This window comes from Micromonospora echinospora (assembly GCF_900091495.1).
In the GTDB taxonomy this organism is placed as follows: domain Bacteria; phylum Actinomycetota; class Actinomycetes; order Mycobacteriales; family Micromonosporaceae; genus Micromonospora; species Micromonospora echinospora.
In genome coordinates this window covers 3,963,555-4,021,225 of sequence record NZ_LT607413.1, presented here as the reverse complement: position 1 = coordinate 4,021,225, position 57,671 = coordinate 3,963,555, and the positions used below count along the sequence as shown (strand labels likewise).

Here is a 57,671-nt window from a genome sequence, read left to right as displayed (position 1 = left end):
TGACCTCGGTGGTCCAGGAGCCGTCCTCGGAGAACGCCACCAGGGCGATGGTCGCCACCGGCGCGAGCAGCACGGCGGTGGCCAGCAGCGAGGCGACCAGCGCCGCCCAGCGCCCGAACGGGTTGGTGATCTCCCGCCGGTGGCTGGCCACGCCCTTGGACTGGGAGCGGTAGCTGCGCCGCCCCTCGTACCAGCGCATGCCGAGCAGGAAGAGCACCGAGACCACGCCGAGCACCGAGGCGTACGTGGACGCCATCGGCAGGTCGCCGTTGGTGCGGTTGATGTAGATCTGCATGGTCATCGTGCGGTCCACCCCGAACAGCAGCGGGGCGGTGTACGACGCCAGCGAGGTCATGAAGACCAGCAGCGAGGCGGAGACCAGCGCCGGGGTGAGCATCGGCAGCAGCACGGTGCGCCAGACCCGGACCCGACCGGCCCCCAGGTTGTACGCCGCCTCCTCCACCGACGGGTCCATCCCGGTCAGCGCGGCCGAGGTGGCCAGGTAGAAGTACGGGTACATGGTGAAGGTGTGCACCACCAGCACCCCGGCGATGCCGCTGAACGGCAGCACCGGGTTCTCCGCGCCGAAGAGCTGCTGGAGGCCACGCGGCAGGATGCCGGTCTCGCTGTAGAGCAGCTGGAACGAGATCGCCCCGATCAGCGGCGGCAGCGCCGCCGGCACCAGGATGATCGCCTCGATCAGCCCGCGCCCGGGGAACTGGAAGCGCTTGAGCAGGAAGGCCATCGCCACGCCGACGACGCCGCAGAGCAGCACACTGGCCGCGGAGATGAGCAGCGAGGTGAGCAGGGCGGAGCGGGCCACCCCCTCGCCGCTGAGGAAGGCGGTGTAGTTCTCCACCCCGTCCACGCCGACGCTCTCGGCGAAGGTGGCGAACATCGGCTGGACGACGTACCCGAAGAGGATCAGGGCGAGCGGGAAGACCAGCACGTACGGGAACCAGCGCGAGCCGGAGCCACCGCCGAAGCGGTCGGCGAGCCGGCGGCGCGGGGCGCGCGGCGGCGTCGGGTCCTCGGTGACCGGCGGGACGGTGGCCGCGCTCGGGGTGGCGGGGATGGTGCTCACGGACGGACCACCCACATCCGCTCCCGGTTGGGGCGCAGGCCGACCTGGTCGCCGACGGCGATGCCGGCCGGCACGTCCACGGCGGCCACCTGGACCGACTCGCCGGCCACGTCGACCACGAGGTTGGTGGCCATGCCGGTGAACTCCACCTCGGTGATCCGGCCGGGCAGCGCGCCCGGGTCGGTGGTCGCGGTCAGAGCGATGTGCTCGGGACGCACCGAGACCAGGGCGTTCTCGCCGGCCTTGCGGCCGTGCCCGGCGGGCGCGCCGACGGCGACCTCGCCGCCGCCGGGCAGCCGGACCGTGACGCTCCGCTCGGTCGCGTCGACCACGGGCAGGTCGAGGACGTTGCTGCGGCCGATGAAGCGGGCCACGAACGCGTTGGCCGGCTGGTGGTAGATCTCCTGCGGCGCGCCGATCTGCTGCACCCGGCCGGACTGCATGACCGCGATCCGGTCCGACATGGCCATCGCCTCGGCCTGGTCGTGGGTGACGTAGATGGCGGTGGTGCCGGCCTCCTGCTGGATCCGGCGGATCTCGGTCCGGGTCTCCTCACGCAGCTTGGCGTCGAGGTTCGACAGCGGCTCGTCGAGCAGCAGGGTGCGCGGCCGGATCACCAGGGCGCGGGCCAGGGCGACCCGCTGCTGCTGGCCGCCGGAGAGCTCGTCGATGCGCCGCTCGCCGTAGCCGCCGAGGTGCACCTCGGCGAGCGCCTCCTCGACCCGGCGGCGCGACTCGGCCCGGTTGACCTTGCGGATCTTGAGTCCGTAGGCGACGTTCTGCGCCACGCTCATGTGCGGGAAGAGCGCGTAGTTCTGGAAGACCATGCCGGTGTCGCGCTTGTTCGGCGGCCGGCGGGTGACGTCCTCGGCGCCGAAGCGGATCCGCCCGGAGGTGGGGAAGTAGAACCCGGCCACCATGCGCAGGGTGGTGGTCTTGCCGCAGCCGCTCGGGCCGAGCAGGGTGAAGAACTCCCCGGCGGCGATGGTGATGTCGACGTCGTCCACGGCCGCGGTGTCGCCACCGCGCGCGAAGCGCTTGCTCACCGACTCCAGCGTGACATCGATCATGAGGCCCTCTCCTTCGTGCGGTACGCCGCCTGATCGGACGCACCACTGACGGGCGGGTACGCCGGACCGGGTCGGCCCCGGTCCGGCGTCCGCGCGGTCAGCCCTTGTTCTTGATCTGGCTGTTCCAGTGGTTGATCCACTCGGTCTCGTTCTTGCCGATCACGTCCCAGTCGACGTCGAGCGGCTTGAGGTCGAGGTTGGCCAGCCACTCCGGCTGCTCGGCGATCTCCACTGCCGGGATCTGGAAGTACTCCTTGGCGAGCTCACCGCGGAGCTTGTCGTCGAAGAGGAACTCGAGGAACTTCTGCGCGCCCTCGGTGGTGCCGCCCTTGACCGCGGCGAGGCCGTCGACCAGCACCGGGGCACCGGAGGCCGGCATCACGTACCCGAAGGGCATGTTGGACTGGTTGGCCTGGAGCAGGACGTCCTGGAGGTTCCAGGCGCTGAGCGTGCCCTGCTGCCGGGAGAGCTTCAGGTACAGGTCGGTCGGGTTGGCGGCGTACGCGCCGGTGTTGGCGTCGAGCTTCTTGAGCCAGTCGTAGCCGGGCTGCGGGTTGCTGCCGTCGGGCGACTGCCGCACGATCATCGCGGAGTAGATCGACCGCATGGTGCCGGAGGCGGCCACGTCCCGGATGATGATCTTGTCTTTCCACTCCGGCTTGAGCAGGTCGTCCCAGTCCTTCGGGGCCTGCTCCGGGGTGAGCGCCTTGTTGTTGTACATGATGACCTCGGGCAGCAGGATCTCCCCGAACCAGCGGCCCTCGGCGTCCTTGTACTTGGCGTCCATCTTGCCGGCGAAGTTCGGCTGGATGGGAGCGAGCAGGTCCTCGGACGCGCCCGCGGAGAGACCCTGCTGGGTGCCACCCCACCAGACGTCGGCCTGCGGGTTGGCCTTCTCCGCCCGGACCCGCTCCAGGATCTCCTGCGCGCCCAGGTTGAGGATCTCGACCTTGCCCTTGTACTCCGGGTACTTGGCGGTGAACTGCTCCACCACGTAGTCGGAGACCTTCTTGTCACGGGCCGTGTAGATGGTCAGCTTCTCGACGGTCGTGCCGCCGGCCGCGTCGTCACCGCCACCGCCGCCACCGCACGCGGTGCCGGCGGCGAGCACGGTGGCGAGCGCCCCGGCGAGGAGAAGGCGACGTCTCATGGGGTACCTCCGAGGGGGTGATGGGGAACTGCGTGGTCAGGGTGTGGGAAGCAGGTGGGGCAGGCCGGCGGCGGCTGCGGAGAGCGCGTAGCTGACCGCGCCGTGCAGCACGGCCCGGTCACCGAGGACCGCGCGGCGGACCTCGGTCGGGCTGGGCACCGCGGCGGCGACCAGCCTCTGGAGTCGGTTGACGGCCGCGTCGTCGAGCTGGGCGGCGGCCCCGCTGAGCAGCACCCGGCCCGGGTCGACGACGCAGACACAGGAGACGATCAGCCGGGACCAGGCGCTGAGCACCTCGTCCAGGTAGGCGGCGGCCCGCTCGTCGGCACCGGCCAGCTCGACCAGGGCGGCGACCGGGGCGTCCGGCCGACGACCGGGGGCCAGGGCGACCATCCGCTCGGCGATGGCGTTCTCCGACCAGCGGGCCTCGAACGGGCCGATGCCGTCGTGTCCCTGGTCGGTCGGGTCCAGCGGCAGGAAACCGACCTCCCCGGCCGCGCCGCCGGAGCCCCGGCGGACCTGCCCGTCGAGCACCAGGCCGGCGCCGATGCCGTCGGCGACGTGCAGCAGCAGCAGGTCGGCCACGTCGCTGCCGGCCCCGCAGGCGTGCTCGCCGGCCGCCATCAGGTTGACGTCGTTGTCCACCACCACCGGCACGCCGAGCCGCTGCTGCACCGACTCCCCTATCGGGAGCCCCTCGACCAGGCCGACCGAGGGGGCGAGCCGGACCGCCCCGCCGGAGGAGACCCCGGGGGCGGCGATGGCCACCCCGCGCAGCGCGGGCAGGCCGTCGCCGGCCAGCTCGGGCACGGACCGGCAGACGGTGTCGACGATGTCGCTGGCGAGCCGGACCGTGCGGTGGGCGACAACCGTGCCGTCGCTGTCGGCGATTTCGCAGCTCAGGCGGGACGGCTCCAGCGAGACCGCGGCCACCAGCTCGGCGCGGGGGTTGAACTCCAGCATCGCCCGAGGGCGGCCGGTCCGGGACGTCCCGGGCCCGCGCTCGATGAGGTAGCCCTCGGCGATCAGTTCACGGACCAGCGGGGTGAGCGTGGCCGGACTCAGCCCGGTGAGCTCGGTCAGCTCGGCGCGGGAGAGCACCCGCACCTGGCGGGCGGTGGAGATCACGGAAAGCCGCTTGATCTCCTTCGCCCGCTCCCGGCTCACCGGGCTCGTCGGTGGCGTCACCACGTCAGTCACACTTCCTTCCTACGGCGAACGAATTAACGAGTCAAGTCACGAAACCATCTCGGAAGCCCGAGAGGAACCTTGACTAGCTGGCAAAACACGCCACCGCCGGGGCGCTGACCGAGCGCGACCGCGCCGAATGCGCCGGGTGATCATGGCCCCCACAAGGTGACTTTATTTCTTCCACAAACAAAGAAAGACCTTGCAAAGGATTGACGCGCCGGTGCACCGGTCCCTAGCGTCACCGGCGAAGGCCTTCCAGTGTGTACGGATGCCCGTACCGCTGCGTACCCCGGTGCCCGGTGCCCTGCCGCGCCTCGCGCCGGCCGTCCCCCATCAGCCGTCCGAACGCGACCGAGCGTCGACGCCGTCGTGCGCCCGACGCCGCCCGTCGCTGCCCGGACACCGCGCTCAGCGGAAGGATCTGCATGCGATTCAAGGCGTTCCTGTTACCCACCGCGCTCGCCCTGGCCCTGTCCGGGGCACCCGCCGCCTTCGCCGCCCCCGCCGACACCGCCGGCGGCAAGCCGTCCGACGCGGTCGACCTGGACGTGCTCTTCGTCAGCGCCCACCCCGACGACGAGGCCAGCAGCCTCGCCACCCTCGGCCAGTGGAAGGAGAAGCACGGCGTCCGCTCCGGCGTCATCACCATCACCCGTGGCGAGGGCGGCGGCAACGCCGTCGGCCTGGAGGAGGGCCCCCCGCTGGGCATCATCCGGGAAGGCGAGGAGCGCACCGCCATCGGCCGCGCCGGGGTGGAGAACCTCTACAACCTGGACCGGGTCGACTTCTGGTACACCGCGTCCGCTCCCCTGTCCGAGCAGATCTGGGGCCACGACGACACCCTCGCCCAGATCGTCCGGGTGATCCGGACGACCCGGCCCGAGATCGTCATGACGATGAACCCGTCGCCGACGCCCGGCAACCACGGCAACCACCAGCAGGCGGCCCGCTTCGCCGCCGAGGCGTTCCATGCCGCCGCCGACCCGAAGGCCTTCCCCGAGCAGATCAGCAAGGAGGGGCTCAAGCCCTTCCGGGCGGCGAAGTTCCTGCGTACCGGCGGCACCGGCAGCTCCTCGGCCGGTCCGGCCTGTGCCACCACGTTCCGGCCGACCGTCCCCACCGACCAGGTCTTCGGCGTCTGGGAGGGCACCCGGAGCGCGTCCGGTAAGACCTGGGGCGAGATCGAGGTGGACGCCCGCCGCGACTACGTCACCCAGGGCTGGGCGAACACCGCCGCCGCCCCGACCGACCCGGCGCAGGTCCGCTGCGACTTCTACACCCTGGTCGACAGCCGGGTGCCGTACGACCCGGCGGACACCTCCCCCGAGGCGATCCTGCGCGGCTCGGTGCTGCCCGCCGCCAACGGCGCCCTTCCCGAGGACACCGAGTTCTACCTGACCGCCGACCGGTTCGACCTCACCCCCGGTCAGACCGTCGAGGTCACCGCGCACGTGCGGGCCGCCAAGCGGGCCCTGACCACACCCACGGTCTCCCTACGGCTGCCCGACGGCTGGACCGCCAAGGGCTCCGGCGCGCTGCGTGGCGCGGTCGCGCCGGGCAAGGAGCGGACCGCCACCTTCACCGTCACCGTGCCGGCCGACGCCGCCACCAACCAGCAGTCGCTGCTCGGCGCCACCCTCGCCACCGGCCAGGGCACCGGCCGCACCGACCGGGCCGTCCGGGTCGTCGCCGACGTCCGGGGCACCCTGGAGCCGCTGCCCGAGGTCGGCATCTTCCGCGACTGGGCCGGCGCGGAGGGCTACCCGCAGCTCGACACCCTGATCAAGCCGGTGCTCACCCTCGGCTCCGGCAAGAGCCGCGAGGTCCGCGTCGACCTGCGCAACCACGGCTCGACCGCGCAGAGCGGCAGCGTCACCCTCGGTCTGCCGGCCGGCTTCACCGCCGACTCGGCGACGAAGAACTACACCAGCCTGGCCGCCGGGGCGACCGGCTCGGTCACCTTCACCGTGACCAACAGCGACCCGTCGCTGCCGACGGCCAACGAGGGCGGCGTCAACGGCGACTACGCCATCACCATCACCACCACCAGCCAGTCCGGCACCAACGTGGAGGCCGGCGCGCTGGAGATCGTGCCGACCAGCGAGGTCCCGCACGCCGGCCACGACCACGCCGTCGACGGCGAGGCCGGGCCGGGCGAGTACCCCGGCGAGGAGCTGGACTTCTCCCGGATCTGGGAGGGCCAGTCGGTCACTCCGCAGGACGCCTCGGCCAAGGGCCGGATCGCCTGGACCGAGGACGCGCTGAAGGTGATCGTGCAGGTCACCGACGACGTGCTCGGCAAGAAGGTCGTCCCGCAGGACTGCAAGCGGCAGCGGCGTACCGACAGCGTGGAGATCATCGTCGACCCGAAGGGCGACTCCTCGGACACCTCCACGGTGTTCAAGGCGGGCATCTTCCCGATCACCGACGACCCGGCCAACGGCAACCCGCCGTGCTGGCAGCGCGACGCCGACAACCGGCAGGGTCCGGGCGCCGAGACCGCGCCGGGGATGACCGTGGTCAGCAAGGTCAGCGAGCCCTACACCGGCTACACCATCGAGGCGAGTATCCCGTTCTCGGTGCTGCCGGACGCGGTCGACCCGACCCGGATGGGCTTCAACGTGCTGGTGTACGACTCGGACACCCAGGACCTCAGCTCGCAGTCCCGGCTCGGCTGGTCCACCTTCACCGGTGTGCGGGCCGACCCGTACCGCTACGGCCTGGTGACCCTGCCCGGCTACACCCCCGCCAACCGGGAGCCGAGCAAGCCGATCTTCCCGGACACCGCCGCCCGGAGCGTGCACAGCCCGCAGACCATCGCGCAGTCCGCGGTGGACGGGGTGGCCCCGGCCGCCGTGGCGAAGCTCCCCGAGCGGGCGCTGCGCCTCGCCGACCAGCGGATCACCGGGGACGGGGTGCGGGTCACCCTGCGCGCCGACCGGACCGGCACGGCCTACCTGTACACCTGGGACGGTCACAGGGCGCTCGGCGAGAAGACGGTCGAGCTGACCGCCGGCCGCTCGGTGACCATCACGGTGCCGGTCGCGGGCGGGAAGGCCGGCTCGCTGCTGGCCGCCTTCGAATCCGGCGACGCCGCCCGGGCGTACCAGGTCAGCGTGCGCTGACCCGAGGCGACCCAGCTCACCACCGGGTCAGGTGGTAGGAGGGGTCCCCTGCTCACGCTTTCTGATGAGCAGGGGACCCCTCCTCACGCTTTTTGACGAGCAGGGGACCCCTGCTACCACCCACCCCAGCGATGCGCAGGCGGACAGGCGGGGCGGGTTGGGTGCCGGTGGTGTGCGGTGCGGGTCAGCGGAGGCGGTAGACGCTCATCCGGTCGTTGCGGAAGCGCTCGTCGGCCAGGTCGGCCAGGGCCGACGGCTCCGGGGTGACCGCGCGGTCCAGCACCAGCCAGCGGACGCCGTACCGGTCGCGCAGGTTGGTCAACCCGGCGGCGGTGGGCGCGGTGAACGCGGCGTCGTTGGCGTCCAGCCGTTCCGGATCCCAGAACGGGGCGTAGGCGCCACCGGGTCGGCCGACCATCCGGGGCGCGAAGGACCATCCCTCCACCAGCACCGCGCGCCCGGCGTACCCGCTGAGCCAGAACGACCGGGCGTCGCACCAGCCGTCGGTCACCACTCGGCAGTGCACGTTGGTGGCGAGCACGTCGTCCGGGGCGCTGTGCCGGTGCACCCACCGGGCGGCCTCCACCCGGGACGCCGGCATCGGGACCACCGCGTACGCCCCGCCGTTGGGGAAGCGCCGCGCGGCGGCGGCGTCCAGCACCAGCCCCGGGGCACCGGCCACCAGGACACCGGTCAGCAGCACCGCCGCGCCCCGTCCGGCCAGCGCCGGCCAGCCACCCACCAGCGCCGGCCAGAGCAGCCCCAGCACCGTCGCCACCACGGCCAGCGCGACCGCCCAGCGCAGCAGCGGCAGCACCGGCCCGTACGCCGTACCGGCCTCGGCGGTCGCCGGGTGCCGCAGTTGGATCACGGTGAACAGGAGCGCCAGGCCGGCCGCCCCGGCGGCGAGCGCCACCCGCGCGCGCGGCGACAGCGCGGCCCGGTCCAGCACCTCGGCGTACCCCCAGGCGGAGAGGACCACCCCGAAGGCGAACCCGGCGCGGACGAAGTACTGGTTGCTGCTGCCCGGGTGCCCGACCAGGAGGTAGATCGCCGGCCCGGCGAGGGCCCCGCCGAGCAGGAGGAGCTGCACCGGTTCCAGCCGCCCTCGGCGCACCCCGACCAGGGCCAGCACCCCGGCCAGCCGGAGCTGGAGGTTGAGCAGGAACGCCACCGTGACGGCGACCCAGAACAGCGCGGTGACCGATCCGGACGACGGCACGTACGGTCGCAGGCCGGAGAACGGGTCGACGGTGACCCCGTGGCTGACGAACCGGAACAGCACGGCGGTGGCGAAGAGCTGCGCGGCGAGGGTCAGCCCGATCGCGCCGAGCAGCGGGCGGGGCACCCGGCGGCGCGTCACCAGCAGCACCAGGGCGGTGAAGCCGAGCGCGCCCAGCGCGACCGGCACCGAGCTGGCCTTCGCCCCGGTGGAGGCGACCAGGAAGAGCGTGGCGAGCACCCACCCGCCCCGGCCCAGCGGCGGCACGGCGCTGCCCCGCGCCCGGCCGACGACGTCGGCGAGCGCGGCGACGAGCGGCAGCAGCAGCACCCAGGAGTACGTCATCGACGGGCTGCCCCAGACGATGAAGGTGGCCTGGGTGCCGAAGAGCTGGCGGACGCCGTTCTCGTAGCCGAACTCGCCGACGGTGAACATCAGCGCCGCCGCGCCGACGCCCACGTACGCCCGGCCGCTGACCCGCCAGCCGACCACCGCGACCAGCACGGCGGCCAGCGCGCAGAGCGCCGGTACGGCCAGCCGGAAGAAGACCGTGGGCAGGTCCACCCCGCTGACCAGGCTGGCCGCCGCCAGGTGGGCGAAGCCGAACCAGTGGTAGTGCAGCGGCTCCCCGGCCACCTGCGGCACCTCGGGCGGCATCTGGTGGGTGGCCGCCCCGGCCAGCGAGAGCTGGAACGCCAGGTCGATGTACTGCGCCTGCCCCTCGCTGGTGGGCAGCACCGGGTTGGGGCGGAGGAACGACTCGGCGAGGTACCAGGTGAACCCGGCGACGACGGCGGTCAGCGACCACGCCCAGCCGGCCGGGACGGGGGTGTAGCCGGTGACCCGCCAGTGCCGGCGCAGCCGGGGCACCGCCACGAACGGCGTCACCACCGCCAGCGGCCAGAGCCAGAGCAGGTGCGGCACGCCCAGGCCGGTGAAGACCGCCCAACCGGCCAGTTCCAGCACCAGCCCGACCGCCGCACCGACCGCCAGGTCCTCGACCAGGGTGTGCGGACGGGCCCGGAGCGCCCGGTACACCAACGTGCCGGGCAGCAGCACGCCGAACAGCGCGTACCCGGTGAACCGGGCCAGGTCGAGCGCGGGCGTGCCGGTGACCAGCAGGACGGCCGCGACGACGGCGTACCCGGCCAGCGGCGGGGCGACGCGGAGCGCGACCGGACGGCGGGTCGGCGCGACGCCCGGCGGCGTTCCGGTGGCGAGCGCGGTCACCGCAGGCTGTCGGCCAGGGCCGTCGGGCCGCCGACCCCCCGGGACGCGGCCGTGTGCCCGTCGGCGTCCTGGTCGGTCGCGGTGTCGGTGGCCACGACGTACGCCGGGCGGCCCTGCACCACCGTGTAGATCCGGCCGACGTACTCGCCGAGCAGACCGAGGCAGAGCAGTTGCACCGCGCCGAGGAAGAGGATCGCCACGTAGAGGGAGGGCCAGCCGTCCACCGTGGCCCCGACCGACCAGGCGACGACGGTGAAGACCACCAGCAGGCCGCAGACCACCACCCCGGCCAGGCCGAGCCAGGTGGCGAAGCGCAGCGGCGCGGCGGAGAAGCTGGTGACGCTCTGCGCGGCCAGCCCGGCCATCCGGGACAGCGGGTACTTGGTCCGTCCGGCGGCCCGCCGGTGGCGGTGGTAGGTGACCTCCCCGCTGGGGAAGCCGAGCCAGGGCACCACCAGCCGGAGCACCGGGGCCGGCTCGGGCAGTTCCCGCAGCGTCTCGACGACCGCCCGGCTGAGCAGCCGGAAGTCGCCGGCCTGCGCGGGGACCTGCTTGCCGACCAGGCGACGCATCAGCCGGTAGTAGCCGGCGGCGGTCCACCGCTTGAACCGGCTGTCGGTGCTCCGGTCGGCCCGGACGCCGTAGACCACGTCGAGGTCGCCGGCGCGGGCGGCGTGGAGCATCTCGACGATCGTCTCGGGTGGGTCCTGGAGGTCGGCGTCGATGCTGACCACGTACCGGCCCCGGGCCCGGAGCACCCCGGCGACCAGGGCGGCCTGGTGTCCGCTGTTGCGCCGCAGCCGCAGCACCCTCAGGTGCGGCCAGCCGGCCCGCAGCCCGCCCAGCGCGGTGGCGGTGCCGTCGTCGCTGCCGTCGTCGACCGCCACCACCTCGTACGTCTCGCCGAGGTCGTCGAGGACGGCACGGAGGCGGCTCGCCAGCGCCGGCAGCACGCTCTCCTCGTTGTACATCGGCACCACCACGGAGAGGACGGGCTCCGGTCGCGTCACCGCACTCGCCCCCGTCCATCCGCTCCGCCGGTGCTCGGGGCGAACGCTACCAGTCGGAACCGGGTCGTCGGGCCGAGTGCGCGCGCACCTCCCACCCGAGTTCGGCAGGCAGGTCAGCGGGAGCAGGTCGGGGCGTCCAGGCCGGTCACCGGCACCGGGGTACGCCCGGTCGGGCGGGCCTTGCCGGCCAGTACGGCGGCCAGCCCGGCCATCGACGCACGGCTCGACGACCAGGTGGCCAGCAGCGTCGGCGAGGTCGCCTTCGCCAGCACGTACGGGGTGTCCATGGCGACCGTCACGTCGGCGCCGGCGCGCAGGTCGGCGGTGCCGTCGCCGTAGCCGACCAGGTGCACCACGGTGCCGCCGCTGGGCACGACCCGCACCCCGGCGGCGGTCAGCTCCTCGGTCAGCGCGGCGCGGGTCCGCTCCCGCCCGCCGGAGGCGGTGACGGTGACCGGCCCGGTGACCTTGGCGGCGGCACACGAGCCGCGCAGCACGGTCACCGCGGCGGCGGCCAGGTCCTTCGCCGCCCGGTCGTGGACGTCGTCGGCCAGCGTGGACATGTCCGGGGTGGGCCGGTCGGCCAGCCGGAACTTCAGGGTCAGCACCCGGGTGACCGCCTCGACCAGCCGGGTACGGGGCAGCGAGCCGTCCCGCAGCGCGGCGAGCAGCCCGTCGTAGGCCTGGGTCACGTTCGGCGGCATGAGGATCAGGTCGTTGCCGGCGTTGAGCGCCCGCACCGCCGCCTCGCCCGGCGGGTAGCGCTTCGCCGGGGCCATGTTCATGCCGTCGGTGATCACCACGCCCTGGAACCCGAGCTGGCCCCGGAGCACGTCGGTGAGGAGCTTGCGGGAGAAGGTGCCCGGGGTGCCCGGGTCGACGGCCCGGACGTCGAGGTGGGCGGACATGACCGCCCAGGCGCCCGCGTCGAAGCCGGCGGTGAACGGCGGCAGCGCCCCGGTGTCGAGGACCTTGCGGGACTGAGTGAGCACCGGCAGCTCGGCGTGCGAGTCGGCGGAGCTGTGCCCGTGCCCGGGGAAGTGCTTGAGGGTGGCGGCCACGCCCGCGCCCTGTAGTCCCCGGACCGCCCCGCCGACCTGGGCGGCGACCCGCTTCGGGTCGGCCCCGAAGGAGCGGGAGCCGATCACCGTGCTGCGGGTGGCGAGCACGTCGGCGACCGGGGCGAAGTCGAGGTTGATCCCCATGGCGGCGAGTTCGGTGCCGGCGGCCCGCCAGGCGGCCTCGGTGAGCGCCGGGTCGTCGGCCGCCCCGGCGGCGAGGGCGCTGGGCAGCTGGGTCACCCCGTCGGTGATCCGGGTGACCACGCCGTACTCCTGGTCGGTGCCGATCAGGAAGGGGGCCGTTCCGGCCTTGAGCTTGCCGGCGGCGGCGCGCAGTCCGGTGGTCAGCCCGTGGACCTGCTTCGGGTTGTCGACGTTGGTGGTCTCCTGGTTGCCCGAGGTCGGGTCGTCGGCGGAGAAGCCGACCAGGATCAGCCCGCCGAGCCGGTACTTCGCGATCATCTCGGCCGGCGTGGCGACCCCGGCCAGCGCCTTGTTGCCCTGCGCCGACCCGGCGGAGACGTCGGTGGCCGAGCTGCCGTAGGCGTACGGCATGAGCACCTGCCCGACCAGGTCCTCGTCGCCGAGCGTGGCCACCAGCGCGGCGGCCCGGGCAGCCGGGTCGCCGCCCGGCGCCGGGGCGGCCGACGGGGGCGCGGTCGCGGCGTCCGAGGGCGTCGGGGTGACGGGACGCTCCGACGAGCCCGTGCACCCGGCGGCGGTCAGGACGGCCAGCAGGACGGACGCGACGCCGACGCGTCGGAGGAGACTCGGCACGCGCCCCATCCCATCAAACTCCCTCCGCACCCACCAAATCCGCCCCACTCCCCCCGTACCTACCCCACCGACGCCTGGGTCGGGGCGGGGAGTCCGCGCCGGTCACCGGGCCGGGGGACGATCCCGGCCCGGAAACGGGGTGGGCGCGGGCGGGGGGCGGTCAGCCGACCCGGGTGAGCAGGGTCACCGGCGCACCGTCACCGGCGTAGCGGTACGGCTCCAGCTCGGCGTCCCACGCGCTGCCCAGGGCCTTGTCCAGGGCGTGGGCGAGCGCCTCCGGCCCCCGGGCGGCGGCCATGATGCTGCGCAGCCGGTCCTCGCCGAGCTGGATGTCCCCGGCCGCGCCGACCGTGGCCCGGAACAGTCCCCGTCCGGGCACGTACATGAAACGTTCGCCGTCGGCCCCGGGGCTGGGCTCCTCGGTCACCTCGTAACGGATCATGGGCCACTGCCGGAGGGCAGCGGCCAGCTCGGCGCCCGTACCGGGACGGCCGGTCCACCCGCACTCGGCCCGGCGGGCGCCGGGATCGACGGGTTGGGCCGTCCACTGGAGATTGACCGGCGCGGCGAGGACGCGCGCGATCGCCCACTCGACGTGTGGGCACACGGCGAGCGGGGTCGAGTGGACGTATACGACGCCACGCGTAGGCACGGTGGACCTCCCGGAGAGCGAGGTGCGTCTTCCCCTACGACCTCGATCACCAAGTGGTACCAGGACACACATGATGACTCGTGTGGCGGATGGTGCGCCAGGGAATCGGAAAATTCGCCACCGGAATAGCGGGGCGCGTGCCCGCCGTTGCGCTCTGCGACGGCGGGACAGCCTCCCGTCGACAGCACGGGCGGCGGCGACCCGGTCGCCCCGCCCACCGGCGTGACGGCGACGACGCCGTCGCGCGACAGGCCACGACCAGCCGGTCGGCAGGGCACACCGGCCGAACCGGATGGCGCGGTCGTGTACAGTTCACTCGGCGGTCTGTGCCGCCGTGCATCACCTCGTGGCTTCGTCGCCGCAGGTGACCGCGGGCTCGCCTCCTCCCCGGGGGTCGTCCGCACCGCCCCCGGACGTTCCGTCCTCCCGTACGTCTTGCAAGGAGTACCTCCGTGGCGAGCAACACCTCTAAGACCGCGCGCGCGTCAGTCCGGGCCGGCCAGGCTGGCCAGGGTGGCGCCCTCAGCGTGCTGGGCGAGTTCAAGTACCTCATCCCGCTCAACGGCGGCAAGCACGCCTACGTGCGGAACCTGACCAACGGCAAGACCGCGCACCTGCGCACCGACTCCGAGGCCTTCGTCGAGGAGATCCGGGTGCTGGCCGCCGCCGGCCACGCCGCCAAGATCCGGGCGGAGATCAACAACCTGAACGCCACCCACCCGGGTGACGGCTGGGACGCCACCGAGAAGCGCCTGGTCGAGGCCGGCGTCTTCGAGGCCTGAGCCGCCCCGTACGCGACACCCCGAGCCGCCCGCCGGATCTTCCGGCGGGCGGCTCTGTCGTGAGCGGCATTCGCATCGGTAGATTTCTCCCGGGGCGCGAACCCGGGGCGGCGAATCTTTCCGTCGGACGATTCGCGTGGTGCCATGGCGGGTAGCCGTTGGTTACCGCCGGGTACCCCCGTCGGTCCGGGCGCAGGGGAGGTGGCGATGCCGGAGGGATTCGAGGTGCGGCTGCCGGACGGCGTCCGGCTGCACGGGGAGACGACCGGGCCGGTCGACGCCGAGGTCACCGCCGTCCTGGTGCACGGCTGGACGCTGGACGGGCGCAGTTGGCACCGGCAGCTCGCCGGCATCGGCGAGCAGCTCGGCGACCGGGTGCGGCTGGTCACCTACGACGCCCGGGGGCACGGCCGGTCGAGCTGCATGGCGCTGCGCACGGCGACCCTGGCGCAGCTCGGCGACGACCTGGTGGCCGTGCTGGACGAGGTCGCGCCGACCGGGCCGGTGGTGCTGGTCGGGCACTCCATGGGCGGGATGACCGTCATGGAGTACGCGCACCGCCATCCCGCGCACTTCGCCGCCCGTACCGCCGGCCTGGTCTTCGTGGCCACCACCGCCGAGGGGCACACCCACACCGCGTACGGTCTCTCGCCCCGGATCGCCCGGCTGATCCGGCTGGCCGAGACCACCGGGGCCGGGGTGCTGGCCCGGTGCGGCGCGTGGCGACCACCGCGCGCCCTGCTGCGCGCCCTACGGCCGTCCCTGCGCTGGCTGCTCTTCGGCGACCGGTGCGACCCGACGGACATCCGGCTGGTCACCTCGGCGGTGGCCCACGCCTCGCTCCGCTCGATCGGCGGCTTCCGGGCCTCGATCGGCACGCAGCACCGCCTGGACACCCTCGCCGAGCTGGGGGACGTGCCGGCGGCGGCGCTGGTCGGCGACCGGGACCGGCTCACCCCGCCGCCGTGCGCGGAGTCGATCGCGCAGGTACTGCCGACCACCGAGCTGACCGTCTGCCCCGGTGCCGGCCACATGCTGATGATGGAGCGCCCGGACGAGGTCACCGCCGCGATCGTGACCGTGCTCCGGCAGGCGCTGGCCACACGTGACGCCACTTCTTCCAAAAGGTTACAACGGGACTAATCACGTCGGGATCGGGATGGCCCGACCGTCGGTCGAGCTGCTGCCCGTACCCTCGGCCGGGTCAGATTGGCGCGGGTCCGCGCCGCCCGCCGCCAGCACAGGAGCCCGTGCGTGACCGACCAGAGCACCCTCGAGCAGGAGATGGCCGCCGAGCAGCGGCATCTCGACCGGGTGTACGCCCGGCTGGCCGAGCTGCGGCGGTCGGCCGCCCGGGCCGAACGCGAGGGCTACCGGCTCGCCAAGGTGGGCAACTTCGGGGCGCTTGTCGAGCGGGACGCGATGGTCTTCCACGCCGCCCAGCGGCGGCACCTGCTCGACGCCGAGCACGAGGGGCTGGTCTTCGGCCGGCTCGACCTGCGGGACCGCTCGGTGCTGCACGTGGGGCGGCTCGGGGTGCGCGGCGAGGACGCCGAGACCCTGGTGGTGGACTGGCGGGCCCCGGCCGCGGCGGCGTTCTACCAGGCCACCCCGGCGCAGCCGCTGGGCGTGGTGCGCCGCCGCACCATCGGCTCCTCCGCCGAGCGGGTCACCCGGATCGAGGACGACCTGCTCGACCCGGCCTCGGCCCCGCCGGAGATGCCGGTGGTCGGCGACGGCGCGCTGCTGGCCACCCTCTCCCGGGCCACCGGGCGCGGCATGCGGGACATCGTCGCCACCATCCAGCGGGAGCAGGACGAGGCGATCCGCTCCCCCGGCTCGGGCGTGACGGTGGTCTCTGGCGGACCGGGCACCGGCAAGACGGCGGTGGCCCTGCACCGCGCGGCGTACCTGCTCTACTCCGACCGCAGCCGGTACGCCGGCGGCGGCATCCTGGTGGTCGGCCCGTCGACGGTCTTCGTCGAGTACATCGCCTCGGTGCTGCCGTCCCTCGGGGAGGAAACCGCCACCCTGCACTCCCTCGGCTCCCTCTTCCCCGGCATGTCCGCCACCCGCACGGACCCGCCGGAGGTGGCGGCGGTCAAGGGCTCGCTGCGGATGCGCCGCGTGCTGGAACGCGCGGCCCGGGACGCCGTCCCGGACGGCCCGCAGGAGCTGCGCCTGCTCTACCGGGGGCAGTTGCTCCGGCTGGCCCGTCCCGAGCTGGACGCGATCCGTACCCGGGCGCTGCCCCGGGGCGCCCGCCGCAACGAGGTGCGCCGGGCCGGCTTCGACGGGATCTTCGCCGCGCTCTGGGCGCAGGCCCGCCGGATCGGCGTACCCGGCCTGCCTGAGCAGCGGGTCTTCGAGGACGAGCTGGCCGACCGGACGGAGTTCCGCGAGTTCCTCAAGGCATGGTGGCCGCGCCTGCACCCGCGCCACGTGCTCGGCTGGTTGGCCCGCCCGGAGCGGCTGCGGTCGTACGCCGGGGGGATCCTCTCCGGCGCGGAGATCCGCGCGCTGACGGCGGCCTGGCGGACGCTGGACCGAGACGGGCTGACCATCGCCGACATCGCGCTCCTCGACGAGCTGGACGCGCTGCTCGGCCAACCGATGAAGCCCGCCCGTCGCCGGCGCGACCCGTTCCAGCTCGCCGGCGGGGTCCGGGAGCTGAGCACCTTCGCCGACCGGCAGCGCGCCCAGCGGGCGGCGGCCCGGGAGCGTCCGGCCGACTACCGCGACTACGCGCACGTGGTGGTCGACGAGGCGCAGGACGTGTCACCGATGCAGTGGCGGATGCTCGGCCGGCGGGGTCGGCTCGCGTCCTGGACCGTGGTCGGCGACCCGGCGCAGACCGCCTGGACCGGCGACCCGGCGGAGCTGGCCCGGGCCCGCGACCAGGCGCTCGGCCGGCGCCGGCGGCACGAGTTCACCCTGACCACGAACTACCGCAACTCGGCGGAGATCTTCGCGGTGGCGGCGGCGGAGATCCGTACCGTCCACCCGGACCTGCCGCTGCCGACGGCGGTCCGGTCCACCGGCGTGCACCCGGTGGCGCTGACCGTGCCGGCGGAGCAGCTCGCAACGCGCACGGCCGAGGCGGTCGCCTCGCTGCTGGCGGAGGTGGCCGGCACGGTGGGCGTGATCACGCCGGTGCCCCGCCGGGACGAGGTGGCCGGCTGGCTGGCCCACCTGGACTCGCCGCGCCTCCAGGTGGTGACCAGCCTCCAGGCCAAGGGCATGGAGTACGACGGGGTGGCGCTGGTCGCCCCGAGCGAGATCCGCGCCGACCCGGGTTCGGGCGTGCGCACCCTCTACGTGGCGCTCTCCCGGGCCACCCAGCGGCTCACCACCATCGATCCGGTCGACTGACCCGCCCTGTCCCACCCCGGCCGGCCGCCTCCCGAGGCGTCGCGCTGGTAGCAGGGGTCCCTTGTTACTCATGAATGAGTAACAAGGGACCCCTGCTACCACGCCTGCTTCCGCATTTCCGGGCGCCTTGCCGGCAGTTACTTGCATACATAGCGATGTGAACATACATTGGGTCCGGACCGAACGGGGAACGGAGGGTGAGGGCGTGGGCGCAGGTCATGACCACCACGGCGGGATAGCGCACGCCGCACAACGGCACACCGGCCGACTCTGGGCCGCGTTCGGCCTGCTCGCCACCCTGATGGTGGTCGAGGCGGTGACCGCGCTCGGGACCGGGTCGCTGGCCCTGCTCTCCGACGCCGGCCACATGTTCACCGACGTGCTCGGCATCGGCATGGCGCTGGCCGCGATCACCGCCGCCCGGCGGGCCGGCCGGGATCCGCAGCGCACCTTCGGCCTCTACCGGCTGGAGGTGCTCGCCGCCCTGGCCAACGCGGTCCTGCTCTCCGGGGTAGCGGTCTACGTGCTCGTCGAGGCGGTCCGCCGCTTCGGCGACCCGCCGGAGGTGACCACCGGGCCGATGCTGGTGGTGGCGACGCTCGGCCTGCTGGCGAACCTGGTCGCCTTCGCGCTGCTGCGCGAGGGCGCGAAGGAGAGCATCAACCTGCGCGGGGCGTACCTGGAGGTGGTGGCCGACCTGCTCGGCTCCGTCGGCGTGATCACCGCCGCGGTGGTCATCGCGCTCACCGACTGGTGGTGGGCCGACCCTCTGGTCGCGGTGGCGATCGGGGTCTTCATCCTGCCGCGGACCTGGCGGCTGGGCCGGGCGGCGCTGCGCATCCTGGTCCAGGCCGCGCCGGAGCACCTCCAGGTCAGCGCGGTACGCGACCGGCTGAGCGCCGTCCCGGGCGTGGTCGAGGTGCACGACCTGCACCTCTGGACGCTCACCTCGGGGATGGAGGTGGCCTCGGCCCACCTGACCACCGACCCGGCGGTCGAGGTCGGCAGCGTGCTCGCCGCCGCACGGACCGCGTTGCACGAGGACTTCCACATCGACCACGCCACACTCCAGGTCGAACCCGGCGAATCGCCGGGTGTCTGCGGCCGGGTCGAGTGGTAATTAGGACAGACTTAAATCTGGAAGTGTATTGTCCCGCTATGCCAGTTATGCCGATGTCATCTCGCGGGAGTGGTGTGGCCAACGCTGCCCCTGGGATAGCGGCTTCGGTAGTCTCGGACCCGGTCACCGCCGGGCGGCGCCCTCCGGCGCCTGCGGTGACCGCCGCCTAATCGCCGGTGACGGCGAGCCGGGGAACCATGTTCTTGGGGTGCATCCGCGTGAGCGGTAGGGATCTTCCGTCCCGAACCCGTCAGCTAACCCGGTCGGCGGCTGACGGAAGGACATGTGCATGCCAGTAGTGGCACCCGTACGACGTACCGCCGCCCGGATGGCGGCACTGATCGCCGCGACAGTCGCCCTCGGCGTCGCGGCCACGCCGGCCGTCGTGGCCCCCGCCGCGGCGGCACCTCCACTGACGGCCAGGGCACCCGGGGACGACCCCGAGGGCGGCACCCCGGCACTGCGCGCCCAACTGGAGGCGGCCAGCAAGGGGTGGCTCGACGCGAAGGACGCGCTCGCGAAGTCGGTCACCCGTCAACAGAAGATCAACGAACAGCTGGCCACCATCGAGAAGGACCTGGCGGTCCGCGACCAGAAGGTCGGCGTGATCGCCGGGCTGGCGTACCGGACCGGCCGGCTCGGGCCGGCCTCGGCGTTGCTGACCAGCGACTCACCCGACAGCTTCATGGACCGAGTCGCCGCGCTGGACGCGGTGGCCGCCAACGAGGACCGCGAACTGCGGGGCCTGCTCAGCACCCGGGAGCAGGCCAACCAGGCCAAGGCGGCGCTGAACCGGGAGATCACCGAGCAGCGCAAGCAGGTCGCGGTGATGGAGAAGCGCAAGCAGCAGGCCGAGCAGGCACTGGTGGTCGCCAACCGGAAGGCGGCGGCCAGCACCCCCAGCGGCGGCAGCAACTCGACCCGGTCCGCCACGGCGAAGCCGGCGCCGCGCAACCCCGACGGCTCCTGGCCGCCCGAGTCGTGCAGCGTCAACGACCCGACACCCGCCGACGGCTGCATCACCCCGCGTACGCTGCACGCGCTCAACCAGGCCAAGGCCGCCGGCTTCACCCGGTACGTCTCCTGCTACCGCCCCGGCGGCTCCGGAGAGCACCCCAAGGGCCGGGCCTGCGACTTCGCCGCGCAGAAGAACGGTTTCGGCGGCGACGCCACCGGCGGCGACAAGACGTACGGCGACAACCTGGCGGCGTACTTCAAGAACAACGCCAGCCGGCTCGGCGTCCTCTACGTCATCTGGTACCGGCAGATCTGGCTGCCCAGCAGCGGGTGGAAGTCGTACAGCGGAGCGGGCGGCGACCCGTCCAGCGACCACACCAACCACGTCCACCTGTCGGTCTACTGAGTCACCCGGCGCGGCCCGTCACCCCGGAAGGGGTGGCGGGCCGTCCGCTTTGTCGGCGTGGGGCAGTCACGGGGAACCCGGGCCACGGTAAGAGGAACCGGCGACGACACGTGGCTGCGTGCGCTGCACCCGGCTCGGCGTGTCGTGCGCCTGAGCCGCCCCGACGAGGGCGGCGCGCACCGGTCAGGCGCCGGGCAGCACCTCGGGCTCGGGTGCGGCGGTGGCGCCGGCGAAGTACGGCTCCGGCGCGCCGAAGAGGCCGAGCAGGCCGGTCACCCAGAGCTGCCGGTGGACGAACCGGCTGGGCTCGGTGACGACCAGCTTGACGCCGCTCACCTCGGCGGTCTGGAAGCCGGCGACCATCGCGCTGATCCCGACCGAGTCGATGAAGGTCACCAACCTCATGTTGAGTTCGATCCGCGCCGGGCGGCTCTTGGCGAGCACCTCGACGACGGCTTCGCGTACCTCGTACGCGGTGTCGACGTCGATCTCACCACGCGGGGCGATCTCCAGGACGCCACCGGGCAGGACCGACTGGACAATCGACAGGCTCACGCGAGCACCTCCACTCGCCCGTGTCCGGGCGCCTCATCAGTACGCGGGCCGCGACCGAGAGTATTCCTCCGACAGCCTCGGTCGCCACCCCCGGGGATGAGCAATTCACGGATCAGGAGCGACAAGTCGCCCATTTCCGACGCTCCTTCCCTCCCCGAACACCCGATCCCGGGTTCCGCGCACCAGCACCCAGGTTAGCGGTCGCTTTCCGGGGCGGTGCGCATCCGTCCGTCCGGGCGCGCCTGGACGGTACGGTCCACCTCCCACCAGCCATTGACCGGCCTGCCTAGCATCAGCCCCACCGGAGGAACCGGCATCGACCAAGGAGCCATAGATGATCAAGAGACTGCTCGGACTGGCGGGCGTCGGCGCCCTGCTCGCCCTCGTGCTGGCCTGCGGCTTCGGCGGGGCAGGCGACGACGATGACGATGACGACGACGACTTCGCCCGCGGCGTCGCGGTGGTGACGCTGCGCTGATCCGGAGCGCCCTGTCCGGCCGCCCGGATCCGGGGGACACCGATGACCCTCGGTGATCGACATCACCGGACGGGTTTGTCCGGACGCCGGACGGGGCACGTGGTATCCCGCGTTGGCCCGACCGGGCCGTCCACCCGGACGGGCGACTGACCGACGGGTGGACGCCGACGCGCCGGCCCGACGCCGTGGTCCGCCGTGACCGCCGGTACCCCGAGGAGGTAACCAGGATGATCGGATCCACTCTGCTGGAACGCCGCAGCAGGCCCGAGCGGATCGCGGACCAGGCGTGGCGACACCTGACGTCCGCGGTCAACTCGGCCGGTGACAGCGTGCGCGACACCGCCCGTTCCGCCCGGCGGAACGGGCTCACCTTCGCCGACGACGCGGGCGACCTGGTCGGCACCGCTGCCGAGGAGGCCCGTCGCCGGGCCGTGCGCGCCTTCGACGCGCTCGCCGGCCGCCGGCCCGCGCTGCCCTGGGCACTGCTCGTCGGCGCAGCCCTGGCCGGGGCGGCGATCGGCTGGGCGGCCGGATCGGCGGCACGTGCCGTCGCCGCCCGGGGCGACCGGGAGGCGGAGGACATCGAGTTCGTCGACGTCGACCGCCCCAACTCGCCGGCCAGCCTGGACACCTGAGCCCGGCCCGACCCGACGAACCCCTGGCCACCGTGCTGGTGACCAGGGGTTCGCGCGGTTGCGACGAACTCAGATGGCGGTGATGTCGGCCGGGGCCCGCTCCGCCCGGGACAGGGCCCGCAGCACCGCCGGCTGGCCGTGTCGCCGGACGGCGAGCCGGGTGAGCAGGCCGAGCACCGGGTCGATCACCTCGGCGGGCAGTTCGGGCGGGTCGATTCCGACGCTGACCGCCAGGTCGTCGGAGTGCACGGCGATCTCCAGCAGCCGGGTGACCAGGTAGTCGTCGAGGGTCAGGCCCCACCCGCCCGGCGGCACGGCCACCACCCGGTCGGCCGGGGCGTCGGCCACGGCCGGGGCCACCTCGTCCAGGGTCGCCGTGACCTGTGCCAGCAGCGCGTCCGGCCCGGCCTCGGCCGCCGTCGCCCCGATCCGCCGGACGGCCACATTGGCCTCCGCGTCCGGCCCGGCGTGGATCCACGGCACCCGGCCGAAGTGGGTCAGCAGGTCGAGCGGCTCCCCCGGCGGGACGGGCAGGTCGAGCACCGTCGGAACCCGGAGGATCTGCGCGCCGAGGTGCGCCGCGAGCCCACCCACCCGGAGCCCGTCGAGCGCGCTCGGTTCGGCCCAGCGCCGGGCGACCACCGGTTCGGCGATCAGGGCCACCGCCGAGCGGGCCGCGGTCAGGTACGCCGTCCTGGTCTGGTTCATCGACACACCCCTCCGTGGTCCGACGCTTGATCGTACCGGCGGACGGCGGACGGCCCCGGCACGTGCCGGGGCCGTCCGGGTCGGGCCGGACCGAGCGGACCGGCCGGGTCGTTCCAGGTTCAGCCGGACCGGTCGCGTCGGTCGGCTCAGCGGGCGACGCAGGTGAGTGTCGCGGGCACCCCGTTCGTCCCCGTCCAACTCGCGAGGAAGCCGAATCCGGTGCTGGCTCCGGCACCGAGCGCGCCGTTGTAGCCGGCGTCCCGGACGGAGACCGAGGAGCCGTTCTGGGTGTGCTGGCCGCCCCAGATCTGGCTGATCTGTTGACCGTTCGGGAACGTCCAGCCCACCGTCCAGCCGGAGATCGACGTGGTGCCGGCGTTGCGGACGGTCACCTCGCCCTGGAAGCCGCCCTGCCAGGAGCCGGTCACCCGGTACGTCGCCGCGCAGCCGGTGCCCGGCGGCGGGGTGGTCGGCGGAGGCGTGGTGGGGGGAGGCGTGGTGGGGGGAGGCGTCGTCGGCGGCGGGGTCGTGGGCGGAGGCGTCGTCGGCGGCGGGGTGCTGGTGGGTGGCGGGGTGGTCGGGTCGGTGCCCAGCCGGTCGGCGACCAGGATGCCCCGACCGTTGGTGCCGAGGTAGACCCGGCCGTACACGCGCGGGTCACCGGTCAGGGCCTCGCCCGCGTTGCCGTACTGGTGCCGGTCGTCGTTGATCCGCACCCAGGTCGCGCCGGTGTCGTCGGAGCGGAACACGCCGTGCTGCCCCTCGACGGTGCCGAACAGGTACAGCGCCGGATAGGTCCGCCCGGGAGCGGCCTTGCCGAAGCCGACGTTGCCGGCCGTGCTGACCCTGGCCAGTTTGGTGAAGGTCGCACCGGAGTCGGTGGAGCGCCACAGTCCGCCCTCGCCGGCCAGCCAGATATCCCCCTCCCGGCCGGGCAGCGCCTTGAACTTCACGTTCCCGGTGGCGGGCAGCCCGGTCGCGGCCGAGGCGGTGAAGCTCGCGCCGCCGTTGCCGCTGACGTAGAACGTGCCGGCCTTGAAGCCGTAGAACTTCTGCGGGTTCACCCGGTCGGACTCGACGACCGCGTTCGCCGGAAGGCCGGTGGAGGCGGTCCACGAGTTCCCGAAGCCGACCGAGTGGACGACCTGCTGCCCGGCGTCGCCCGGGGCCCAGACGAACCGGCTGCCGTCGGCGGCGGCGGCGACCGTCCCGCCGCTGTTGATCCCGCCCGGCTCGCTGCCCTGGAACCAGTTCGCGCCGCCGTCGGTGGAGAAGGCGACGTGGCTGTCGCCCGGACGGTCGGCGTCGGTGAAGTTGCCGGCCCGTACCATGACCGCCGGTTTCGTCTCGGCGAAGTCGAGGCTGGTGCTGCTGGTGAAGACCGGCTGGGTGAACATTTTCCCCGGTACGGCGGTCAGGTCGTCGTGCCGGAACCCGCCGACGTCACCGAGGGCGCTGACCAGTGGCGCGCCGCTCGGCGGGCTGACCAGGTCGAGGACGCTGGTCTCCTCCAGCCCCCGGACCATCGGTTTGATGGTGAACGTGCCGCCGGTGTCCCACTTCGTCAGCTCGGTGCTGCCGTAGATGGTCGCGCCGGTGCCGTACAGGAAGCGGTTGGAGTCGTGCGGGTCGATCTCCACCGACTCGTTCATCCAGCCCAGCTTCGGGGCCTCCTCGGGCGGGGACGGGTTCGCGCCGAAGTCCAGCCAGGGCACCGAGCTGATGTCCATGGTGTACTTCTTGGTGCGGTTCGGGTAGCTGCTCCAGTCCCAGATCCGGCTCCAGGTCGCGCCGCCGTCGGTGCTGCGCCAGAAGATCGCGTCCGGCCACCAGGAGATCTGCGTCGCCACCATCAGCGTGTTCGGCTTCTGCCGGTCGATGGTCAGGCCGCTGTAGCCGAAGTACGCGTCGGTGCTGCTCGACGGGATCGGGCTGATCTGCGTCCACGCGCCGGTGGCCCGGGTGAACTTCCAGACGTCCCCCTTGGCCCCGTCGTACGGGCCGCCGGTGTCGCTGGTGGCGATGTAGAGGTGGCCGCCGACGTGGTCGACCACCCCCTTGTGGGCGAGGTACCCGGTGGGCTGGCCGGGGATCCGCTCCCAGGTGGTCCCGCCGTTGGTGCTCCGGTAGACCGGGTTCTGCTTGTCCGCCACGCCGACGTAGACGGTCTGCGTCGGGTTGCCGGCCGTACCGGTGCTCTTGTCGAAGCTGACCCAGGTCAGGCCCTGGTTCTGGCTCTGGTAGCCGCTGGAGTCGTTGGGGTCGGCGACGTAGTTGCCGACGTTCGGAAAGTTGGCCACCTTCGCCCAGGTGGCCCCGTGGTCGGTGCTGCGCCAGAGCCCGTTGCCGCCCTCGGCGGCGTAGTAGACGATGCTGTTGCGGTTCGGGTCGACGGCGAGCCGCTCCCCCATGCCCCGGCCGGGCATGTTGCCGCCGTTCTTGAACGGCAACTCGGTGGCCTGCCAGGTGGCTCCCTTGTCGGTCGACCGCAGGATCGCCCCGTTGTTCGGGTCCCAGTCGTTGGTGTACATGCCGACCGCCGCGTAGACCCGGTTGGTCTGCACCGGGTCGGTGGCCAGGCTGACCACGCCGTTCCAGCCCCATTTGTCGTTGCCGACCCAGTCCAACAGCGGTGTCCACGACTGGGTGGACTGTTCCCAGCGGTACGCCCCGCCGATGTCGGTCCGGGCGTAGATCAGGTTCTTCTCGGTGGGGTTGAAGACGATGCCGGGGACGAAGCCGCCCCCGTCGATCCGGACGTTCTTCCAGGAGTAGGGTTCGGCCGCCGCGGCGGCGGCCGAACCGGAGGGGGCGACGGTGACCTGGACGGCCAGCACGGCCGTCGCGGCTGCCAGCACGGACGCGGCCGCGCCGGCGACACTTCTCCGCATCAGCGGTTCCTCTCGGGGAGTACGCACCCCGGGCAGGGCTCCGGGGCACCCGGCGCGCCGGCCTGCCGGCCGCCGCCGGGCGGTGACTGGTCCCGGGGAGTTGCCCGACTCCCCCCACCAGCGCGCTGGCTCCCGCAGCTGAGGAAGGACCTCACCCTAACCGGTCGAACCCCGGTTTGGAAACGTTCCCAACTAAGTAATCCCACCCCAGCCGGGTCCGTTCACCCCAGGTGGTACACGAACCCGTCGCCGACCTGCACCCGCCGGACACCCGGTACGTCCACCGGCCGGTCCGCCACGTCCTGCCACGGAGTTCCCACCGCGTACCCGGGCAGCACGACCACCGTCCGGATGCCCCGCTGCCGGAGGTACGTGACCGAGCTCGCGTCCGGGAAGCTGAGGCTGGCCGCACGGATCTCGGCCTGGCTCGCCGGGGTGAACGAGGCCAGGCCGTTGACCATCCGGGGAAACCCGTCGGTCGACCAGAGCATCACGTGCAGCTCGCGGATACCGTCGCTGGGTAGCACCAGCAACGGCCCGTCCACCCCGCGCAGCGCCGCCGGCTGCTCCGGCGCCGGCACGTGCGGAGTCCGGTTCACCCCTTCCGCCAGCACCAGCGCCAGCGGTACGACCAGCACCAGCCGCCCCCAGCGGGCGAAGCGCCCGCTGGTACGCGCACCGGGCTCGGCCGGCTCGGCGGGCACGTCTCCTCCGGTCGGCTCCGCCGGTTCGGCCCGGCTGGTCGGCTCCGCCGGTTCCTCCGGCGCGGCCCGACCCGACGGTTCGCGGGTGAGCGCCCCGGCGGCCAGGATGCCGAGCAGCAGGGTGGTCCAGAGCACCAACCGGCCGGGGGTCCGGATGCCGTCCCAACCCGGCGCGTGCTCGACCAGGGTGACGTAGCCCGGATCCCCGTCGCCGAGGAACACGGTGCCGGCGGCCAACGCCCCGCTGGCCAGCACCCCGGCCAGCAGCAGCAGCCGGTGCCGCAGCCGCCAGGCGGAGAGGAAGAGCCCGGAGAAGGCCAGTCCGAGCAGCACCACCCCGGGCAGCAGGGTCATCTCGTTGGGGAAGCCGAGGGTCTCCCGGGCGGCCGCGTGCCGCTCACCCCAGAGCCAACTCTCGGGCGGGGCGATCAGGAAACCGCGCAGCGGCGGGGAGAACATCTCGATGTGTTCGACCGTGCGTCGCCCCTCCGGGTGACGTTCCACCACCTCGAAGTAGGGGGCGGCCATCAGCAGGGCCACCCCGGCGAAGAACACCCCACCGGCCAGGTCGGCCAGGAGCAGGCCACGCGGGAACGGTCGCCGGCCCCGCCGCCACCAGGTCCAGGCGTAACCGGCCGCCGCGACCAGGCAGACCAGCGCCAGCACGTACGCGAAGGGCAGGCCGATGCCGAAGCCCAGGCTGATCTGCCAGGCGGCGACCAGCCACCCGGCCGCCGCCCAGCCGGGACGGACCCGTTCCGGGCGGTATCCGTGCCGCAGCGACCAGCCGTGCCCCCGGGCCAGCATGGCCAGCGACAGCGCGATCCCGCCCACGGAGAGCACGTGCAGGTGACCGGCCTGGGCGAGCTTCCACGGGGCGTACGCGAACGCCGCCCCGGCCACCGCCGACCCGGCCCGCCCCGCCCCCAACTGCCGGGCCAACGCGTACGCCCCGACGAACGCCAGGGCGTGCACCAGCACGTAGAGCAGGTTGTAGCGGACCACCGCGGCCACCGGGCCGTCCCCGACCATGCCGAACGGGGCGTACCCGAGCAGGGTGTCGGAGTAGGCGTAGGTGTACGGCTCGGGGTGGAAGGTGTTCGAGTGCCAGAGGTTGGCCGGGTCGGTCAGCAGGGCGTGCCCACCCCAGGCGATCTGCCAGGCCTGGAGGGTCGGGTCGCCGCTGTCCTGGGGGATCGTCCCGGTCAGGTCCCGCAGCGTCGGCCAGGTCAGCGCCGCCGCCAGCAGCAACGAGCCGAGCACCACGAGGGTCCACTCGTGCCGGGCCAGCCGCCACAGCGCCCAACCGACCCGGTCCCGGACGCGGGCCGGAATGGGGGCCGTCTCCCGTTCGGTGCTCATCGCCCGCCCTCGTCGCCGACTGTGACTCGATCGATCCAGATCGTGCCGTACCGCAGCCCGGCTGTCACGCCCGTCCCATCCGGCCCGGCACCGCCTCCTCCGGTCCGGGTGAGGGTGGTTCACCCTTCCCTCGGGCAGCATCGCGGCCGACAGGCGAGGACGCCACCGGCAGCATCGCGGGCCGCCACCGGCGGCGTCGTGGGCCGACGGGCGAGGACGCCACCGGCAGGGAGGAGCCTTCCGATGGGCAGCGCGACGATCATCCGTACCGACCAGGACATCCAGGCCGACGTGCTGGACGAGCTGACCTGGGAACCCCGGGTCCAGCCGCACGAGATCGGCGTGACCGTCACCGAGGGCGTGGTGACCCTCACCGGCTGGGTGGACGGCTACGCCAAGAAGTGGGCCGCCGAACGGGCCGCCCACCGCGTCCCCCGGGTCCGGGCGGTCGCCAACGACCTCGCCGTACGGCTGCCCACCTCCGCCCGCCGGACCGACCAGGAGGTCGCCACCGCCGTCGTCCGGGCCCTGGAGTGGGACGCGTTCGTGGCGGTGGAGGATCTGGACGTGACCGTCGCCGACGGCTGGGTGACGCTGCGCGGCCAGGTCGAGTGGGAGTACCAGCGGCGGGCCGCCGACCGGGCGGTGCGGCAGCTCACCGGCGTACGGGGAGTCAGCAACGGCATCGCCGTACGTCCCCGGACCACTCCTCCAGGCCCGGGGGTCGCCGCCGGCATCCGCCGGGCGCTGGAGCGTGGCGGCGTCGCCGACACCGTCCCGGTCTCGGTCGACGTGCATGGCGACACCGTCGTCCTGGACGGGGTGGTCCGGTCCACGGCGCAGCGGGAGGAGGCGGAGCGGATCGCCTGGTCCGCGCCGGGCGTGACCGAGGTGCACAACCGGCTCGTGGTGGGAACCACCCCGGCGGGGTGACCCGGCCTCACCCGAAGCGCCACCAGGCTGGAGGGCGTGACCGGCCCGCGTCGGCCGCGCCGGCCGGCGCGGACCACCGGGCCGGGCCGACCGGGAGGAGGTGAGCGGCGGAATGACCACGTCGCTCCAGGTCAACGTCGCCCGTCTGCGGGTGCCGGTCACCGAGGCCGACCACGTGCGGGGACCGGTGGACGCCCCGGTGACCCTCGTCGAGTACGCCGACTTCCAGTGCCGCCACTGCGGCGCGGCCTACCGGAACCTGCGGGACGTGCTGCGTCAGCGGGGCGGCCTGGTCCGGCTGGTCTACCGGCACTTCCCGATCGCCAACATCCACCCGTACGCGGACAGCGCCGCCCAGGTCGCCGAGGCGGCCGGCCGGCGCGGCCGGTTCTGGGAGATGCACGACTGGCTGTACGAGCACCAGGACCAGCTCGACCCGGTGCACCTGACGGTCGGCGTCGAGCAGTTGGGGGTCTCCCCCGACGAGGTGAGCGCCGAGGTGGACCGACGGATGCACGCCGACCGGGTCCGGCGGGACTTCGTCGGGGGCATCCACAGCGGGGTGACCGGCGTGCCGGCCCTGTTCGTCAACGACGTCTGCCACGAGGGCGGGTACGCCGTCGCGGACCTGCTCACCGCCGTCGACCAGGCAACCGAGGACTGAGCCGTCCGCCTGGGTGCCTGCAGGGGTCCCCTGCTCCGCATAATCCGACTGCAGGGGTCCCCTGCTACCACCCCACGGCGCTCAGATCAGGTGGAGTTCGCGGGCCCGGCGCACCGCCTCGCGGCGTCGGTTGGCATCGAGCTTCCGATAGATGTTGCGGACGTGCGTCTTGACGGTGTTCACCGACAGGGAGAGCTCGCTGGCGATCTCCACGTTGGACAGGATGCTCTGGAGATATCGCAGGATGGTCAGTTCCCGTTCGGTCAGCGGCTCGTCCAGTCCCCGTCCGGGCCCGTCGCCGTGCCGCACCGGCTCGCCGGCACCGGGCGGGTCGCCGTCGCCGAGCAGGTCGGTGACGAACGCCCAGTGCGCGGTGCCGGAGTCCAGGTGCTCGGCGAGCACGTCCCGCACTCCGGGCACAGCCCGGGTGAGCACCCGCCGGTGTCCGTCCGCCGCAGCCAGTTCCAGCATCTGTTCCACCACCCGGCCGACCCGGCGGGTGTCCCCGGCCTGCCGGGCGAGCAGTGCGTCGAGCAGACCGGCGTCGAGGCGTACCGGCACCGGCCACCGGTCGGCGTCCGGGGCGTCCCACGGGGGCAGCGCGCGGCGGGCCGCCCCCGGATCACCGGCGTGTACCTCGACCCGGGCGCGCGCCACGGCCAGCTCCGGGCTGACCGTCGCCGGGACGGCGGCCTCCAACAGGTCCCGGGCGGTCGCCGGGTCGCCGCGCGCGGCGCAGTGGTCGGCCTCGGCGGCGAGCAGCCGGTCGGCCAGCGCGCGGGCGCGGGGTCGGTCGGCCAACCGGTGGCGGGCCCCGGCCAACGCGCGCTGGGCGGCGGCCGGGTCGCGCCGGAGCTGTGCCCGGCAGAACGCGGCCACCGCCGCCACCGTCGGGTCGTAGCCGGGGCCGTCGGCGCGCGCCAGGTCCGCCTCGGCCTCGCCGGGCCGGTCCCGGTACAGCGCCACCACCGCCAGGGCCAGGTACGCATGGCTGCGGTCGGCCGGGGTGACGGGTCCGCCGAGCGTCTCCCGGGCACCCTGTTCGGCCTCGCGGAGCCGGCCGTGCCAGGCCGCCGCCAGGGCGGCCCGACTGCGGCAAAGCAGTTCGGTACGGGTCCGTCCCGCCTGCCGGGCCGCAGCGGACAGCCGGTCGAAGGCCGTCCCGGCACCGGGCAGGTCCCCCTCGCTCAGGTCGGCGAGCGCGTCGGCGGTGCCGGCGACCAGGTGCCCGTCCGCCCGGTCACCGGCACCGGACCGGGGGTCACCGGCACCGGACCGAGGAGCGTCACCCGACCGGGAAGCGTCGGCCGGGCCGGAACGGGGAGCGTCACCCGACCGGGAAGCGCCGACCAGGCCGGAACGGGGAACGCCGACCAGGCCGGAACGGGGTGCGTCGACGGGGCTGGCCGGCGGGCCGGTCAGCGTCCGCAGCCGGGCGGCGGCAGCGCGTACCGCGGTGGGGTCACCGCCCAGGCGGGCCAGGGCGACCTCCAGCGCGGCGACCAGCCACCGGAGCCGGTCCCGGCGCGGCGCGGGCAGCTCGCGGGCACCGGCGACCGCGGCGCGCAGGTGGTCGGCGGCGGAGGGGTCGGCGGACCGGGCTCGGTCCACGGCGACGGCCAGGGCGAGTTCCGGATCCCGGTCGATCCGGTCGGCCGGCGGCGCGGACGCTGGTGGTGGCCCGGCCGGCTCCGGGTCGTACGGGACGAGTTCCGGCCATCCGACGAGCAGCAGTTCGGTGGCGTGGTCCCAGTCACCGGCGGCGAGCGCGTGCCGCAGCGCGTCGGCCGGCTGGCCCTGTGCGGCGTACCAGCCGGCGGCCCGGGAGTGCAGCTCGCGCAGCTGTCCGTCGGGAAGCTTGGCCAGGTCGGCGCGGAGCAGGTCGGCCAGGAGCGGTTGGCAGCGGTACCAGCCGGGACGCAGGCCCTCGGGGTGGAGGAACCCGGTGGACCGGGCGAGGTCGGCGAGGCGGCCCTCCCCGCTGCCCGGTCCGGTCAGCGCGGCGACCAGGTCGTCGCAGACCGTCCCGGTCACCGCGAGCCGGCGTAACAGGTCGACGTCGTCGCCGGGCAACCCGGCGAGGACCTCGTCACGGAGGTACCCGGCGACGTCCGGCTGCTCCCCGCTGAATCCGGTGACCAGGGTGGCCGGGTCGGCGGCGGCCCGGGCGGCCAGCGCGGCCAGGCACAGCCCGGCCGGCCAGCCGCCGGTGCGTTCCCGGAGTGTTGGCACCGATGCGGGGGGCACCGCCACCCCGTGCGTGGTCAGCAGGTCGGCGACCTCGTCGGTGGTGAAGGCCAGCTCGTCGGCGTCGATCTCGGTCAGCTCGCCGCGCAGCCGCCACCGGTGCAGCGGCAGCGCCGGGTCGACGCGTGCCGCGACCAGCAGGCGCAGCCGTTGCGCAGCGTGCCGGAGCAGGAACTCCAGCCCGTCCAGGGCGGCCGGTTCGGTCACCCGGTGCAGGTCGTCCAGGACGAGGACGATCGGACGGTCCCGGCCGGCGACGGCGGCGGCGAGCCGTTCGAGGTGGTCGGGCCGGTCGGCCGGCAGGTCCGTGGCGCCCAGCGCGGCGGCCAGGTACGACCAGAGCCGCGCCGCAGTGTCGCCCGTTTCGACGGAGAGCCAGGTCGGCGTCGACGCGGCGGCCCGCGCCCAGGCCGCGAGCAGGGTGGTCTTACCCCAGCCGGCGGGTGCGCGGACCAGGGTGACCGGCCCGTCGGTGCCGGCGTCGAGCCGGCGCAGCAGCCGGGGGCGGAGCACCACCGGCTCCGGTGGCGGGGGTGCGACCAGCCGGGACGCCAGCAGCGGCACGGTCGAACCCACCCCGCTCGACTGCTCCGGCATCTGTCGGCCTCCCCGTGGTCCCCGGTCGCGGGCGGCGGTTACCCGGCCTCACGCGGTTCACCCCTTCCGGGGGAACCGGCTTCACCCGACCCGTCGGCAGGGTGCGGGGTGGCAGCCGGCGGGGTGGCAACCGGCGAGGTGGACGGAAGGCGGTGACGACCGTGGTACGCGCGAGGCGGCCGAGGCCGGTCGGGCGTTGGCAGGTGGTGACCGTGGGCCGCCCGGCGGGCGAGGTGCTGCCCGGTGGGCGGCTACCGGAACCGCTGGCCCGGCTCGGTGACGGGGTGCAGGTGCGGTTGCGTCCGGCCCCGGGTGACCGGGGCACCGAACTGGCCGCACGCGCGCCGGACGGCCGCTTCGCCGGGATGGCCGCGCACCTGGTCGGCGACGACCCGGACCAGGTGCTTCGGGCCGCGCTGCGCGAGGTACGCCAGCTCGCCGAGACCGGCGAGCCGCTCCGGCCGGACCGGCCCTGGACCGAACGGCTCCGCGCCCGGCCGGACGGGGAACGCTCCGCCGAGATCCGTGGACCTGGACCGGGCCGAGCGCCGGGTCGGCACCGCCGGGACCGGCCTGGGCCGGACCGCCCGCCGCGTTGGCGCAGTTGGCTCCGCCGCCGGGACCTGCCTGGACCGGACCGCCCGCCGGGTTGGTGCGGTTGGCTCCCCCGGTGGGGCGGGCCTGGGCCGGACCGCCCGCCAGGTTGGCGCGGTTGGCTCCCCCGGTGGGGCGGGCCAGGGCGGCGGGCGGTGCCCGGGTGAGGGCGCTGTGCTGGCAGGGCGACCGGCTGACCGTCGCCGAGGTGCCCGACCCGGAGCTGCGCAACGGGCACGACGCCATCGTGCGGGTACGGTGCAGCACCACCTGCGGCACCGACCTCCACCTGATCGACGGCGGCGCGTTCGGCCCCGGAGACGTGCTCGGGCACGAGTTCCTCGGCGAGGTGGTGGAGGTGGGTCCCCGGGTACGCCGGCACCGGGTCGGCGACCGGGTGGTGGTCGCCTCGGTGGTGGCCTGCGGCCGGTGCCGGTACTGCCAGCAGGGGCAGCACTCCTGCTGCGACAACGGCAGCGTCGACCCGACCGCCGACGAGCTGGCCTGGGGGCAGGCGCCGGCCGCCTGCTACGGCCATCCGTCGGCCGGTGGCGGCTTCGCCGGCGGTCACGCCGAGTACGTGCGGGTGCCGTACGCCGACGTCGGAGCGTTCACTGTGCCGGACGGGGTTTCCGACGAGCGGGCGGTGTTCGCCTCGGACGCCGCACCGGCCGGCTGGACGGGAGTGGACGTCGGCGGGGTGTGCCCGGGAGACGTGGTCGCGGTCTGGGGCGCGGGCGCGGTCGGGCAGTTGGTCGCCCAGGCGGCGGTGCTGCACGGCGCGGCGCGGGTCGTCGTCGTCGACCGGTACGACGAGCGGCTCCGCATGGTCGAACGGCACACCGGCGCGGAGACGGTGCACTACCAGCGCGCCGACGTCACCGCCGAGCTGCGGGAACGCAGCGGCGGGCGGGGCCCGGACGTGTGCGTCGAGGCGGCCGGCGCGGTGGGTGGCTCCCGGTCACTGGCCGAGCGGCTGCGCCGCGCCTCCCGTACCCCGTTGGCGTTGCGGGAGGCGGTGCACGCCTGCCGTAAGGGCGGCACCGTGGTCGTCCTGGGCGACGTCACCGACTTCGTGGACGCCTTCCCGGTCGGCGCGGTGGTGCAGAAGGAGCTGACCATGCGGGGCACCCGCCCACACGGCCCCCGGCACATCCCGACCCTGCTGGAGCAGATGGCCCGGGACGAGCTGCGCACCGAGCACCTGGCCACGCACCGGTTCCCGCTGGACCGGGGACCGGAGGGGTACGCCCTGTTCCGCGACCGGACGGACGGCTGCGTCCGCGTCCTGTTCACCCCCGACTGAGGTGGTTGCAGGGGTCCCCTGCTACGCAAAAAGCGGTAACAGGGGACCCCTGCTACCAGCCCAGCCGGGTGGGAGACTCGTCAGGTGTCCGATCCCCGCCCGTACGACCTCGTCCTGTTCGGCGCGACCGGCTTCACCGGCGCGCTGACCGCCGCGTACCTGGCCCGTACCGCCCCGGCCGGGCTCCGCTGGGCGCTGGCCGGGCGTAACCCGGAGAAGCTGGCCGGGGTACGCGACCGACTCGCCGCCGTCGACCCGGCGCTGGCCGGGCTGCCGTTGCTGACCGCCGACGTGACCGATCCGGAGTCGCTGCGCGCGGTCGCGGAGAGCAGCCGGGTGGTGGCCACCACCGTCGGCCCTTATCTGCGGTACGGGGAGCCGCTGGTCGCCGCGTGCGCCCGCGCCGGCACCGACTACGTGGACATCACCGGCGAGCCGGAGTTCGTCGACCTGACGTACCTGCGTCACCACGCGGAGGCCGAGCGGACCGGGGCGCGACTGGTGCACACCTGCGGCTTCGACTCGATCCCGTACGACCTGGGGGTCTGGTTCACCCTCAAGCACCTGCCCACGGACGGGCCGGTCGCCGTCGACGGGTTCGTCCGGGCCGGCGGGAGGTTCTCCGCCGGGACGTACCACTCGGCGCTGACCGCGTTCGAGCGGTCCGCGCAGATGAGCCGCACGGCGCGGGAGCGCCGGGCCGCCGAGCCCAGGCCCGAGGGTCGCCGGGTCCGAGCCGTACCGGGGAAGGTCGGTCGTCGTACGGACCTGGGCTTCTGGGTGGTGCCGCTGCCCACCATCGATCCGCAGGTGGTCCGCCGGTCGGCGGCGGCCCGGCCCGAGTACGGCCCGGATTTCACCTACCGCCACTTCGCGGCGGTGAAGCGGCTGCCCACCGTGCTGGCCGGCGCGGTCGGTCTCGGCGCGGTGGCGGGGCTGGTGAAGGTACCGCCGACGCGGCGGTGGCTGCACGGGCGGCTCGCCGCCGGGCAGGGGCCGACGCCCGAGCAGCGGGCGAAGTCGTGGTTCCGGGTGCGGTTCGTGGGCACCGGCGGCGGGCGACGGGTGGTCACCGAGGTCGCCGGCGGCGACCCCGGGTACGACGAGACCGCCAAGATGCTCGCCGAGTCGGCGCTCTGCCTGGCGTACGACGACCTGCCGGCCACCGCCGGCCAGGTGACCCCGGTGACCGCGATGGGGGACGCGCTGCTGGAGCGCCTGGTCCGGGCCGGGATCACCTTCCGGGTCGTCGACGAGGCGGCAGCGGTCGGCGGTACGGGCGGCGACGGCCCCGCGTCGGCCGGCGGTGCCGCGCCGGCCGGCGGGACGGGTTGACCCTCGACCAGGTCGAGGGACCAGCATCGGTGCCCGTGGAGAGGGAACTGCTCAGCATCGGCGAGCTGGCCCGGGCCAGTGGCCTGACGGTGAGCGCGCTGCGCTTCTACGACCGGGCCCGGGTGCTGGTGCCGGCGTGGGTGGACGCGCACACCGGTTACCGCTGGTACACGCTCGACCAGGTGCGCGCCGCGCGGCTGGTCGCCGGGCTGCGCCGGGTGGGGATGCCGCTGGCCGGCGTCACCGCCGCCGTCGCCACCGCCGAACCGGCGGTGGTGCACGGGCTGCTCGACGCGCACCTGCGCCGACTGGAGGACGGGCTCGCCGACGCCCGCCGTGAACTCTCCCGGATCCGTGCCCTACTCGATTCCGAGGAGACCGTCATGACCACCCGACTCACCCTGCCCCGTACCGCCCTGGCCGCCGCGTTCGACGCGGTCCGCTTCGCCGTCGGCTCCGACCCGGAGCTGCCGCAGCTCGCCACCGTCCTGGTCGACGTGGGCCCCGACACGGTGACCCTGGTCGCCACCGACCGGTTCCGGCTGGCGGTGGCCGGTGCGCCCGCCGCCGTCACCGGCCCGCCGGTGCGGGTGCCGGTGCCGGTGGACGTCGCCGACCGGATCCGGGAACTGCTCGTCGCCGCACCGGCCGGGGACGTGTCCGTGACCGTGGACGCCGACGGGATCACCGCCGCGGTCGGCGACGAGCGGGTCACCGGCCCGGCCGTCGACGTCGACTACCCCGACCACCGGCGGCTGCTGCGCGACCGGGTCGCCGCCACGCCGGCCCGCCGGGCGACGGTGGACGTGCCGGCGCTGCGGACCACGCTGGGCGGTGCGCCCACCGTGCGGCGCGAGCACGACGGCATCCGGTACGAGGTGACCGTGCTCAGCCTGGACGACCGGGGTGCCCTGAACGTGGTCGGCGAGGACGTCCCGGCCGGGGACGACCTGCGGGTCGGGGTGAACCGGGAGTTCCTGCTCGACGCCCTCGACGCGGCGGACCGGGGGCAGCTCGTGCTGGAGCTGGACGGCCCGATCACCCCGCTGGTCGTGCGCCGCCCGGACGACGAGCTGACCTACTCCCTGCTGATGCCGATCCGGCTCTGACCGTCCCCCTGCGGTTTCGGCGATATCGGGGCTTCCTGCCGGCGTGATGCCCCGGTGTCGCCGGACGGGGGCGGCGGGCCGTCGGCCGCAGCGGGGGCGACGGGCCGTCGGCCGGGCGTGGCGAGGGCGCGCCCGGCCGGCGGGGGCGCGACGGTAGCATCTGGTGGTCCCACCCGACGGCCCGGACGGAGCGTACGGAGCAGCATGCTCGACATGGAGTTGATCCGGAAGGATCGGGAGGCGGTCGCGTCCGCGCTGGCCAAGCGGCTCGATCCGGCCGAGGTCACGCGTGCCCTTGACGAGATCCAGCAGCTCGACCAGGACCGACGCGCCCTGATCAGCGCCATCGACGCCGAGCGGCAGCGCCGCAAGGCGGAGGCGCGGGCGTACGCGGCGGCCAAGCGCGCCGGCACCGAGCCCGAGGTCTCCGCCCCGGAGGCGGGGCGTAAGCAGCTCGCCGAGCTGGAGGCCGAGCTGGACGAGGTGCAGTCCCGGCTGCGCACCAGCATGAGCGAGCTGCCGAACCTTCCCGCCGACGACGTGGTCCCCGGCGGCAAGGAGGCCAACCGGGTGGTCAAGGTCTTCGGCGAGCCGCCGACGATCGAGAAGGTCCGCGACCACGTGGAGCTGTCCCGCGCCCTCGGTCTGGTCGACCACGAGCGCGGCGTCAAGCTCGGCGGCTCCGGCTTCTGGATGTACACCGGTATGGGGGCCCGGCTGGAGTGGGCGCTGCTCAACTGGTTCGTCGACCGGCACGTCGCCGCCGGGTACGAATTCCTCCTCCCGCCGCACCTGCTGCTGCACAGCGCCGGGTTCGCCGCCGGGCAGTTCCCCAAGTTCTACGACGACGTCTACCACCTCGACCGGGAGTCCGCCCCGCGTGGGCAGTTCCTGCTGCCGACGTCGGAGACGGCGATCCTCGGCGCGTACCAGGACGAGATCCTCGACCCGGCGAAGCTGCCGCTGAAGGCGTTCGCGTACACCCCCTGCTACCGGCGGGAGTCGGCCGGTTCGCACTCCGACGAGCGCGGCACCGTCCGGGGCCACCAGTTCAACAAGGTGGAGATCTTCCAGTTCACCCTGCCCGAGCAGGCCGACGCGGCGCTGGAGGAGATGCTCGCCCACGCGGAGAGCCTGGTCGAGGGGTTGGGGTTGCACTACCAGCGCAGCCTGCTCTCCGCCGGGGACGCCAGCGCGTCCATGCGGAAGACCCTCGACATCGAGGTGTGGATGCCGAGCACCGGCAAGTACAAGGAGGTCTCCTCGGTCTCCTGGGCCGGTGACTACCAGGCCCGCCGAGCGGCCATCCGGTACAAGGAGCCGGGCGGCAAGCAGACCCGCTTCGTGCACACGCTGAACGGGTCGGCGCTGGCCACCAGCCGACTCTTCCCGGCGATCCTGGAGCAGTTCCAGCAGCCCGACGGCTCGGTGCTGGTGCCGGAGGTGCTCCGCGACCGCCTCGGCACCGACCGCCTCGTCCCCCCGGGTCGCTGACCGGCCGAGTACGACATCGAAAGGTCCCCCGCGAGCGTTCCTCGCGGGGGACCTTTCGGCTACCAGCCGATCGGCGGATCGGGGCGTCGCTGGTCACGCGGTTCGACCATGGCCGCTTCGAGACGGAGTCCCAGTCCGGTGAGGACCAGCAGGCCCGCCAGGACCAATCCGCCGGGCTGCGGGTTCGTGCCCAGGTTCAGCAGGGAGATGAGCAGGCCCACCCCGAGGGAGAAGCCGCCCATCGCCCGGAGACCCTCACTTCGGGTGTACCGCAGATTCATGAGGTCCACGGTAGAGCGTCACCCCACGGGCCCGGTCCGGTCCGATCGGCCCACATCACGGGTGCCGCTCTGGTGGCCCACGCCTGCCTCGTGCTCGGGTGCCGTCAGTGCGTCACCCGACGTGCCCGTGCGCCGGTGAACAGAGCATGCAACGCCGCGCCGAACGCCGCAGGGTGTGTCCGGTACCCCTCGTGGCCACCGGGCAGGTCGGCCAGGTGTTCGCCGAGCACCGCCGCGAGCCTGGCCGCGGAGCGGCTGGGGAAGGTGTCGGTCGCCCGGCCGGTGGCGGGCACGATCGTCGTGGCACCCGCGCGTAGCGCCGCCCAGCCAGCGGCGCTGACCTGGTATTCCCACGTCGCGCGCGCCTCGCCGGTGAGGAAGGCGTTGATGTTCGCGACAGTCCGACTGCTGGGCGGCTCCCACACCACCTCGTCCTCGTGGTCGCGTGGATCGTGGGAGGGGTCTCCGAAGCCGGCCCGCAGGATCTTGAGCGCCGCCTGCCAGCCCGACTCCGCGTGGACCCGGCGAGCGTCGCGGTGCAACCTGTCGTACCTGGCGCGCTCGGACGCGGTGGCGAGCGACCGCAGCGGGGGTTCGTGGGCGACGAGGACACTCACCCACTGCGGCCGGCGCCGCGCGAGTTCCAGGCCGATGACCGCACCGGTGCTGCACCCGAACACGCGGACGGGGGTCTCGCCGAAGACGTGGTCGGCCAGCGTGGCGGCATCCTCGGCATGCCGCTGGAGGGACACCGGGCGCCCCGGGTCGTCCACCACGGTGCGGGTCTGGCCCCGCCGGTCGTAGGTCAGGACGGTGTGGGTCTCGGCGAGCCGGGTGGCGAGCAGATCGGCGGAGTGCGCGTCACCACCGCCGCTGGGCAGCAGCATGAGGGGCGGGCCGGCACCGCGCACGACGTGGTAGAAGTCCGCGCCGTCGCCCCGGAATGTTCCGGAACGGTCAGCGGCCACCGTCGTCCCCGCCGTAGGTCTGGAACTGCCCCGCCCGCGCGAGATCACCGTTGGTGAGGCCGTGCCGCCGGAAGTACATCCGTGGGTTGAAGTACACCGCGATCCGCGCGGGTCCGTGGGCGGAGCGCTGCGCGCTGAGGAACGAGTGCGCGTACATCTCCCTGTCCGCCTCGCCGCCCATGAAGAACCGCGCGCAGCGCTCGTAGGCGTCGCGGCTGCGCGCCGACACGTCGTAGGCGTCGAGGACCTCGCGGATCATCCACTGCGCCTCCGCGTCGGACCGGCAGCGCGGGGTCAGCCCGAACTGGTGCATCACCGACTCGATCGGACGTGCGCCGCCGGGTACGAGCGAGACGTAGGTGCCGTACGACCAGAAGCGGCGGTGGTTGGAGCGCCATTCGAGCCGGGTCCGCGACGGTGTCCCCGGCGCCCACGCGGATCGCGCCCAGGCGCGGCTTGCGATCGCGGCCATCGTTGGCCCGTCTCCGAGGTCGGCGCGCGGTCCCAACCGGTCCCAGCGGGCGAGACGTTCCGGGGTGAGGACGCCGCGGTGCTGCACGTACAGCTTCGTCCTGGCTGACGGTCCTGTCGCGAGGTCGAGACACAGGTAGGACACCGTGTCGTCGTCGTGCATCGCGCCGGCGATCACCTGCCACTGGCCGGGGAAACCGAGCGCGGACAGTGCCGCGTCGACGCGCGCGGCCGTGTCGGCGGGGTCGGGGCCGCCCAGCCACAAGTGGATCTTTCCGCTCGGCGGTCGACCGGGAACCCAGCCGAGGGTGTGGAACGCCGCCATGGGCGGGCGGTCGGCCGGTCGGGGTGCCACGAGGTGCTCGATCCGCCGCAGCCTGCTCAGATCGAAACCATGGGTGGCGCTCAGACGGGCGTTCAACCGGCGCGCGCTTTCCCAGTACGACACCGGGTTCGCGGGTTCGGCGTGCGTTTCGACCGAGGCACGCAGACCGAGCGGCTCGTCGCCGAGCACGACGGAGAGTTCGAGCGGTGTGCTGTCCGCGGTGAGCGTCGACCACGCCGGAGGGGTGTCGAGCGGGCGATGTCGCCACGTCTCGCCCATGAGCCGGACGTCCGCCGCCGCCTGGTCGGCGAGTTGGTCGAGGCCGGCCGCGTGGCACAGCCCCCGCACGGCGGCCTCCGCGTGCTCGCCGCAGGTCGTGGTCATGGCGTGAACCTCATCGGCAGGCTGGCGACCCCGTTCACCACGGCCGACACGAGGTGGCGCGGAGGGCCGGCGAGAGCGAAGTGGACGCCGCTGTCGGCGAGTTCGTCGACGAGGGCGGCCAGCAGGGTGCGTGCCGCCGCCGCGCCGACGCAGAAGTGGGGACCGAGCCCGAACGCGAGGTGCGGGTTGGGCGCGCGGCGGGGATCGAACCGGTCGGGCGACGGGAACACGGACTCGTCCCGGTTCGCCGACGCGATCCAGGCCACCACCCAGTCGCCCGCGCGCAGCCGTACCCCGCCGAGTTCGACGTCCGTGGTGGCCCGACGCACCAACTGCTGGGCGGGGGTGGTCCAGCGAGCCGCTTCGTCGACCAGCCCGGGAATCACCGACCGGTCGTCGACGACCGCCCGCCACAGGTCGGGAGTGCGCGCGAGGTGCAGCAACAGGTGGAGCGCGACGTTCACCGTGGCGGTGTTGCCGCCGACCAGCGCGCTGTGGACGTTCAGCATGATCCGGCGGCGGGTCAGCGCGGTGCCGTCGACGGAGGTCGCCGACAGAGCGCCGATGAGCGTTTCCGGTCGGGCCAGTGACGTGGTCAACGAGGCCCTGATGGACCCGAAGAGCCGTGAACTCGCGCGGAGGACGGTTTCGCTCTCGTCTCCGTCCTGGTGGGACGGATCGCCCGGCGCGATGGTGGCGAGGGCGGCCTCGACCGCGTTGTCCCAGTGTTCCTCGGGTATCCCGAGCAAGGGTCCGGCGGCGATCATCGGGAGCCGCCGCAGCGTGGTGGCCAGATCGTGGACGCCTCCGGCGAGCATCGGGCGCAGCAACCGGCGCACCCGCACGCGGATCTCGGCCTCGCACGCCCGGACGGCAGCGGGCCCCACCGCGCGGGTGGACGGCCGACGCAGCGCCGTGTGCTGGGGTGGGTCGGTGAGCGCCAGAGCCTGACCGCCGGCTGGATCGGGTGCGCCGACACAGGTGAGCACGGCGCCCGACGTGGAGCTGAACACCGTCGCGTCGCGCAGAATCGCGTGACATTCCGCATAGCGGAAAAACGACCAGCACTCCGTCCCGTTGGGGGCGACGTCCTTACGCACCGGCTCGGTCCGCCGCAGAGCGCGCCACGCCGCATGCGCACCGCCCGTTGGGTAGAAAGTGGCGTCAAAGGGATCAAAAATGGACATCAGCCGTGGTGCTCGCGGCCGGCCCGATTCCGCATCCATGCCGCATCACCGCCCTGCGCCGACGACAACTGCCGTGAGCTTGCCAGACTCTTGCACACCCCCGCAAAGGCGTGGATCATGACGGAACCCCCTCACCAGGGAAGGCAAGGCAGTGGACGACATCGAACGGGCAATCCACGGCTTCGTCGCGGACGTGCTGCTGGAGGGCGAGGACATCTCGTTCGACGAGCGCACCCCGCTGCTGGAGCATCGGCTGATCGACTCACTCAACGTCGAAGAACTCATCGCGTTCATCGAGAGCACCTATTCGATTACCCTGAGCGACTGGCCGCACGCGAAGTGGGAGACCATCCAGAACATGGCTGGACTCATTCGCGCTCATTCCCCGACGCTTCCCGGAGGCCACCATGGGCACAACGGACACCACACCTGAAGCCATCGTCACCGACTACGAGAAGTCGGTTGCTCGTTACTGGAACGAGAAACTGAACGACCCGATCAACCTTCTGCTCGGCGCCGAGGACGGGCTGGTCCACCACCACTACGGCCTCGGGGAATACGACCCTGCGGTGCTCTCCGGCAGCGGCGCCGACCGGGAAGCCGCCATCATCCGGGAACTGCACCGGCTGGAGTGCGCACAGATGGACGTCGTGCTGGACGCGCTCGGCGGCATGGAGCCGGACGACCGGTTGCTCGACGCCGGGTCGGGCCGGGGCGGTGGCTCGTTCAGCGCGCACCGCAGGTTCGGCTGCTGGGTGGACGGCATCACCCTGTCGGAGTACCAGGTCGACTTCGCCACGAAGCAGGCAGACCGACACGGCTGCACGGACAAGGTCGCCTTCCACCTGCAGAACATGACCCGAACGCGGTTTCCGGACGGCCACTTCGACCGGATCCTCACCAACGAGACCACCATGTACGTCGACCTGGCCGACGCGTTCGGCGAGTTCGCCCGGGTCCTGCGTCCCGGCGGTCGCTACGTCTGCGTCACCTACTGCGTCAACGACACGATCGCGCCGACGAGCGCGGACTGCGAGGCGGTGGACACGCACTACGGCACCCGGATGCACAAACGCAGTGAATACCTCGCGGCGTTGTCCGCCGCCGGGTTCTCGCCCAGTCAGGTCACCGTCCTCAACGCCCAGACGATCCCGTACTGGGAGCTGCGCAGCCACTCCGAGCACCGGACCGGCGTCGAGCGGGCGTTCCTCGACGGATACCGGTCCAACGTCCTGCAGTACGTGCTGATCACGTCCGAACGTCTGCCGGCCTGATCCCGGGCACCCCCGCCGAGGACACATGGACTTCGCACCGGACCCCGACCAACGTCTGCTCGCGGACAACTTCCACGCACTCGGCGTCGCGCTCAACGCTCCGGACGAACACGACCGCCGCGGCGGACCGTACTTCAGCCGGCAGAAGTGGCGACGGTGCGGAGACATCGGCCTGCTCGGGCTCAGCCTCCCCGAACGCTGGGGTGGGCTCGGGCTCGACTCGCTGAGCACGGCCATCGCGATCGAGGCATTCGCCCGCGGACACGAGGACATGGGGCTGGTGTTCTCAGCCTGCGCCCACCTGTTCGCGGGCGCGATGCCGATCGCGGCGCACGGCACCGACTCCGTACGGGACGAGGTGCTGCCGAAGCTCGGGTCGGGCGAGTGGATCGCGGCCAACGCGATAACCGAGGCCGAGGCGGGGTCCGACGTCTACGCCCTGCGCGCCACGGCCGTACGCGACGGCGACCGGTACGTGCTCGACGGCGTGAAGAACTACGTGACCAACGCTCCGCTGGCCGACGTGTTCGTGGTGTACGCGAGCACCGATCCCCGCAGCGGCTACCTGGGCATCAGCGCGTTCGTCGTCCACCGCGACACACCGGGGGTGACGGTCGGCTCACCGCTGCCGAAGACCGGGCTCGCGTCCTCGCCACTCGCCCCGGTCTACCTCGATGGTGTGGCGGTACCGGCGGCGAACCGGCTCGGCGGCGAGGGCGATGGGCGCGACGTCTTCACCGGATCGATGGAATGGGAACGCACCTGCCTGTTCGCCGCCTACGTCGGTGCCATGGACCGCCAACTTCGCAGGACCGTCGCGTACACCGGCGAGCGTCGCCAGTTCCGTAAACCGCTCGCCAGACACCAGGCCGTCGCACACCGACTCGCCGACATGAAACTACGTCTGGAAAGCGCCCGTCTGCTGCTGTACCGCGCCTGCTGGGCACGCGACCAGGGAACGGCCAGTCCGCTCGACGTGTCGCTCGCGAAGCTGGGCGTCAGCGAGGCCGCCACCCTCAACGCGCTCGACGCCGTGCACCTGCACGGCGGTGCGGGCATCGTGGACGGTTCCGGCGTCGAGCGGGCCATCGCGGACGCGGTGCCCGCGTCGCTGTTCTCCGGCACCTCCGAGATCCACCGCGACGTCATCGCGGCGCAGCTACGCCATGAGACTTGAGGAGCACGTCCTCCGCGCCGCCACGGCGACACCCGACGCGGTGGCCGTGTGCGGTCCGGACGCATGCCTGACCTATCGCGAGCTGAACGCCCGCGCGGACGAACTCGCCGCCGGACTGCGCGCGCTCGGTGTCGATGCGGGTGACCGCGTCGTCCTGTGGTTGCCGAAGTCCGCGTTCGGCGTCGCGGTCACGCAGGCGGTACTGCGGCTGGGCGCGGCCTACGTCCCGGTGGATCCGCGTGTTCCCGCACTGCGGGCGGCGGCCCTGATCAGCGACTGCGCACCCGCCGCCGTGGTGACGACGGACGGGCGGGCCACCGACCTCGCCGGGCGGATGGCGTCACCGCCCGCGTTGATCGTTCACGACGATCTCTCCCGGTGGGACTCCAGGTCGGCGCCACGACCGCCACGACCGTCGACACCTGACGTCGACCTCGCCTACGTGCTCTACACCTCGGGCTCGACCGGCATGCCCAAAGGCGTATGCGTGAGCCATTCCGCGGCAGCCGCGTTCGTCGACTGGGCAGCGGACGAAATCGGCGTCACCGGCGGCGACCGCCTCGCCAACCACGCGCCGTTGCAGTTCGACCTCTCGGTGTTCGACCTCTACGCGGCGTTCCGAACGGGCGCTTCCGTGCACCTGGTCCCGGAGTCCACCCCGGCGCGGAACCTGGTGCGGTTCATCGACGACCACGCCATCACGGTCTGGTACTCGGTACCGTCCGCGCTGACGATGATGATGGAGTTCGGACGTCTCCTCGACCATGACCGCCTGCCGCTGCGCACCGTCGTGTTCGCGGGCGAGACGTTCCCCGTCGAACAGCTCAGAGCGCTGCGTCAGCGCTGGCCCTCCCTGGGCCTCTACAACTTCTACGGCCCCACCGAGACCAACGTCTGCGCCTTCCACCGCGTCGGGGCGATCCCGGCCGACCGCACCACGCCGGTGCCGATCGGCACCGCCGCCGCAGGCGACGAGATCTGGGCCGTCCGCCCGGACGGGACGATCGCCGAACCCGGCGAGGAAGGCGAACTGATGGTCGCCGGGCCGACGCTGATGACCGGCTACCTCAACGCCGAGCCGCTGCACGGCCCGTACGCCACCGGCGACGTGGCGCGCCGACTCTCCGACGGCGCGTTCGAGTACGTCGGCCGTCGAGACCACATGGTCAAGGTTCGGGGCTACCGGGTGGAACCGGCCGAGATCGAGGCGGCGCTGCACGCCCACCCGGATGTCGTCGAGGCCACGGTCGTGGTCACCGGATCCGGTCACCGGGCCCGCCTGCGCGCGTGGGTGCGCACCCGTTCCGGACGCGCCCTGCCGCTGGGTGAGGTCAAGCCGTTCCTCGCGCAGCGACTGGCCCCGCACCTCGTTCCCGACAGTGTCCGCACGATCGACCGGCTGCCCCGGACGGCCAACGGCAAGGTCGACCGCCGTGCGTTGGTCGAGGACCGCACGACTGCAGGGAGGGACGGATGGTGACTGCCGAGACCTACGACGTCTGCGTCATCGGAGGTGGGCCCGCCGGCTCGACCACCGCGTCGTACCTGGCGAAGGCTGGTCTGCGTTGCATCGTCCTGGAGGGGGACCGGTTTCCCCGCCCGCACGTGGGCGAGTCGCTGGTGCCGAGAGCGACGGTCGCCCTCGAGGAGATCGGCGTGCTGGACAAGATCGACCGGGCCGGATTCGCGCGGAAGTACGGCGCGGCGTGGACGGCCGCGGCGGACGACGCCCCGACGGCCGACGGCGTGGTGCGCTACCGCCGCCACTTCTCCATCCCGCAGGTCGCCGTCCGGTTCGCCGAACGCGAACAGACCGGGGTCTTCCACGAGTACACCTATCACGTCGACCGGGCCCGCTTCGACACGTTGCTGCTGGACCATGCCGCCGAACTGGGCGCGACGGTGCTCCAGGAGGCCCGGGTCGGGCGGGTGGACCTCGACGGGCCGATCAAGCGCGTGACCTTCCGACGGCACGGCGTGACGTCCGAGGTGCACGCGCCGATGGTGGTCGACGCGAGCGGCCGTGGCACCCTGCTCGGCCGTCAACTCAAACTCAAAGTGGCCGATCCGGAGTTCAAGCAGTACGCCGTACACTCCTGGTTCGAGGGCCTCGACCGGGAGGCAGCGAGCGGCACCACCGGCATCGGCGACTACACGATCATCCACTTTCTTCCCTTCGCCGGATCCTGGATGTGGCAGATCCCGATCTCGGACACCGTGACCAGTGTCGGCGTCGTCACCGAGAAGGCCCGCCTGCGCGAGGCGGGTGGCGACCTGGAGAAGTTCTTCGACTCGTGGGTGAGCACCCGGCCACCCCTGGCACAGGCCCTGCGCGCCGCCCGACGACTGCGCCCGTACACCGCGGAGGGCGACTACAGCTACTCGATGCGCGAACTGTGCGGCGACGGTTGGGTGCTCGTCGGCGACGCCGCGCGGTTCGTGGACCCGATCTTCTCCAGCGGTGTCGGCATCGCGCTCAGCAGCGCGCGGCTCGCCGCGAGCAACATCATCGCCGCCGCACCGCGCGGTTTCGACAGGTCCGCGTTCGCCGAGTTCGAGCGCAAGTCGCGCAACGCCACCCAGTGGTGGCGCAACTTCATCACGCTCTACTACCGGCTCAACGTGTTGTTCAGCTCCTACATCCGCAACCCCGAGTATCGGCTCGATCTCATCCGGCTCCTTCAGGGCGACTTCTTCGACGACGACGAGGAGCCGGCGGTGCTCGGCAAGATGAGAGAGAAGTTGGCGTTGGTGGAGAGCAACCCGAACCATCCCTGGCACAGCGGCCTCCGGTCGTTGCAGCCGCAGGCATGGCGGGACGGCTCCGCAGCACGCTGACCCGACAGACGTTGAGCGGGGCTGGTCATCCACTCACCGCATCCGGGTCCCAGGCGGTGCCGCCTGTGGCGTTGACTTTCACTGGGCTCGCGGCGGTATCTCTGCGACGGAACCAAGGTTCGGACGCCGGTCCGGAGACGCTGCGCTGCCGCGTACCGCCACCGCGACGGCGGCACGGTTCTCGCGTCTGACCGGTACGAGCACCTCCTCGTCTACCTTGAGAGCTGGAAGGCGGGCGATGCTCGTCGAGAGCCCCGGCACGAACGCAGTTGACGGGTGGCTTAGGTTTCACGTGTCCATACGTGCGACAGACGGGTTGGCGACGATGAACGCCCACACAGCGCCAGGCACCGGTCCCGATCGACGGTCGAACCCGCCGGCCGCTCTGGCGGCCGAGGCAGCGCGGCATCCGGGGGGCTCGGTCGCCGAGATCGACCACACGTTGATCAGTGATCCGAACGGCTTCGTCCCGGCGGAGGCCGTCCGTGGTGTGTGGAAGGTGGACGCCGACGGCCGGCTCACCGGTGAATTCCAACCCAATCCGAACTACGGCCCCCCGCAGGACGACTTCACCCGGCTGGTCAGCACCGGTCACTTCCTGGATTGGCTCGGCGACGATCCGGCCTCGGCCGTTCGCGAATCAGTTGCCGAGATCGTCGACCAGCAGGTGCCGGGCGCAACCGTACGCTGGATGAAGATCACCGACGAACCGAGGTTCCTGACCGCTGGTCGACGAGCCCCGGACGACCCGGAAAGCCTGATCCTCACTCGTGCCGCCCTGGCTGCGCCCTTCGCGATCGGGGTCGACTCGCCGGCCGGGCGTCATGACGTCCTCTGGGGGGTCCACAGCATCGTGGTGGTCGGGCTCGACCGGGGAGACCGGGCCCGCAGCCGGGCATGGTTCGACCTCTGGACCGAACTGGACGCGGCCGAGCACCTCCTCCGCTCCCGTATCGCCGAGGTCGAGCCGGCAGGCTGACCCACCACGACGTGCCGCCCTCGGGACAACGGGTCCCGGTGGCCACTCGCTTCCCTGCGCTGGCGTGCCTGCGGCGGTCTGCTGCTGGCTGGACGGCAACCGGACAGGATCCCGGTGGGCGTATGAACGGGGCAGTTCCACAGCGTCGCTACGTCCACCCTGCCCCCGCCCGCCGACTGTTGGCGACGAGGCAGGATTGCCGCCGCCACACAGGCAGAAAGACGTTCGTCCATGCGTTGACGCCCCCTGCAAGGCGCTTGTAACATTTCCGAAACCTTTCAGAGCCGCTGCAAGAAGCGGCACCGCAGTCCTGGCGCGTCCACCACCCGTCCCCCGTACCCCCGTCAGGAGTAGAGGATGCTTCGACGTCGACGCCGTACGGCGCTGCTGGCCGTGGGCCTGCTCGCCGGCCTGCTCGCACCGGCCACGGTGGCAACTCCCCCGGCCGCCGCGGCCCCGTCCGGCAACAAGAAGGTCATCGCGAACCTGTTCGAGTGGAACTGGCCCTCGGTGGCCAGCGAGTGCACCAGCACGCTCGGCCCCAAGGGCTACGGCTACGTCCAGGTCTCGCCCCCGCAGGAGCACGTGCGGGGCAACCAGTGGTGGCTGGCGTACCAGCCGGTCAGCTACCGCATCGAGTCGCGCAAGGGCACCCGCGCGCAGTTCCAGTCCATGGTGAACACCTGCCACGCCGCCGGGGTCAAGGTGATCGTGGACGCGGTGGTCAACCACATGTCCGGCCAGGACGCGGGCGGCACCGGCTGGGCCGGCTCGTCGTACCAGCACTACACCTACCCGGGCATCTACCAGTCGCAGGACTTCCACTACTGCGGGCGCAACGGCAACAACGACATCGCCAACTACGGCGACCGGTACGAGGTGCAGAACTGCGAGCTGGTCAACCTCGCCGACCTGAAGACCGAGTCGGAGTACGTCCGGTCGCGGCTCGCGGCGTACCTCAACGACCTGCTCTCGCTCGGCGTGGACGGCTTCCGGATGGACGCCAGCAAGCACATGCCGGCCGCCGACATCGCCGCGATCAAGAGCAAGCTCTCCCGCTCGGCATACATCGTGCAGGAGGTCATCTACGGCGCGGGTGAGCCGGTCCAACCCGGTGAGTACACCGGCAACGGGGACGTGCACGAGTTCCGCTACGGCAAGGACCTGGCCCGGGTGTTCCGTTCCGAGCGGTTGGCGTACCTGAAGAACTTCGGCGAGGGCTGGGGGCACCTGCCCAGCGGCGTGGCGTCGGTCTTCGTCGACAACCACGACACCCAGCGGGACGTCGGCGGCGTGCTGACCTACAAGGACCGGGGCATCTACGCCCTCGCCAACGCCTTCATGCTGGCCTGGCCGTACGGCTCGCCGACGGTGATGTCGAGCTACACCTTCACCAACCGCGACGCCGGGCCGCCTTCGGACGGCAGCAACAAGACCCTGAACACCACCTGCTACTCCGGCTGGGAGTGCGAGCACCGCTGGCCGGTGATCGCCAACATGGTCGGGTTCCGCAACGCCACCGAGGGGGCCGGCGTCTCGAACTGGTGGGACAACGGCTACCAGCACATCGCGTTCAGCCGGACCGGCAAGGGCTTCATCACGATCAACGACGAGGACTTCGCGGTCAACGGCCGGACCTACCAGACCGGCCTGCCCGCCGGCCGGTACTGCGACGTCATCCACGGCACCTTCAGCAACGGCTCGTGCAGCGGACCGGTGATCACCGTCGACTCCGGCGGCTGGTTCGCCGCGAACGTCCCGGCCCACGACGCCATCGCCATCCACGTGGGCGCCCGGTTGGCGTAGCACCGTCCGAAACGCCCGAGCGTCCCGGTGCGGCAGCACCGGGACGTGGGTGCGTGACCGCGCGGCGGGTACGGGGTGGGAGGGCGTATGCGCCACACCCGTCGGGGTGTAGGCAGGCGGGGTGCCGGGTACCTCGCGCCCTACCCCGTACCCCTTGCGCAGGAGGCCCCCATGACCGTCGTGCTCGCCATCGTCTGTAGTGACGGGGTGGTGATCGGCGCGGACTCCCAGATCACGGAGAGCGACCGAGGTCTGAGCTTCCCCGCCCAGAAGCTGCACCCGCTGGGCCCGTGCGCCGCCTGGGGCGGCAGCGGCGCACGCGGGGTGCTCAACGACCTGCGCCCCATCCTCCAGGACTCGGCCACCGCCATCCTCGAAGCGCCCGACATCGGCGACGAGTTGCAGGAGCGCGCCCTGCCCGTCCTGAAGAAGCACTACGAGAACTACATCCCGGACGTGCCCGGCGAGGGCAACGGCGGCGGGGTGGCGGCGTACCTGCTCGCGGCGGGCTACAGTCAGGGCGGGCCGTGGATCGTGGAGATCAACCCCAACGGCCTCATCGGCCGGTACGAGGACGTGGGTTTCCACGCCATCGGCTCCGGCGCGCCCATGGCCCAGCAGGCCGGCGCGCTCCTGTCCCACTTCCGCATGACCGAGCGGACCGTCGAGTACGGCGTGGTGGGTGTCGTGCGGGTGCTGGAGGCGCTGGAGCGGACCTCGCCGTCGGTCGGCCGGCCGTTCAGCGTCGCGAGCATCCGCGAGGAGGGCGCCCATCACCTCGACGACAAGGAGATCGCGAAGGCCCTGAAGGACGCCCAGCGCTGGCGCGACCTCGAACAGGAAGTGCTCGACCGGCTGTTCGACTGACCGACCGGCACCGAGTGGGTGGTCGACGACGACCGGCATGGTCACCGCCCGACGGGGTATCCCTCCGCCCATGAGGGCGAGTTTCCGGCTCGGTCGGGTCGCCGGCGTGCCCGTCGGCGTCAACTGGAGCGTCCTGGTCATCTTCGCGCTGATCGCCTGGGCGCTGGCCGCGCGGCAGTTCCCGCGCGCCTACCCGGGGGAGCCGGTCTGGGCGTACGTGCTGGCCGGGCTGGCCGCCGCGGTGGTCTTCTTCGTCGGTCTACTCGCCCACGAGGTCGCCCACGCGGTGGTGGCCAAACGGAACGGGCTGGGGGTCGAGGGCATCACGCTCTGGCTGTTCGGCGGGGTCTCCGAGCTGAAGGGTGACGCGCCAAATCCGGGCGCCGAGCTACGTATCGCCGGTATCGGGCCGCTGGTCAGCCTGGTCATCGGCGTTCTCTTCGGCGGCGTCGCGGTCGCGCTGGCGCTCGCCGGGGTACGCGGGCTGCCGGTGGGCGCGCTCTCCTGGCTGGCCGGCATCAACCTCCTGCTCGCCATCTTCAACGTGCTGCCGGCCGCCCCGCTCGACGGCGGCCGGCTGCTGCGGGCGGCGGTCTGGAAGGCCACCGGCGACCGGACCCGCGCCTCGGTGGTGGCGGCCCGCGCCGGCTGGGTGCTGGGCGTGCTGCTGATCGGACTGGGCCTCTGGCAGTTCCTGGTCGGGGCCGGCATCGGCGGGCTCTGGCTGGTGCTGATCGGCTGGTTCCTGATCGGGGCCGCGACCATGGAGGAACGGCAGGCCCGGCTCGGCTCGGCGCTGCACGGCGTGCGGGTCGCCGACGTGATGACCCCGCAACCGCAGACCGCCTCGGCGGCGATGACCGTCGGCGACTTCGTCGACCACTACCTCTTCGCCTACCGGCACTCGGCGCTGCCGTTGACCGAGGACGGACGGCCGATCGGCCTGGTCACCCTGGACCGGGTCCGGCACGTACCCGCCGGCCAGCGGGCGGGCACCACCCTCGCCGAGGTGGCCTGCCGGGCCGACGAGCTGGTGCTGGCCCGGCCGGAGGAGCAGTTGACCGACCTGCTCCCCCGGCTCAGCCAGTGCGCGGACGGCCGGGCGCTGGTGGTGACCGACGGCCGCCTGGTCGGCATCGTCTCGCCCAGCGACATCAGCCGGGCGGTACAGCGCAGCAGCATGCGCGACCAGCTCGCCGCCCGGCGGTGACGCTCGCCGCTCCGGGCCGCGTCGAGCCCTGGCCCGGACCGGTCAGCCGGCGCGGGCGGGACGGGGACGAGGGTGACGGTCCAGCCACCACTGCGCGGCGAGCAGCGGCAGCGTCCAGCCGAGCCAGGCGGTCGCCCCGGCGATCATCCAGCTCATCAGTTTCTCGTCGCCGTGGAAGGTGGTCTCCAGCTGCGGGTTCAGCAGCAGGAAGAAGACCACGCCCCAGATCCGGTTCGTGATGATCGAGACGGTCAGCGCGAAGCTGCGGACCATCCACCGGCGGTGCTCGACGAACCGCCGCTGCCGGGCACGCCGCCAACCGACCATGGTGCAGATCAACCAGAGGGGCGCGAGCACCACCCCGCTGGCCTGGGCCGCCGGCCCGAACGGGGTCACCGCGCCGAGGTAGAGGCCGATCACGCCGGCGGGGAGCACCCCGGCGAAGACGTACACCCGGCCGATCCGGCGGTGGGCGGCCGGGAAGCGCTGCCGGAACCACGGCCACACCTGGAACCAGCAGGTCAGCGTGGCGACCGAGGCGAAGAGGACGTGCGCGACCAGCAGCGGGTAGTAGAGCGGCGCGCCCTCCGGCGGCGGGATCCGCGACTGCCCCTCGTCGAGGGTCAGGTACGGGGGCAGGGAGAAGGCCACGAACAACACCAGCACCACGCCCAGGGGCGCCATCCAGGGGCGCCGCCACCAACGGCGGGGCGGACCGCCCACCACCGGCTGCTCGGCGGTGGGCGGGCGGACAGGGGAGGATCGGGTCTCGGTCACGGTCTGCTCCTCGTCACTGAACGGATGTGCCGCTGACGAGGATCGGGAAGCCCGCTGACCGATTCCACACCGGACGCTGACCATCACCATTCAGACCGGGTAGACCTTGGGAGAATGCCGATGGGCGCCTGGCTCAGCAGCACAGGCGCCCATCGATCAGATAGCGCTACTTCCGCACCTTGTCACGGAATTGCGCGAACCAGTCGCGACCTACACGTCGTTCAGGCATGCCATATAGGTGTAGCCCCACTGACCGCTGAAAACGATCCTGACCCAGACGTTGCTGGTGACACCACAGGCGGTCACCGATTGCCCGGTCACGGTCCCGTCGCAGTTGTACTGGTATCCCGGCTGCGCCGTGGTGATCAACGCGCCCGCCGTGGAAGCAGCGGCACGGATGGGCAGGTTGGTCGCCCACGACTCGACCCGCCCCGTAGCACAGAAGCTGGCCTGCGCGCCGACCTCGCCCACGGCCGCAGCGGCTGGCGCTGGCGCCGGGGCGGCCGCAGCAGGGGCGGCCAGGAACATGACAGACCCGAAGAGTGCAGCCAGAGCAATTCCGACCGACTTTGCCACCTTCATTCAAACTCCCTTTCGTGAATCAGCTCGGAGCAGATAAACGATGGGGCCCCCGTGCGATGCGGTGCATGACAGATCGAGCCGACAACCATCATGCACCGACATCAACAGATTCACCCTACATCAATGTGCAGCAATTCCTCAATGCGTGGATCAGGGAATAGACCCGCCACTTTCCACTCGATCACATAAAGTGATCTGGGTCACTCCAGGCAACCTGTGGCCGCCTTGGGTTCCACTTTCTGGTCAATCAGCACAGCACTGGTCAGCGGCGCACCAGGTCATGCAGGAGAGCCCGGCCCTCCTCGTGACCGAGCGCCGCGCCCCGGGCGAACGCGGCACCGTAACCGGTGTCGCCGAGCGCTGCCCGCACCCTGTCGGCCACCGCGACGACCTCCCGGTTGCCGGTCACCGGCAGGCCCCGCAGCCCGGTCGCCACGCCGAGCAGCCAGGCCGCCCGTTCGGCCGCACCGTCCCGCAGCAGCACCTCGGCCAGCCCCTCGGCCGCGTCGGCGATGTCCAGCCCGTTGCGCTGATCGAGGGCGCTGTCCAGGGCCTCCCGGTGTCGGGTTCGGGCCTCATCGGGATCCCCGCCGGCCAGCGCGATACGCCCGAGCGCGGTCAGCGCGGCCACCCGGATCCCCGCGTCCGCCCACCCGGCCGAGGCGTGGGCCAGCGCCTCGGCCTGCTGCCGTCGCGCCCCGGCCAGGTCACCGGTCAGCCGGGCCACCTCGCCGAGGCCCCAGGCGACCTGGGCGGCCGTCGCCGACATGCCACCGCGCCGGGCCAGGTCGGCGGCCCGCCCGTACTCGACGCGGGCCGCGTCGGGGTCACCGACGCGCAGCAGCCGCTCGGCCCGCCGGCAGTGCAGGTCCGCCACCTCCTCGTACGCGCCGAGCTGCCGCACCAGGCCCAGGGCCTCGTCGCGCAGGGCGAGGCACTCGTCGTCCGCGCCACGCCAGGCGGCGATGGTCGCCAACCCGTCCAACGCCTGCGACACGCCCCACCGGTCCCCCACCGACCGGAAACCGGTCAGCGCCTGCCGCAGCTCCGCCTCGGCCGTGTCGACGAGCCCTTGGAACAGGGCGAGGAAGCCGTTGCCGAAGTGACCGAGCGCCTGCGACCACGGGTCCGCGCCGAGCAGCCGTCTGCGTCGGGGCAGTTCCGCGCCGGGCGGTCCGGCGAACTGTGCCCACAGGACGTGGAGGAACGGCTGCCGGGGTGGATGTTCCATCGCGTCGACCAAGGCGGTGGCCCGTCGTACGTGGTCGGCCAGGCCGGCACCGGCGCCGCCGGAAACGGCGTACACCACGCAGAGTACGTACTCCTCGGCCAGCCCGTCGGGTGGTTCCGGGCCGACCACGCGAAGCACCTGTTCCGCCAGCGGGGCGATCTCCCCCCGTAGGCCGCGCAGGTACCAGTAGGCGCTCAACGCGCCGACCAGCCGCATCGCCAGCGGAGGGTCGGCGGTGACCGCCCAGCGCAGGGCGGCATCCAGGTTGCGGTGCTCGGCACGGAGCCGGTGCAGCCAGTCGACCTGCTCCGCCCGGCGCAGGTGACCGTCCGCGGTGCTGGCCAGGCGGAGGAAGTACGTGACATGGGCCCGGCGGAGCACGTCGTCCTCGCCGGCCTCGGCGAGCCGCTCGGCACCGAAGCTCCGCACCGTCTCCAGCATCCGGTACCGGCCGCCGGCATGTTCGAGCAGCGACCGGTCCACCAACGCGGCGAGCAGTTCGGCAGTCTCCGGCTCACACCCGCGCCGGGTGGTTGCAGGGGACCCCTCCTCGGCAGAAAACGGTAGGAGGGGTCCCCTGCAACCACAACCACCACCACACACCTGCTCGGCAGCGGACACGGTCACCCCACCGGCGAAGACGGTCAGCCGGCGCAGGAGACACCGTTCCGCGTCGCTGAGCAGGTCCCAGCTCCAGCGGACCACGGCGTACAGGGTCTGGTGCCGGGGCGCGGCCGTCCGGTCGCCCCGGGACAGCAGCCGGAACCGGTCGTCCAGCCGGGCCGCCACCTCGGCCGGGGACAGGGCCCGTATCCGCACCGCCGCCAGTTCGATCGCCAGCGGCAGGCCGTCCAGCGCGGCGCAGATCCGGCGTACCGTGTCGACGGTGTCGCCGTCGAGGACGAAGTCCGGTCGTACCGCGGCGGCCCGGTCGGCGAAGAGACGCAACGCCGGGGCGGTGGCGACGGTCCCGGCCGGCGCATCCGGGGACGGCACCGGCAGCGGGGAGAGCGGGCAGAGCAGTTCCCCGGTCAGGCCGAGCGGTTCCCGGCTGGTAGCCAGGATCCGCAGGTGCGGGCAGGCGGCGAGGAGAGCGCGTACGACCGGCGCGGCGTCGGCGACGACGTGTTCGCAGTTGTCGAGCAGGAGCAGCATCCGCCGGTCCGACAGCGCGGTGACCAGGCGGTTCACCGCGCTGTCGGCACCGCCGGCCAGCGCAGCAGCACCCGCCGGTCCGGCACCCACCGGTACGTCAGCGTCGGCTGACGCGCTGTCACCGTGTGGGCCGACGAGCGGGCCGGTGAACGGGGCACGGGTCACGCCGGGCAGGCCGAGGCCGGACTCCCGCAGGCCGAACGCGTCGAGCAGGACGGGCGCGACCCGTGCGCCGGCCGGCAGTGGGGCGAGGTCGACGAAGCAGACCTCACCGGCACGCCGGCCGGCCGTCTCGATCGCGAGCCGGGTCTTGCCGACCCCACCCGGACCGGTGACGGTGACCAGCCGTCCGGCGTCGAGCAGTCCGGTCACCCGGGCCAGTTCGCCCTCCCGGCCGACGAAGCTGCTCAGCTGGGCCGGGAGCCGGGCCGGCGGCGGTGCCACCGGGTCACGGCGCTCGTCGCGCAACACCGCCAGGTGCACCGCGGCCAGCTCCGCGGAGGGCTCGACTCCGAGTTCCCCGGCGAGGGCACGACGCAGGTCGGCGTAGACCCGTAACGCCTCGGCCGACCGGCCGGCGGCGTGCAGCGCCCGCATGAGCTGCCCCCGGGGGCGTTCCCGCAGGGGGTGGGCGGCGACCGCCTCGCTCAGCAGACTGATCGGCGCGTGCGGGTCCCCGGCGGCGAGCGCCGCCTCGGCGTACTCCGACACGATGCCCAGCCGCAGCTCGGTCAGGCGCGCGACCTGGGCGGCGGCGAACGGCACGGCGGTCACGTCGGCGAGCGGCTCGCCCCGCCAGAACGTGAGCGCCTCGCCGAGCAGGGCGACCGCCCGTGCCGGGGCTCCGGCGGCGAGGGCCTGCCGAGCGGCCCGGTCGAGCCGGGTGACCCGGTGCACGTCGACGTCCTCCGGGTCGACAGCGAGCCGGTACCCGGCCGGGTACGCCTCGACGGTCACCCCGGTGCCGGCGGCACGCAGCGCCCGGCGGAGCCGGGAGACCTGGGACTGCAACGCGTTCGCCGCGCCGGCCGGCGGGTGTTCGCCGTGCAGGCCGTCGATCAGGCGGTCCGCGCCGACCACCCGGCCGGCGTCGAGCAGGAGCAGGGCGAGCAGGGCCCGCAGCTGCCGCCCGCCCAGGGGCACGGCCGTCCCGTCGACGGTACGCGCCTCGACCGGACCCAGGATGCCGAAGAACACGGCCCCGATTCTGGCGTACCCGGTCCCCGCACACCGACGCCGTCAGCGCGGGAGGTAGCGGTCCAGCAGGTCGTTACGGAACGTGCCGGTGGGGTCGGCAGCGACCATGGCCGCGACCGCGTCGGCGAACCGGGGATACGCGGCGGCCACCGCCGCCGGGGGCAGACCGAAGATCTTTCCCCAGTGTGGACGGGGGGCGAACGGGGCCAGCCGCTCCTCGACGGCGGCCACCACCGGGGTGACCGCCCCGGCGTCGGGTATCCAGGTGAAGTGGATCGACAGGGTGTCCCGGTCGTACTGGGGGCTGAGCCAGAGCCGGTCGGCGGCGACCGTCCGCAGCTCGCAGATCTGCACCACCGCCGCGATCCGGTCGCGGACGTCGTCCAGCGCGGCCAGGGCCTCGGCCGCCGCCGTCCTCGGCAGGTGGTACTCCGACTGCAACTCCTGCCCGCTGCTCGGGGTGAACTCGGGCCGGAAGTGCGGCAGCCGTTCGTGCCAGGGGCCGGGCACCCCGAGCTGCACGGTGCACGTGTCACCGGGCAGGCCCGGCACCGGGTGCCGGGGCGTGTCCGCCGCCGTCGCGCCGAGCCACCGGGCCGGGGGCGGTGGCCGGTCGGCCAACTGCTTGCGCCACACCTGGTCGAACCCGGTGCCCCGCCAGTCGGTGAAGAGGCTGACGCTGTACGCCGAGGCGAGCGCCTCGTCCATCGCCTCGCGCGGCAGGTCCAGGTGGACGTACTGGCGGATCTCGAAGGTCGGCACCAGGGCCAACGTGACTCGGGTGACCACCCCGTACGCGCCGAGACCGACCACCAGGCCGGGGAAGCGGGCGTCGGTGGAGTCCACCCGGATCAGGTCACCGTCGACGGTGACCAGTTCCAGGGCGACGACGGAGGTGGCCAGGTTGCCGTGGCGCTCACCGGAGCCGTGGGTGGCGGTGGCGACCGCCCCGGCGACCGAGATGTGCGGCAGGGAGGCCAGGTTCGGCAGTGCGTACCCCTGCTCGTGCAGGCGCGCCGCGACCTCGCCGTAGCGCAGCCCGGCCGCCACGGTGGCGGTGTTCGCGACGGGGTCGATCTCGACGGTGGGCGGCAGGCCGTCGACCGCGACCAGGTCGCCGGTGGTGTCGGCGAGCCGGTTG

44 protein-coding genes, 1 pseudogene and 1 riboswitch (2 of these 46 cut by a window edge) are annotated in these 57,671 nt (G+C 73.0%); of the genes and pseudogenes, 24 read left to right on the top strand and 21 right to left on the bottom strand.

What is annotated here, in order from left to right:
* The 4 genes from GA0070618_RS18190 to GA0070618_RS18175 all read right to left on the bottom strand — a co-directional run.
* On the bottom strand, positions 1–1,084 hold the 5' portion of the coding sequence (locus tag GA0070618_RS18190; protein ID WP_231931357.1) for an ABC transporter permease. Its footprint begins 710 nt before the window's first position; the window shows 1,084 of its 1,794 coding nt (coding positions 1–1,084); its start codon is at positions 1,082–1,084; the stop codon falls past the left edge of the window.
* Positions 1,081–2,154 carry an ABC transporter ATP-binding protein gene (locus GA0070618_RS18185; protein WP_088982702.1) on the bottom strand — a complete coding sequence of 358 codons (1,074 nt, stop codon included), beginning with the start codon at positions 2,152–2,154 and terminating at the stop codon, positions 1,081–1,083. Before GA0070618_RS18185 ends, GA0070618_RS18190 begins: the two co-directional genes overlap by 4 nt.
* Positions 2,155–2,251: 97 nt before the next feature.
* Complete coding sequence (locus GA0070618_RS18180) at positions 2,252–3,304, bottom strand: extracellular solute-binding protein (protein ID WP_088982701.1); 1,053 nt, start codon at positions 3,302–3,304, stop codon at positions 2,252–2,254.
* A 36-nt stretch (positions 3,305–3,340) separates the two neighbouring features.
* On the bottom strand, positions 3,341–4,504 hold the full coding sequence (locus GA0070618_RS18175; protein WP_088982700.1) for an ROK family protein: 1,164 nt from the start codon (positions 4,502–4,504) through the stop codon (positions 3,341–3,343).
* 416 nt (positions 4,505–4,920) lie between these two features.
* Here GA0070618_RS18175 and GA0070618_RS18170 point away from each other — a divergent pair, with 416 nt between their 5' ends.
* Positions 4,921–7,620: a sugar-binding protein gene (locus GA0070618_RS18170; protein ID WP_088982699.1), complete on the top strand. Its 2,700-nt coding sequence runs from the start codon at positions 4,921–4,923 to the stop codon at positions 7,618–7,620.
* A gap of 184 nt (positions 7,621–7,804) precedes the next feature.
* Here GA0070618_RS18170 and GA0070618_RS18165 read toward each other — a convergent pair whose 3' ends face one another.
* The 4 genes from GA0070618_RS18165 to GA0070618_RS18150 form a co-directional block, all read right to left on the bottom strand.
* On the bottom strand, positions 7,805–10,072 hold the full coding sequence (locus GA0070618_RS18165; RefSeq protein WP_088982698.1) for a hypothetical protein: 2,268 nt from the start codon (positions 10,070–10,072) through the stop codon (positions 7,805–7,807).
* Positions 10,069–11,082, bottom strand: coding sequence for a glycosyltransferase family 2 protein (locus tag GA0070618_RS18160; RefSeq protein WP_269148428.1), 1,014 nt, complete (start codon positions 11,080–11,082; stop codon positions 10,069–10,071). Before GA0070618_RS18160 ends, GA0070618_RS18165 begins: the two co-directional genes overlap by 4 nt.
* Before the next feature lie 113 nt (positions 11,083–11,195).
* Positions 11,196–12,929, bottom strand: coding sequence for a glycoside hydrolase family 3 protein (locus GA0070618_RS18155; RefSeq protein ID WP_088982697.1), 1,734 nt, complete (start codon positions 12,927–12,929; stop codon positions 11,196–11,198).
* A gap of 151 nt (positions 12,930–13,080) precedes the next feature.
* On the bottom strand, positions 13,081–13,572 hold the full coding sequence (locus tag GA0070618_RS18150) for a DUF3145 domain-containing protein (protein WP_088982696.1): 492 nt from the start codon (positions 13,570–13,572) through the stop codon (positions 13,081–13,083).
* A 452-nt stretch (positions 13,573–14,024) separates the two neighbouring features.
* Here GA0070618_RS18150 and GA0070618_RS18145 point away from each other — a divergent pair, with 452 nt between their 5' ends.
* The 5 genes from GA0070618_RS18145 (at position 14,025) to GA0070618_RS18125 (ending at position 20,209) form a co-directional block, all read left to right on the top strand.
* Positions 14,025–14,354, top strand: coding sequence for a hypothetical protein (locus GA0070618_RS18145; RefSeq protein WP_088982695.1), 330 nt, complete (start codon positions 14,025–14,027; stop codon positions 14,352–14,354).
* Between the two features lie 207 nt (positions 14,355–14,561).
* Positions 14,562–15,497, top strand: coding sequence for an alpha/beta fold hydrolase (locus tag GA0070618_RS18140; protein ID WP_088985629.1), 936 nt, complete (start codon positions 14,562–14,564; stop codon positions 15,495–15,497).
* A 111-nt stretch (positions 15,498–15,608) separates the two neighbouring features.
* Complete coding sequence (locus tag GA0070618_RS18135) at positions 15,609–17,726, top strand: HelD family protein (protein WP_088982694.1); 2,118 nt, start codon at positions 15,609–15,611, stop codon at positions 17,724–17,726.
* A gap of 205 nt (positions 17,727–17,931) precedes the next feature.
* A complete protein-coding gene (locus GA0070618_RS18130; protein WP_088982693.1) occupies positions 17,932–18,846 on the top strand; it encodes a cation diffusion facilitator family transporter in 915 nt (304 codons plus the stop codon).
* 153 nt (positions 18,847–18,999) lie between these two features.
* Positions 19,000–19,131, top strand: a riboswitch (cyclic di-AMP (ydaO/yuaA leader).
* A gap of 4 nt (positions 19,132–19,135) precedes the next feature.
* Complete coding sequence (locus GA0070618_RS18125) at positions 19,136–20,209, top strand: coiled-coil domain-containing protein (RefSeq protein WP_088982692.1); 1,074 nt, start codon at positions 19,136–19,138, stop codon at positions 20,207–20,209.
* A gap of 183 nt (positions 20,210–20,392) precedes the next feature.
* Here the strand turns inward: GA0070618_RS18125 and GA0070618_RS18120 are convergent, their stop codons facing one another.
* Positions 20,393–20,764, bottom strand: coding sequence for an STAS domain-containing protein (locus GA0070618_RS18120; protein ID WP_088982691.1), 372 nt, complete (start codon positions 20,762–20,764; stop codon positions 20,393–20,395).
* Between the two features lie 334 nt (positions 20,765–21,098).
* Between GA0070618_RS18120 and GA0070618_RS33510 the strand changes: the two genes are divergently transcribed.
* Positions 21,099–21,242 carry a hypothetical protein gene (locus tag GA0070618_RS33510; protein WP_157748954.1) on the top strand — a complete coding sequence of 48 codons (144 nt, stop codon included), beginning with the start codon at positions 21,099–21,101 and terminating at the stop codon, positions 21,240–21,242.
* Between the two features lie 227 nt (positions 21,243–21,469).
* Positions 21,470–21,877: a hypothetical protein gene (locus tag GA0070618_RS18115; protein ID WP_088985628.1), complete on the top strand. Its 408-nt coding sequence runs from the start codon at positions 21,470–21,472 to the stop codon at positions 21,875–21,877.
* A gap of 69 nt (positions 21,878–21,946) precedes the next feature.
* On the opposite strand, the gene GA0070618_RS18110 is transcribed toward GA0070618_RS18115, so the two are convergent.
* From GA0070618_RS18110 to GA0070618_RS18100, 3 genes are all read right to left on the bottom strand, one after another.
* A complete protein-coding gene (locus tag GA0070618_RS18110; protein WP_088985627.1) occupies positions 21,947–22,585 on the bottom strand; it encodes a maleylpyruvate isomerase N-terminal domain-containing protein in 639 nt (212 codons plus the stop codon).
* Between the two features lie 146 nt (positions 22,586–22,731).
* Positions 22,732–25,476, bottom strand: coding sequence for a cellulose binding domain-containing protein (locus tag GA0070618_RS18105; protein WP_088982690.1), 2,745 nt, complete (start codon positions 25,474–25,476; stop codon positions 22,732–22,734).
* Between the two features lie 221 nt (positions 25,477–25,697).
* The gene (locus GA0070618_RS18100; protein ID WP_197701553.1) at positions 25,698–27,542 is read right to left on the bottom strand and encodes a hypothetical protein; all 1,845 of its coding nucleotides are present in this window, start codon (positions 27,540–27,542) and stop codon (positions 25,698–25,700) included.
* Positions 27,543–27,785: 243 nt separating this feature from the next.
* Here GA0070618_RS18100 and GA0070618_RS18095 point away from each other — a divergent pair, with 243 nt between their 5' ends.
* Complete coding sequence (locus GA0070618_RS18095; protein ID WP_088982689.1) at positions 27,786–28,475, top strand: BON domain-containing protein; 690 nt, start codon at positions 27,786–27,788, stop codon at positions 28,473–28,475.
* A 112-nt stretch (positions 28,476–28,587) separates the two neighbouring features.
* A complete protein-coding gene (locus GA0070618_RS18090; RefSeq protein WP_088982688.1) occupies positions 28,588–29,139 on the top strand; it encodes a DsbA family protein in 552 nt (183 codons plus the stop codon).
* 81 nt (positions 29,140–29,220) lie between these two features.
* Here GA0070618_RS18090 and GA0070618_RS18085 read toward each other — a convergent pair whose 3' ends face one another.
* Positions 29,221–31,983 carry a LuxR C-terminal-related transcriptional regulator gene (locus GA0070618_RS18085; protein ID WP_088982687.1) on the bottom strand — a complete coding sequence of 921 codons (2,763 nt, stop codon included), beginning with the start codon at positions 31,981–31,983 and terminating at the stop codon, positions 29,221–29,223.
* Between the two features lie 152 nt (positions 31,984–32,135).
* Between GA0070618_RS18085 and GA0070618_RS34725 the strand changes: the two are divergent.
* The 5 genes and pseudogenes from GA0070618_RS34725 to serS all read left to right on the top strand — a co-directional run.
* Positions 32,136–32,468, top strand: a pseudogene (locus tag GA0070618_RS34725) (SRPBCC family protein); the annotation flags it as partial.
* A gap of 272 nt (positions 32,469–32,740) precedes the next feature.
* On the top strand, positions 32,741–33,883 hold the full coding sequence (locus GA0070618_RS18075; RefSeq protein ID WP_088985626.1) for an alcohol dehydrogenase catalytic domain-containing protein: 1,143 nt from the start codon (positions 32,741–32,743) through the stop codon (positions 33,881–33,883).
* Positions 33,884–33,967: 84 nt separating this feature from the next.
* Positions 33,968–35,218 (top strand): saccharopine dehydrogenase family protein, encoded by a 1,251-nt coding sequence (locus GA0070618_RS18070; protein WP_088982686.1) that lies wholly within the window; start codon positions 33,968–33,970, stop codon positions 35,216–35,218.
* A gap of 35 nt (positions 35,219–35,253) precedes the next feature.
* On the top strand, positions 35,254–36,327 hold the full coding sequence (locus GA0070618_RS18065) for a DNA polymerase III subunit beta family protein (RefSeq protein ID WP_414467524.1): 1,074 nt from the start codon (positions 35,254–35,256) through the stop codon (positions 36,325–36,327).
* Between the two features lie 204 nt (positions 36,328–36,531).
* Positions 36,532–37,821 (top strand): serine--tRNA ligase, encoded by a 1,290-nt coding sequence (gene serS, locus GA0070618_RS18060; protein WP_088982685.1) that lies wholly within the window; start codon positions 36,532–36,534, stop codon positions 37,819–37,821.
* A gap of 59 nt (positions 37,822–37,880) precedes the next feature.
* On the opposite strand, the gene GA0070618_RS18055 is transcribed toward serS, so the two are convergent.
* The 4 genes from GA0070618_RS18055 to GA0070618_RS18040 all read right to left on the bottom strand — a co-directional run bounded on the left by GA0070618_RS18055 (position 37,881) and on the right by GA0070618_RS18040 (position 41,263).
* Positions 37,881–38,102: a hypothetical protein gene (locus GA0070618_RS18055; RefSeq protein WP_094977931.1), complete on the bottom strand. Its 222-nt coding sequence runs from the start codon at positions 38,100–38,102 to the stop codon at positions 37,881–37,883.
* 104 nt (positions 38,103–38,206) lie between these two features.
* Entirely contained in the window at positions 38,207–39,070 is an 864-nt protein-coding gene (locus GA0070618_RS18050; RefSeq protein WP_088982683.1) for an alpha/beta fold hydrolase, read from the bottom strand.
* Positions 39,060–40,250 carry a hypothetical protein gene (locus tag GA0070618_RS18045; RefSeq protein ID WP_088982682.1) on the bottom strand — a complete coding sequence of 397 codons (1,191 nt, stop codon included), beginning with the start codon at positions 40,248–40,250 and terminating at the stop codon, positions 39,060–39,062. Before GA0070618_RS18045 ends, GA0070618_RS18050 begins: the two co-directional genes overlap by 11 nt.
* Positions 40,247–41,263, bottom strand: coding sequence for a cytochrome P450 (locus GA0070618_RS18040; RefSeq protein ID WP_157748953.1), 1,017 nt, complete (start codon positions 41,261–41,263; stop codon positions 40,247–40,249). Before GA0070618_RS18040 ends, GA0070618_RS18045 begins: the two co-directional genes overlap by 4 nt.
* Positions 41,264–41,588: 325 nt before the next feature.
* Here GA0070618_RS18040 and GA0070618_RS18035 point away from each other — a divergent pair, with 325 nt between their 5' ends.
* From GA0070618_RS18035 to GA0070618_RS17995, 9 genes are all read left to right on the top strand, one after another.
* A complete protein-coding gene (locus tag GA0070618_RS18035) occupies positions 41,589–41,870 on the top strand; it encodes an acyl carrier protein (RefSeq protein ID WP_088982680.1) in 282 nt (93 codons plus the stop codon).
* Positions 41,845–42,711: an SAM-dependent methyltransferase gene (locus GA0070618_RS18030; protein WP_088982679.1), complete on the top strand. Its 867-nt coding sequence runs from the start codon at positions 41,845–41,847 to the stop codon at positions 42,709–42,711. Before GA0070618_RS18035 ends, GA0070618_RS18030 begins: the two co-directional genes overlap by 26 nt.
* A gap of 25 nt (positions 42,712–42,736) precedes the next feature.
* A complete protein-coding gene (locus tag GA0070618_RS18025; protein ID WP_088982678.1) occupies positions 42,737–43,888 on the top strand; it encodes an acyl-CoA dehydrogenase family protein in 1,152 nt (383 codons plus the stop codon).
* Positions 43,878–45,368 carry an amino acid adenylation domain-containing protein gene (locus GA0070618_RS18020; RefSeq protein ID WP_088982677.1) on the top strand — a complete coding sequence of 497 codons (1,491 nt, stop codon included), beginning with the start codon at positions 43,878–43,880 and terminating at the stop codon, positions 45,366–45,368. The genes GA0070618_RS18025 and GA0070618_RS18020 overlap by 11 nt, the downstream gene beginning before the upstream one ends.
* Positions 45,362–46,726, top strand: a complete 1,365-nt coding sequence (locus tag GA0070618_RS18015; RefSeq protein ID WP_088982676.1) for an NAD(P)/FAD-dependent oxidoreductase — start codon at positions 45,362–45,364, stop codon at positions 46,724–46,726. The genes GA0070618_RS18020 and GA0070618_RS18015 overlap by 7 nt, the downstream gene beginning before the upstream one ends.
* Positions 46,727–47,051: 325 nt before the next feature.
* On the top strand, positions 47,052–47,705 hold the full coding sequence (locus GA0070618_RS18010; RefSeq protein WP_088982675.1) for a hypothetical protein: 654 nt from the start codon (positions 47,052–47,054) through the stop codon (positions 47,703–47,705).
* A 357-nt stretch (positions 47,706–48,062) separates the two neighbouring features.
* Positions 48,063–49,511 (top strand): alpha-amylase, encoded by a 1,449-nt coding sequence (locus tag GA0070618_RS18005; protein ID WP_088982674.1) that lies wholly within the window; start codon positions 48,063–48,065, stop codon positions 49,509–49,511.
* A gap of 171 nt (positions 49,512–49,682) precedes the next feature.
* Positions 49,683–50,378 carry a proteasome protein gene (locus GA0070618_RS18000; protein ID WP_088982673.1) on the top strand — a complete coding sequence of 232 codons (696 nt, stop codon included), beginning with the start codon at positions 49,683–49,685 and terminating at the stop codon, positions 50,376–50,378.
* A 70-nt stretch (positions 50,379–50,448) separates the two neighbouring features.
* A complete protein-coding gene (locus GA0070618_RS17995; RefSeq protein ID WP_088982672.1) occupies positions 50,449–51,588 on the top strand; it encodes a site-2 protease family protein in 1,140 nt (379 codons plus the stop codon).
* Between the two features lie 42 nt (positions 51,589–51,630).
* Here the strand turns inward: GA0070618_RS17995 and GA0070618_RS17990 are convergent, their stop codons facing one another.
* The 4 genes from GA0070618_RS17990 to GA0070618_RS17975 all read right to left on the bottom strand — a co-directional run.
* Positions 51,631–52,365, bottom strand: a complete 735-nt coding sequence (locus GA0070618_RS17990) for a DUF2306 domain-containing protein (protein ID WP_231931356.1) — start codon at positions 52,363–52,365, stop codon at positions 51,631–51,633.
* A 210-nt stretch (positions 52,366–52,575) separates the two neighbouring features.
* Positions 52,576–52,947, bottom strand: coding sequence for a hypothetical protein (locus GA0070618_RS17985; protein ID WP_088982670.1), 372 nt, complete (start codon positions 52,945–52,947; stop codon positions 52,576–52,578).
* A 262-nt stretch (positions 52,948–53,209) separates the two neighbouring features.
* Positions 53,210–56,530 (bottom strand): BTAD domain-containing putative transcriptional regulator, encoded by a 3,321-nt coding sequence (locus tag GA0070618_RS17980; RefSeq protein WP_088982669.1) that lies wholly within the window; start codon positions 56,528–56,530, stop codon positions 53,210–53,212.
* A 42-nt stretch (positions 56,531–56,572) separates the two neighbouring features.
* Positions 56,573–57,671: the 3' portion of an FAD-binding protein gene (locus GA0070618_RS17975; protein ID WP_172900305.1), read on the bottom strand. Its footprint extends 170 nt past the window's final position; 1,099 of the gene's 1,269 nt are visible here — the last part of the coding sequence; the start codon falls outside the window, past its right edge; the stop codon is at positions 56,573–56,575.

Excerpts from the sequence above, each read along its gene's own strand:
- GA0070618_RS18185 (WP_088982702.1), bottom strand. The coding sequence starts at position 2,154 with ATGATCGATGTCACGCTGGAGTCGGTGAGCAAGCGCTTCGCGCGCGGT.
- GA0070618_RS18180 (WP_088982701.1), bottom strand. The coding sequence starts at position 3,304 with ATGAGACGTCGCCTTCTCCTCGCCGGGGCGCTCGCCACCGTGCTCGCC.
- GA0070618_RS18170 (WP_088982699.1), top strand. The coding sequence starts at position 4,921 with ATGCGATTCAAGGCGTTCCTGTTACCCACCGCGCTCGCCCTGGCCCTG.
- GA0070618_RS18155 (WP_088982697.1), bottom strand. The coding sequence starts at position 12,929 with ATGGGGCGCGTGCCGAGTCTCCTCCGACGCGTCGGCGTCGCGTCCGTC.
- GA0070618_RS18140 (WP_088985629.1), top strand. The coding sequence starts at position 14,562 with ATGCCGGAGGGATTCGAGGTGCGGCTGCCGGACGGCGTCCGGCTGCAC.
- GA0070618_RS18125 (WP_088982692.1), top strand. The coding sequence starts at position 19,136 with ATGCCAGTAGTGGCACCCGTACGACGTACCGCCGCCCGGATGGCGGCA.
- GA0070618_RS33510 (WP_157748954.1), top strand. The coding sequence starts at position 21,099 with ATGATCAAGAGACTGCTCGGACTGGCGGGCGTCGGCGCCCTGCTCGCC.
- GA0070618_RS18115 (WP_088985628.1), top strand. The coding sequence starts at position 21,470 with ATGATCGGATCCACTCTGCTGGAACGCCGCAGCAGGCCCGAGCGGATC.
- GA0070618_RS18110 (WP_088985627.1), bottom strand. The coding sequence starts at position 22,585 with ATGAACCAGACCAGGACGGCGTACCTGACCGCGGCCCGCTCGGCGGTG.
- GA0070618_RS18105 (WP_088982690.1), bottom strand. The coding sequence starts at position 25,476 with ATGCGGAGAAGTGTCGCCGGCGCGGCCGCGTCCGTGCTGGCAGCCGCG.
- GA0070618_RS18100 (WP_197701553.1), bottom strand. The coding sequence starts at position 27,542 with ATGAGCACCGAACGGGAGACGGCCCCCATTCCGGCCCGCGTCCGGGAC.
- GA0070618_RS18095 (WP_088982689.1), top strand. The coding sequence starts at position 27,786 with ATGGGCAGCGCGACGATCATCCGTACCGACCAGGACATCCAGGCCGAC.
- GA0070618_RS18090 (WP_088982688.1), top strand. The coding sequence starts at position 28,588 with ATGACCACGTCGCTCCAGGTCAACGTCGCCCGTCTGCGGGTGCCGGTC.
- GA0070618_RS18085 (WP_088982687.1), bottom strand. The coding sequence starts at position 31,983 with ATGCCGGAGCAGTCGAGCGGGGTGGGTTCGACCGTGCCGCTGCTGGCG.
- serS (WP_088982685.1), top strand. The coding sequence starts at position 36,532 with ATGCTCGACATGGAGTTGATCCGGAAGGATCGGGAGGCGGTCGCGTCC.
- GA0070618_RS18055 (WP_094977931.1), bottom strand. The coding sequence starts at position 38,102 with ATGAATCTGCGGTACACCCGAAGTGAGGGTCTCCGGGCGATGGGCGGC.
- GA0070618_RS18045 (WP_088982682.1), bottom strand. The coding sequence starts at position 40,250 with ATGACCACGACCTGCGGCGAGCACGCGGAGGCCGCCGTGCGGGGGCTG.
- GA0070618_RS18030 (WP_088982679.1), top strand. The coding sequence starts at position 41,845 with ATGGGCACAACGGACACCACACCTGAAGCCATCGTCACCGACTACGAG.
- GA0070618_RS18025 (WP_088982678.1), top strand. The coding sequence starts at position 42,737 with ATGGACTTCGCACCGGACCCCGACCAACGTCTGCTCGCGGACAACTTC.
- GA0070618_RS18020 (WP_088982677.1), top strand. The coding sequence starts at position 43,878 with ATGAGACTTGAGGAGCACGTCCTCCGCGCCGCCACGGCGACACCCGAC.
- GA0070618_RS18015 (WP_088982676.1), top strand. The coding sequence starts at position 45,362 with ATGGTGACTGCCGAGACCTACGACGTCTGCGTCATCGGAGGTGGGCCC.
- GA0070618_RS18010 (WP_088982675.1), top strand. The coding sequence starts at position 47,052 with ATGAACGCCCACACAGCGCCAGGCACCGGTCCCGATCGACGGTCGAAC.
- GA0070618_RS18005 (WP_088982674.1), top strand. The coding sequence starts at position 48,063 with ATGCTTCGACGTCGACGCCGTACGGCGCTGCTGGCCGTGGGCCTGCTC.
- GA0070618_RS18000 (WP_088982673.1), top strand. The coding sequence starts at position 49,683 with ATGACCGTCGTGCTCGCCATCGTCTGTAGTGACGGGGTGGTGATCGGC.
- GA0070618_RS17995 (WP_088982672.1), top strand. The coding sequence starts at position 50,449 with ATGAGGGCGAGTTTCCGGCTCGGTCGGGTCGCCGGCGTGCCCGTCGGC.
- GA0070618_RS17985 (WP_088982670.1), bottom strand. The coding sequence starts at position 52,947 with ATGAAGGTGGCAAAGTCGGTCGGAATTGCTCTGGCTGCACTCTTCGGG.